Here is a 46,297-nt window from a genome sequence, read left to right as displayed (position 1 = left end):
CGCCTCCCCCTTCAGATCGGTCTTAGAGAATCGCAGATTCGCCTTTGCGCAAAGCCCTCGCAAGCGGGAGAGGGAGCCTATGCAGTCCCGTCGCGTAGCTGCAACCTTCCCCCGTTAACGCTTTGATCCGCCTCGCTTTGCCTTGCCTCCGCCACACCATTAGGGTAACGCCGCCGCGATGTGGGGATCGGGTAGGGGCTGGGCCCCACCGATGGCAGCGGTCCCGAGGGGATGGGATAGCCTTAAGTGTCTGAATTATTTAACGAAGTCGACGAGGAAGTCCGGCGCGATCAGCTCAAGAAGCTGTGGGACAAGTACTCGCTCTTTATCATCGCCCTGGCGATCCTGATCGTTGCGGGCGTCGGTGGCTGGCGCGGCTACCAGTATCTCGAGGCCAGGAAGGCCGCCGAGGCCGGCGCGGCGTTCGACCGCGCCGTCGAGCTGTCCGATCAGAACAAGCATGCCGAGGCGGAGGCCGCCTTTGCCGCCCTCATCACCAAGGCGCCGTCGGGTTACCGCAATCTGGCGCGGCTGCGCATGGCCGCCGAGGTCGCGACCCGCGATCAGCCGGCTGCCGCGAAGCTCTATGACGAGATCGCAGCCGACCGCAGCGTCGGCGGTCCCGAGCAGGACCTGGCGCGGATCCGCGCCGCGCAGATCCTGATGGAGACCACCACCTATCCGAACATGCTGCAACGGCTCGAGGCGACGGCAACGGCGAAGGACTCGACGTTCCGCCATTCCGCGCGCGAGCTGCTGGCGCTGTCGGCCTGGCGCGCCAACGATGCCACCGCTGCGCGGCAGTGGCTCGACCAGATTGCCAATGACGGCGAGACGCCGCCGAGCATGCGCTCGCGCGCCGAGGCGCTGCAGGCACTGTTGCCGCCGGTCGCCAAGAGCTGAGGAGGCATGATCTGCAAAAGTGGGAACCGGTTTTCCCTCGCGACAAACGCGAAGCGTTTGCGCGGAGATCATGCCCAGACAAAACCCGAGTTTGAGTGAGAGATCGACCATGCGCCGCTCGCAACGCCTGATCGCAGCCGCAGTTCTGACAGCGCTTTGCAGCGTGCTGGCGGGTTGCGGCGGTGGCGGCATGTCCAATTTCGACCCGAGCGATCTGCTCGACTTCCTCGACACCAAGAAGAAGCTGCAGGGCGACCGCAAGCCGGTATTCCCCGAAGGCGTGCCCGGCCTCGATCAGGGCGTGCCGAAGGAATTGTACAAGGGCTCGCAGCAGGAGCAGCTCGATCAGCAGAACGCCGCGGCAGCCGCCGCCGCCCAGCCGGCCCCGCCGCCGGAGCCGCCGAAGGGCGCCAAGAAGCACGCCAAGGGCAGGGCAGCGCCGGCCGCGGATCAGGCGGCTGCTCCCGATGCCGCAGCCGAGGAGGGCGCGCCCGCCGCGCTGCCGCCGGAGCCGAAGCCGAAGAAGATCGTCCGCCGCCGCACCACCGCGCCACCCGCCGACGACCAGCAGGCGCAGCCTGCGGCCCCGGCCCAGCAGACCCAGACCACGCAACAATCCGGCGGCGCCTTCCCCGCACCGCTACCGAGCGGCGGATTTTCACGCTAATTGCGAGCGGGATTCCACCTCGCCCCGCCTGCGGGGAGAGGTCGGAATTCAAGCACACCTTGAATTCCGGGTGAGGGGGAGTCTCCACGAACTCACAACAGGCAGTGTTCGCGGAGAGGGCCCCTCACCCCAACCCTCTAAGAGCGAGCTCCGCTCGTCTCGACCGCGTAAGAACGGGGAGAGGGAGAAGATGCTCCATCATTTGCTTCGACCGCTTCCCATTCCTGCTGTAGTTCTTTCCAGCACCTTGACCCGCGGACTACAGACCGCGCCTGGATGATCCATGTCTTTCACCATCGCCATTATCGGCCGGCCCAATGTCGGAAAGTCGACGCTGTTCAACCGGCTGGTCGGCCAGAAGCTCGCGCTGGTCGACGACGAGCCCGGCGTGACGCGTGATCGCCGCGAGGGCCAGGCCAAGCTCTACGACCTTGACTTCACCATCATCGATACCGCGGGCCTGGACGAAGGCGCCAAGGGTTCGCTGACGGCGCGGATGCAGGAGCAGACCGAAACCGCGATCGAGCTCGCCGACGCCCTGATGTTCGTGATCGACGCCCGCGTCGGCCTGACGCCGACCGACCGTGCCTTCGCCGACTTCGCGCGAAAGGCCAACAAGCCGGTGGTGCTGGTCGCCAACAAGGCCGAGGGCAAGCATGGCGAGATCGGCGCGATGGAATCCTACGCGCTCGGGCTCGGCGATCCCGTCCAGATCTCGGCCGAGCATGGCGAGGGCATGGGCGACCTCCACGAGGCGCTGAGCGCGCTGGTGCCGGAGACACCGGAGGAAGACGACGAGCTTGAGGATGACGAGGACATCTCGGAGGAGGAGGCCGCGCAGCGTCCGATCCGCGTCGCCATTGTCGGCCGGCCCAATGCCGGCAAGTCGACGCTGATCAACCATCTGCTCGGCGAGGAGCGGCTGCTGACCAGCCCCGAGGCCGGCACCACGCGCGATTCCATCGCGGTCGAGATCACCTGGCAGGGCCGCCAGTTCCGGGTGTTCGACACCGCCGGCCTGCGCCGCCGCTCGCGGATCGAGGAGAAACTGGAGAAGCTCTCGGTCGCCGACGCGTTGCGCGCGGTGCGCTTTGCCGAAGTCGTCGTGATGATGATGGACGCGCAGAACAAGTTCGAGGAGCAGGACCTGCGCATCGCCGACCTGATCGAGCGCGAAGGCCGCGCCATCGTGCTCGCGGTCAACAAATGGGACCTCGTCGAGCGCAAGCCCAACCAGATCTCGCAACTGCGCACCGATGCCGACCACTGGCTGCCGCAGGTCAAGGGCGCGCCGATCGTCGCCGTCTCCGGCCTGATGGGCGAAGGCATCGACCGCCTGATGACGGCGATCCAGGAGGCCTATGCGGTCTGGAACCGACGCTTGCCGACCTCGGCGCTCAATCGCTGGTTCGAGCAGGCGATCCAGGCCAACCCGCCGCCGGCGGTCTCGGGCCGCAGGCTGAAGCTGAACTACATCACGCAAGTGAAGGCGCGCCCGCCGAGCTTCGTGCTGTTCTGCTCGCGCGCCGACGCGATCCCGCGATCCTATCTGCGTTACCTCATCAACTCGCTGCGCGAGACCTTCGATCTGCCGGGCACGCCGATCCGGATCACGCTGCGCGAGAAGGCCAATCCGTTCGCCCACAAGCGCAAACGGCCGTCGTGAGCGGCGAGGCCGAGCATAGCGTTTTCGAGCGAAGTGGGGTACCGGTTCGCGTGAAGAAAACGCGTCAAAATGAGAATCCCAAGCCTGCGGCCGTTCCGCAACCGCGCAGCGGCGCGGTGATCTTCATCTTCATCACCCTGCTGCTCGACATGCTCGCGCTCGGGATCATCATCCCGATCCTGCCGAAGCTGATCGAGGGCTTCGTCGACAACGACACCGCAAACGCGGCGCGCATCTTCGGCGTGTTCGGCTCGATCTGGGCCTTGATGCAGTTCGTCTGCTCGCCGATCCTCGGCGCGCTGTCCGATCGCTTCGGCCGCCGGCCGGTGGTGCTGCTGTCGAATTTCGGTCTCGCCGCCGACTATGTGCTGATGGCGCTGGCGCCGAACCTGATCTGGCTGTTCATCGGGCGGGCGATCTCGGGCATCACCTCGTCGAGCATCTCGACCGTGTTCGCCTATATCGCCGACGTCACCGCGCCGGAGCAGCGCGCCGCTATGTTCGGCAAGATCGGCGTTGCCTTCGGCGCGGGCTTCATCCTCGGACCGGCGCTGGGCGGCCTGCTCGGCGAGATCGATCCGCGGCTGCCGTTCTGGGCGGCGGCGGGTTTGAGCTTCGTCAACGGGCTCTATGGCCTGTTCATCCTGCCGGAATCGCTGCCCGTGGAGCGGCGCGCGCCGTTCAAATGGAAGAGCGCCAATCCGATCGGCGCGCTGCATTTCCTGCGCTCGAACCGGACGCTCGCCGGCCTGTCGCTGGCGACGTTCTTCGGCCAGCTCGCGCATGTCGTGCTGCCCTCGGTGTTCGTGCTCTACGCCACCTATCGCTATGGCTGGGACACCGGCACCGTCGGTGCGACGCTGGCGCTGGTCGGCCTCTGCGGCATGATCGTGCAGGGCGCGGCGATCGGCCCGATCGTGCAGCGCCTCGGCGAGCGCAACGCGCTGTTCCTCGGCCTCGTCTGCGGCGCCCTGGGCTTCGTGATCTTCGGCGCCGCGCCGACCGGCCAGCTGTTCTGGATCGGCATTCCCGTGATGGCGCTGTGGGGCCTCTCGGGCGCTGCGACGCAGGCGCTGACGACGCAACTCGTCGCCGCCGACCAGCAGGGCCAGTTGCAGGGCGCGACATCAAGCGTGCAGAGCATGTCGGAACTAATCGGCCCCTTCCTGTTCACGCTGACGTTTGCGTATTTCATCGGCGACAATGTGCCGCTGAAAATGCCCGGCGCGCCGTTCTATCTGGCCGGCGCGCTGCTGCTGCTCGCACTCGCCATCGCCTGGCGCGCGACGGCGGCGAAGAAAGCCTAGGGCGGGCAAAGGCGCCGACGGATCCACCGCGAGACGTTCTATTCCGTCGCCGGCACCGAATGGTGTTCGTGGATGACGCGCCACTCGTCGTCGATCTTGCGCAAGCCGATCGTCAGCCTGAACTGGAACGTGGCATCAGGTGGGCCGCACCGCATCACCGCGACCGCGAAGGCCACATCGTCGCCGGCCGTGATCGCGATCTCCTCGATATCGAAGGCGTAGGAGGGGCGGTGATACCTGAAGAACAAGTCCCACGTCTTGCCGTACGCGTCCAATCCGCGTGACTGTAACGGCGGCGGAACGTCGAACATCACGATGTCCTGATCGTGACGGGCGAAGATGCCGGGATAGTCGCGTCGGCGGACGGCGTCCGCCCAGGCTTCGATGAGTGTTCTGACTTCGGTTTCTGCCCTGTGGCTCTGCTGTGTCATCGTTCGCGTGCTCCGAGTGCTGGCTGATCGATGCTTCGAGGACGAATGCGAGCGCGCCGATCCGACATGCTGATGGGTCCGACCGCATCTTTCCGATTGCGTCATTTTGCCTGTTTACAAACCATCTGGTTGGTTTGTATAAGAACTGATACCGGTTGAAGACGCGCGCCTCGCTCCGGGGCGCTCTGCCAGGAGCAGCATGGTGACCGACGAGGCCGTTGATATCTGCGATGAATTGACCCGCTTCAGCGACGCGCAGGCGGCGCTGTTGACGTTCCGCGGCCTTGTCTACCTGACCGACCTGAAACTCGATGGCGGCAGGCACGGGACGATCGTCGCGGCCAGTTATGCCGACGCGCAGGCCATCGCACGCGCGCGCGGTCGAGGGGAACGGGTCGTCGGCCGAATGGCCCACGGCTTCCTTCATGGCCTGCTGCAGAAGGTTCGCTTGTGCGCGTGAGCGATCGGATGGCTCGATGACCGATTCCTGAAATTGATGCGTCTTTCGAGGCCGGCACCGCCATTTCGCGGACGCCGTTCGCGCTGCCTCGCAGATCAGATGCGGCGCTTGAGATTGACCGAAGCCGCTGAGATACTGTGATCTCAAGCGTCTCCTTCCTGAGTACACCATGGATAATCCTTCCCGCTCGGAACGCTCCCGCAACGCCGCACTTGACGCCGCGATCACCATCGTGACGCGCGATGGTCCGGGGCGCCTGACGCTGGACGCGATTGCGCGCGAGAGCGGTCTCAGCAAGGGCGGCGTGATGCATCAGTTCCGTACCAAGGAAGCGGTGCTGCGCGCCTTGCTCGAGCAGCAGATGGCGCATTTCGAGGAATTCTCGAACCGCTACATCGAAAAGGTGCGCGGGACCACGGACCAGCCCGAACTGTCGGCGCAGATCGCGACGCTGCGGGAGGCGATCTCGACGCCGCGGGCAGGGGCGTTCGCACTGCTGGCGGCGATGAACGAGAATCCCGAATTGATGGCGATGCCGCGCGATGTCGACATCAAGAAGGTCGCGCTGATGAAGGCCGAGGCGAGGGATCCCGATCTGGCGCTGCTGCGCTGGGCGGCGGCGCGGGGTCTGCTGCTGAGCTCGTTGTTCGGCCTGTCGTCGCTGTCGGACGCGGAGCGCGATCGCCTGTTCGAACGATTGCTCGACGACAGCAAGTGGACCGCGATGGAGCAGGGGGCGACCGAGGCAACAAAGCCGTCCAGGGCGACGGCGGCACACGCGGCATCGCCGCGGCCTGCCAGCGCACCGGCCACAAAGCCGGCATCGGCGCGCAAGCGCGGCTGAATTTCGAGCGCTTTCGAAAGCGCAACGCCGCCCAAGCGGAATATGGATCGCTTGGCGGCGTTGGATCGGCACCGGGCCCCTGAAATCCCCCGGCGATTTCTGCCGTACCACACGAGATATCTCGGGTTTGTGACAACGCGCGGCCGCCATTCGCGAAGCGGCCTCGCCAGCCAGCACGACATTTCGACCGCCGCATTTTTCTAACGCGGTTCCGGCAATTGCAACTTTACAAACCAACTGGTCGGTTTTATAGTTCGTCGCACTGAGGCAAGATCTGGCGGCGCCGCGACGGCGAGCCAGGTCGGCAGTGACGGCCGCAGCCGTACTTTCAGCCCCGGACGCGGCTGCGGCCGAGCTGCTCTTCCGCTTTAGGGTCGGATGAGGAGATTGGAATGGAGAGCTCGATCGCCGCGCGCGGTCTGGGAGCGATGGCGCTTTGCGTCCTCGCCGGAGGATGTGCCGCCGTCACGCCGGTGGCCTATTCGGATGTGGCATCGTCGGCCTACATGACGCCGGACACGTCCGATTCTTCGGGGCGTGTGCCGTATCGCTATGCGCCGCCGGTCGACTGGCGGAGCTACAACAAGGTGATGATCGATCCGGTCGTGATCTATCGCGGCGCGGATCATCAGTTCGGCGACATGTCCGAGAAGGACAAGCAGACGCTCGCCGCCTACATGCAGACCCGCTTCGCCGACAAGCTGCGCGGCCGCTTCACGCTGGTGAACACGCGCGGGCCGAACACGTTCCGCCTGCGGCTGACGCTGACCGGCGCGGTCGCCAACACGCCGGTGCTCGGCACGCTGTCGCGTTTCGATCTGGCAGGCGCGGTCTACAACGGCGTGCAGGCCGCGCGCGACGGCGAGGGCACGATGACGGGCTCCGTCATCTATGCCGTCGAGATGTTCGACAGCTCGACCTCGCGCCTGCTCGGCGCCTATGTCAGCAAGCAATATCCCAACGCCTACGACATCAAGGCCAGCGTCGGCGATCTCGCTGCGGCCACCGCCGGCATCGACAAGGGCGCCGATGCGTTCATGGCGCAATTGAAGTGAGGCGCGCCTCCCGCGTCCGCAAACCATCCCGACACTGAAAGGTCCTTTACCATGAACTTTCTGGTTCGCATGTTTCTGCGCAGCCTCGTCGCTGCCTTGCTGATGAGTTCGACCGGCCGCGCCGAGACGATTGCGCCTGCCGATCCCAGCGGCACCTGGCTGACCGAGGACGGCCGCGCGCGCATCCGTCTCGAGCGCTGCGGCCCTGTGCATGACCGCGTCTGCGGTTTCATCGTGTGGATGAAGGATCCGCTTGATTCACACGGCCAGCCGTTCCGCGACAGCTTCAATCCCGACCCCGACAAGCGGACACGTGCGCTGCTGGGCCATCAGCTGATCCTCGGATTGAAGCTGACGCCGGAGGGCAAGTTCGACGGCGATATCTACAACGCCGAGGACGGCAAGTCCTATGCGGTCTCGCTGTGGCGCGACAAGTCCGACCGGCTGAAGCTCAAGGGATGCCTGCTCAAGCTGCTGTGCCAGACCCAGACCTGGACGCAGACGCTGGACGTGCAGCCGGGCCAGCTCGTCGGCCTGACCGGCGATGTCGGCGGCCCGCGCGCCGACAGGGAATGGGCGTCGCTGCCAGCGCCCGTCAAGGCGAAGTCGGCGGCGAAGTAAGAAGGTGCAAAAAGTCATTCCGGGGCGATGCGCAGCATCGAACCCGGAATCTCGAGATTCCCCGATGCGCAATTGCGCATCTGAGGTTCGCGCGTTGCGCGCCCCGGAATGACCGCTACGCGGTCACTTCTTCAGCAGCGGACAGTCGCTGGCCTCAAGCGGCTTCGCGGCGTCTTCCGGCGCGATCGTGGCGATCAGCTTGTAATAGTCCCAGGGGTATTTGGACTCTTCGGGCTTCTTCACCTCGAACAGATAGGCCGGGATCAGGCGCCGGCCGTCGGCGCGCAGCGGGCCCTTGCCGAACAGCGGATCGTCGGTCGGCAATTCCTTCATCTTGGCGACGACCTTGGCGCCGTCATGCGGATTGCCGCCGAGCGCTTCCATCGCCTTGAGATAGTGCAGCACCATCGCGTAGTTGCCGGCCTGGGTCATCGACGGCATTGCGTTCTTGTTGGCGAGGGCGGAGAACCGCTTCGACCAGGCGCGGGTCTGGTCGTTCATGTCCCAGTAGAAGGATTCCGTGAACGTCAGGCCTTGCGCGGTCTTCAACCCGAGCGAATGCACGTCGTTGATGAACAGCAGCAGCGCCGCAAGTTTTTGGCCGCCGGAAACGATGCCGAATTCGGCCGCCTGCTTGATCGCGTTGGTGGTGTCGCCGCCGGCATTGGCGAGGCCGACCACCTTGGCCTTGGACGATTGTGCCTGCAGCAGGAACGACGAGAAATCGGCGGTGTTGATCGGATGCTTGACGCTTCCGAGCACCTTGCCGCCATTGCCGTTGACCACCGCGGTGGTGTCGCGCTCAAGCGCGTGGCCGAATGCATAGTCGGCCGTCAGGAAGAACCAGGTGTCGCCGCCGGCCTTCGTCAGTGCCTTGCCGGTGCCGTTGGCCAGCATGTAGGTGTCGTAGGTATATGAAATCGTGTTCGGCGTGCAGGCCTTGCCGGTGAGGTCGGCGGTCGCCGCGCCCGAATTCAGCAGGACGATGTTCTTCTCCTTGACGAGATTGTTGACCGCAAGCGCCACGCCGGAGTTCGGCGTGTCGGCGATCGCGTCGACCTTCTCGTTGTCGACCCATTGCCGGGCGAGGTTGACGCCGACGTCGGGCTTGTTCTGGTGGTCGCCGCTCAGGACGTCGATCTTCCAGCCCTTCTTGAGCAGGCCGGAATCCTCGACGGCCATCTTGATCGCGACCACCGAGTTCGGGCCGCCGATGTCGGCATAGAGGCTCGACATATCGTTCAGCACGCCGATCTTGACGGTCTTGTCCTGCGCGAACGCAGAGGTTGAGAAGCCGAGTGCAGCGCAAGCAAGAAGCGCGGCGCAGCGCCGCGCAAACGTCGTTGTCATGAAATTCCCTCCACTGTCTAAAGTCCGGGCAGCCCTCTTGCGGAGCCTTTTTGCCGGTCGCACAAGTTCCCGCTTACCCTTTCCCGGGGGAGGCGGCAATCCGCCTAAAGCCGGGTGGGCCTGCGTCGAAGCGTCATCCGGTGAAATCCCTACTTGAGCGCGTCGGAGGTCAGCTTGAATTTCTGGATCCGCTTTCCGGTGTCGACCTCGGCGGTATAGACGTTGCCCTTGGCGTCGACCGCGAGCGCGTGCACCCAGTGGAATTGCCCGGCGTTGCGGCCGTTGCGGCCGAAGCTGCCGACCACCGCGCCGTCGTCACGCCTGATGATGCGGATCTCGTTGTTCTCGCCGTCGGCGGAGAGCAGGTAGGTCTGCTTGGGATCGGGCCACAGCGCGATGTCCCACACCGCGCCGTTGCCGAGCGTGCTCCTCTCGAAGAAGAACTCCTTCACGAAGCTGCCGTCCTTCCTGAACACCTGGATGCGGTTGTTGATGCGGTCGCAGACATAGACCAGTCCGTCATTGGCGATCTTCACGCAGTGCACGGGATTGCCGAACTGTTGCGCGACCTGCGCCTTCGGATCGTAGGGCGGCTGCTTGGCGTCATCGGGCTTGTTGCCATAGGCGCCCCAGTGCCGCTTGTAGGCGCCGGTGGTGGCATCGAACACGATGACGCGCCGATTGCCGTAACCGTCGGCGACGTAGATCTCGTTGGCCTCCTTGTCGATCGCGGTCTCTGCGGGCTTGCCGAGCTGGGTGGTGTCGTTACTGCCCTTGCTCGGTGCGATCGAGCCGATCTGCGCGACGAATTTGCCGTCGAGGGTGAACTTGAGGATCGCATTGTCATTGTCGGCGTTGCCGCCGATCCAGACGAAGCCGCGCTCGTCGACCTCGATGCCGTGCTCGCGGCCAACCCACTCATAGCCGTCACCCGGACCGCCCCAGGATCGCAGCAGATTGCCGTCAGCGTCGAATTCAAGCACCGGCGGCGCCGAGATGCAGCATTTCGAGCGCGGCGGATTGAGGCTCGCGCCCTTCTCGTCGTCGGTCAGCGAGCGTGGCCGGTGGATCATCCAGATATGGCCCTGCCAATCCACCGTGATGCCGCCAACCTGGCCGAGGATCCAGTTGTTCGGCAGCGGCTTTGGCCAGGACGCATCGACCGCGAAGGTCGGGACCTCGCCGGCCCTGGCGGGCGCGTGCAGAGCGAGAAGGGCGGATGATGCGATGCAGGCGGAGAGAAACAATCCGGACAGAATGGAGCGCGCACGATTGAACGTCGGCGTCATTGGTCGTCTCCCGAGATTTTTCTTGGCGGTGGTCCCGCTGGGAGCGCAGTCAATCGTGGGGACGCGAGCGAGTCAATCGCAAGGAGGTGCGTAGCCCGGATGGAGCGAAGCGAAATCCGGGGCCGGTTTCTCCGCGTAGAGACTATCCCGGATTGCGCTTCGCTCCATCTGGGCTACGGGAGAGAGAGAACCGTGCTCACGCCGGCGGCTGGAAGGTCCGCAGCGTGCGCGCCTTGTAGTCGTAGAGCTTGCCGGTCTCGGTCCACGCGGGCGAACACATCGGCACGATGAATTCGGCGGCCATGTCGGGCGTATCCAGCGTCATCGGGTCTTCGCCGGGAAACACCTGCGCGCGCATCCGGGTCCGGATCGGGCCGGGGCTGAACAGGTTGACGCGCAGCGCCGTGTTGGCGGTCTCGTTGGCCCAGGAGCGCACCAGTGCCTCCAGCGCGGCCTTCGAGGCGGCATAGGGGCCGAGATAGGCGTTGGCCTTGTGGGCAACGCCCGACGTCACGAACACGGCGCGGCCGGCGTCGGACTGACGCAGCAGCGGGTCCATGCAGCGGATCAGCTGGAAATTGGCGTTGACGTTGATCGCGAACACGTCGTTCCACGGCTTCAGCTCGATATGGCCGAGCGGCGAGGAGGGACCCGCGGTGCCGGCATTGCCGACCAGGATGTCGAGCTTGCCGTGGCGCTCATGCAACGCGAGCCCGAGCCGCGCGATGCCGTCGTAGTCGGTGAGCGAGAGCGGCACCAGGGTGGCGCTGCCGCCGGCCTTGCGGATCTCGTCGTCGAGCTCTTCCAGCCCGCCTTGCGTGCGCGCCACCGCCACGACATGCGCGCCGGACTTGGCCAGCGCGAGGGATGTCGCATAGCCAATGCCGCGCGAGGCGCCGGTCACGAGGGCGATACGGGAGGCGAGGGGTTTTGTCATGTCTGTCCGTCCGTGGTCTGGCGGCGGGTATTACAGACAGAAATGGCCGGGACAAGCCCGGCCGTGGCCAAAACACACCGTCATTCCGGGATGGTCCGAAGGACCAGACCCGGAATCTTGAAATTTGAGGCAAGAACGCAAGACAATTTCGAGATCCCGGGTTCGATGCTGCGCATCGCCCCAGGATGACGCTTCGCCTCAGCTCGCCTCGGCCAGCAGCGAGAGCTGGCGCGGCGGCGCCTCGGTTTCGCTCTGGTCGGTCAGGTGGGTCGGATAGGCGCCGGTGAAGCAATGGTCGGCGAATCTCGGATTTGCCGGGTCGCGCCCCTCATGGCCCATCGCGCGGTACATGCCGTCGATCGACAGGAAGGCGAGCGAGTCGGCGCCGATGATGTCGCGCATCTCCTCGAGCGAATGGGTGGCGGCGAGCAGGCCGCCGCGGTCCGGCAGGTCGATGCCGTAATAGTCGGGATAGAGGATCGGCGGCGAGGCGAGGCGGAAATGCACCTCGCGGGCGCCGGCGTCGCGCATCATGCGCACGATCTTCTTCGAGGTGGTGCCGCGCACGAGGCTGTCGTCGATCAGGATGATGCGCTTGCCCTCGATCGCGGCGCGGTTGGCCGAATGCTTCATGCGCACGCCGAGCTCGCGCACGCTCTGGGTCGGCTGGATGAAGGTGCGGCCGACATAGTGGTTGCGGATGATGCCGAGCTCGAACGGCACGCCGGAATACTGGCTGTAGCCGACCGCGGCGGGCACGCCGGAATCCGGCACCGGCACCACGACGTCGACCTCGGGATGGCTCTCGCGCGCGAGCTGGGCGCCGAACGCCTTGCGCACGTCGTAGACCGAGCGGCCGCCGACGATCGAGTCCGGCCGCGCGAAATAGATGTATTCGAAGATGCAGGGCCGGGCCGGCTTCGGCGGGAACGGCTTGTGGCTGTGCGCGCCGGTCTCGTCGAACACGATGATCTCGCCGGGCTCGATGTCGCGGACGTATTTGGCGCCGATCATGTCGAGCGCGCAGGTCTCCGAGGTCAGGATCGGACGGCCATCGAGATCGCCGAGCACCAGCGGGCGGATGCCGAGCGGGTCGCGCGCGCCGACCAGCTTCTTGTTGGTCAGCGCGACCAGCGCATAGGCACCTTCGATGGTGCGCAGCGCCTCGATGAAGCGGTCGATGAAGCGGGTGCGCTTGGACTGTGCCACGAGATGCAGGATCACCTCGGTGTCGGTGGTCGACTGCATCATGGCGCCGCCCTTGACCAGCTCGCGGCGCAGGGTCAGGCCATTGGTGAGGTTGCCGTTGTGGCCGACCGCAAAGCCGCCGGCGCTGAGCTCGGCGAACAGCGGCTGCACGTTGCGCAGGATGGTGCCGCCGGTGGTGGAGTAGCGGACATGGCCGACCGCGGCGTTGCCGGGCAGGCGCTCGATCACCTCGCGGCGGGAGAAGGCGTCGCCGACCAGGCCGAGGCGGCGTTCACTGTGGAAGCGGCTGCCGTCGAAGGAGACGATGCCGGCGGCTTCCTGGCCGCGGTGTTGCAGGGCGTGCAGGCCGAGTGCGGTGATCGCGGCGGCCTCGGGATGGCCGAAGATGCCGAACACGCCGCATTCCTCGCGGAGCGTGTCGCCATCGAGATCCGGGTGATATCTGAGAGGGTCTTGCAGTTCGATCGGGCCGAGGTCGAGATCCATTTGGTCGGTATGATCCGAAGGGGTCTGCATCTCGTTCATCGCCTCTCGTAAGGGCCCAAATAGTTTATCGGCCCGCGGGTTTCTCGATCAGCTTCTTCAAGCTGTCACGCGCAGGTTTGCTATAGCCATCACCCGACGCCGGCGTCGCCTGATCATTGGTATCGGCCGCAGAATCGTCGTCTGGCTTATTCTTCTTGAACTTCTTTAAGATGGTGTTCTCGGGGTCGTCAGGCAAGAGCGACATCAGCCAATCCCCGGTTCCCTGCAGCACCACCCGGGACTTCGCCCCGGTCACCCAATCGGGCCGCTGCTTGTCCGGAACCAGCCAGGTGAAGAACATGAACGCCACGACCACGATCAAAAGGCCGCGGGCGAGCCCGAACAGGAAGCCGAGGGTGCGGTCGAGTGCGCCGATCCGGGAATCCAGGATCATGTCCGAGATCCGCACCGTGACGATCGAGACCACGATCAGCGTGCCGATGAAGACGCCGGCCACCACGACCACGGCCGCGACCGTGTCGTTATTGAAGTAGGTCTTGGCGGTCGGCAGAAGCTTCGAGAACGCATACAGCGTGACCAGCGCCGCGGCGCCCCAGGCCGCGATCGACAGGATCTCGCGCATGAAGCCGCGCACCATCGCGAGCAGGCCCGAAATCAGCATCACGCCGAGCAGGACGAGATCAAGTATCGTTATGGGCATCGGCTTGTCAGGTCCGCTGGGTACGTTTCGGTACGCTGTTAAGGGCTTACGTTGTTAAGGGCTTACGCTGCTAAGGGCTCTCGCGAATCGGCAAAGTCGGTGCCGTCCTAACTGAGGCGCATTGGGGGCATCCGGCAAGGCCAGAGCGCCACCTGTCCCGCGCGGCGGATGTATAGCGGCGGGGGGCTGATACGTCACGCCCGCTTTAGCTGGTCTCGCGACGGAATCGGGCCGGTGTGGCATTTTTCTCAGCCGCATCAGGGCCTCCGGAGCCGCCCGGGTCGCGCCGGTCGCCTCGCGGTGTTCCCCGGTCGCCTCTTGGCGTTCCCCGGTCGCCTCTTGGCGTACCGCGTGCCGCAATTTCGGCGACCAGCGTGGTGAGATTGCCGACGCTGTTGAGGGTGAGCCCTGAATCGCCGCCGCTCTCGCCGCGGGCCGATTCGGGCAGGATGGCGCGGGCGAAGCCGAGCTTGAGGGCCTCCTTGAGCCGGGCCGGGGTCTGCGCCACCGGGCGGATCGCGCCCGATAGCGAAATCTCGCCGAAATAGACCGCGTCCGTCGGCAGCGGCGCATTCACCAGCGAGGAGACCAGCGCGGCAGCCGCGGCAAGGTCCGCGGCCGGCTCCTGGATGCGCAGGCCGCCGGCGACATTGAGATAGACGTCATGTCCGGACAATTTGACGCCGCAATGCGCTTCCAGCACCGCGAGCACCATCGACAGCCGGCTCGGATCCCAGCCGACCACGGCGCGACGCGGCGTACCGAGCGAAGTCGGCGCCACCAGCGCCTGCAATTCGACCAGCACCGGACGGGTGCCCTCGATGCCGGCGAACACCGCCGTGCCGGGGCTGCCGAGCTCGCGCTCGGAGAGGAACAATTCCGAGGGGTTGGTGACCTCGCGCAGGCCGAGCCCGGTCATCTCGAACACGCCGATCTCGTCGGTCGCGCCAAAACGGTTCTTCACCGAGCGCAGGATGCGGAACTGCTGCGAGCCTTCGCCCTCGAACGACAGCACCGCGTCGACCATGTGCTCGACCACGCGGGGGCCGGCGATCTGGCCGTCCTTTGTCACATGGCCGACCAGGATGATCGCGGCACCCGTCTTCTTGGCAAATCTGATCAGCGCCTGCGCCGAGGCGCGGACCTGGGTCACCGTGCCGGGCGCGGATTCCACCGTGTCGGTCCACATGGTCTGGATCGAATCGATCACGATCAGGCGCGGCACCGCGCCTTCCGACAGCGTCGCGACGATGTCCTCGACCGAGGTTTCCGAAGCCAGCTGCACCGGCGCGTCCGCGAGCCCCAGCCGTTCGGCGCGCAGCCGCACCTGGGCGACCGCCTCTTCGCCGGAGATATAGACCGCGCGGTGGCCGGCGCGTGCCATCATGCTGGTCGCCTGGGTCAGCAGCGTCGATTTTCCGATGCCGGGATCGCCGCCGACCAGCAGCACCGAGCCGCGGACGAAGCCGCCGCCGGTGACGCGGTCGAGCTCGGCCATCCCGGAGGACAGCCGCGGCGCGTCCTGGGTCTTGCCGGACAGCGATTCCAGCGCAAACATCCGCCCCTTGCGCTTGCTGCGGATCGAGACCGGCACCGAGCCTGTGGTGTCTTCCTCGGCCAGCGTGTTCCACTCGCCGCAGGAGTCGCACTTGCCCTGCCAGCGATTATACGCCGCGCCGCAGTTCTGGCAGACGAAGGAGAGGGTGGATTTGGCCATGGAGCAGGTGAGTCGCGCTATCGAGCACGATGCATAACACGGTTCGGCCGCCGCGCACGATCCATCGAAGACGGAGCGCCCGATGGCGGGACCGGCTCAGCGCGAGAACACCCGCGTTCCGCCCGGCCAGCGCGGCTTGTCGCCGACCGGGCTTGCGCCGATTTCCCAGCCGACGCCGCCCCACAGCACGTCGACGGCACCAAGCTCGCCGGCGCTGTCGCGGACGTAAAACACGTTCGGCTTGGCGTTGACCTCCAGCGGGCCGGTGCTGCCGCTCGGCTGTCGCCTCAACGCGCACCAGACGTCGGCCAGCCTGCTCTCGTGGCTCTGACCGAGTTTGGCGAGGATCTCCTTGTCGCTCGAGGCTGCGCTCAGGATGAAGGTCTGCAACGATGCGCCGCCGCTATCGTCCTCGATCTTGTTCGTGAAGCGCTGCGCGAAGGTCGCGCCCAACCAGGAAATCCTGACCGGCGCGCTCGAGGCGATGTCCTCCTTGAAATGTTCCCGCGCGACGAATTTTTCGGCGTGGGGAATTGCCGAGGTCGACGACGGATCGGACGGTTCCTCAGGTTTCGACTGCAGGGAACATGCAACGCGGTCAGCAGCGGCAACGGCGCCCGGCTGTCCCGGTCTTGCATCGTCTGCCGCGACGCTCAAACCTTGTGCCGCCAGAAACACAGTCAACCACAGGGTGAGGCTTTGCTGGCGCATCTTGTTGTTGTCCCTGAATCCGCTGTGCTCGCGGAGACAAGGTAAACCGCATCTTGCAGATGTAAATCAAAGATCAGGTTTCTGGTTAAGGATAAAAAGTAAGTTCAACTACAGCGCGAATTTGAATCAAATGCGCTTCGCGCAAGGGAACTGCTCTCGTTTGTACGCGGTCAAACGCGGAGGTCCCGCCTCGACAGCGGCAGCGGCGGATTCTCGCGCGGCGTCAAACTCGTCGGTAGAGCCCGGCAGCATCTCGCCTGCGCGCGCAACGGATCGCTCCAGCTCCAGCGAACTCGCCAGGACGGATTGTTCGCGTAGGCCGGAATTCGCCAGACCCAGATCGTCTCGTAAACGCTGTCTCCGAACTGCGCGACATCGGGCTTCGCCGTCGGCCAGAACGCCGAGCCGGCAACAGCGAACGTCACAATCGCCGCAGTCGTGATCATCATCTTGCGCATCGCGCGCCTGCCTTTCCCGCCTGTCGTGGGCTTTGACAACCCGCGACTCCCAATGCTTCGACTTGCGATCCCGACTCCGTCAGGCCGACATCGGCGACATCAGGCGCCGGGCTCTGCGCCCGATCTGCACGCCATGTGTCGCTGAACTCGTGTCGCCTGAACTCTCGGGACTCGCATCCGGGTCGTCGATCAACCCTGTGATGCCCGCTGGAGCAAAGTTCTTTTCCGCAAACGATCAAGTGCAAGTAATGAGATTGTCATAAACGGAGTGGCCGGATGGTGGCAATCCGGATAACAACGGAAGCTGAGCGCTCAACAAAACTCTTTCGGGGTACGCGCCACCCGATGCGCAAAGCCCCGTAGAATTACGACATCATCGGGAGGATGTCGGTGTTCGTCACGCTGAAATCGGTTTGCCCAAGGCTTGGTCTCACGCAGTCGATGTCGGAATTTTACTGCGTCATTGCGGACCACAGCAACGCCGTGCCCGCCGCCAGCATGATGCCGTCCATGATCAGGCGGAACGACTCCGGCTTCAGCTGCAGCACGAAGCGTTTGGCGATGAAGGCACCGGCCATCAGCGAGGCGCCGGCGATCAGGCCCTTCAGCGCGATGTCCGGCGTCAGCGCGCCGAAGCGCTCGAACGTCACCGACTTGCTGACATAGAGCCCGAGCGAGCTTGCGGCTTCAGTGGCGAGGAACGCGCCCTTGCTGAGACCGTAGAACAGGAACAGCGGCACGCTGAGCGGACCAGTCGAGGCCACGATGCCGGTGAGATAGCCGATGAGCGCGCCGCCGATTGCGAGATGCCAGAGATTGGCCTTCAGCCTGTGCCGCGCCAGCCAGTGCCGCACCGGCACCATCGCGATCAGGAATACGCCGATCGCGATATCGACCGCATGCGAGGGCAGGGCGAGCAGGGTGCGCGCGCCGAGCGCGGCGGCCGGAATGCCCGTGATCGAATAGGCGATGCAGGCACGCCAGTCGACCTCGCGCCACCAGGCGAGGATGCGCGACAGATTGGCCATCACGGCGGCGACGGCCATGATCGGTACCGCCTGCTTCGGCCCGTACTGATAGACCAGCACCGGCATCAGCATGATCGACGAGCCGGTGCCGACGATGCCGGAAATGGTGCCGGCGACCAGGCCGACGATGAGGACGAAGAGGAAGCCCACCTGCGCGCTCCGGTGAGGTATGATCGCCCCATACCTCTGAGTTGCCCGACGGCGCAAGCCCCCGCAGCTCGCGCAACAAACTCGATGTCGTCCCGGCGCAGGCCGGGACCCATAGCCACCGAAGGTGATTGTTGCACGACGCTGGGGCCACAGCTTTCCTTACCAAGCCAATCCTGTGGTTATGGGTCCCGGCTTTCGCCGGGACGACGGCGGTGTGTGCGGCATCATCCGATCCGCGTCGCGTCCACCATCCACGAGGCGTGATGCCGGCACGTCACCTCAGCACCACCCACGCCGGTGCGTGATCGCTGGCGCCGTCCTCGCCGCGGATGGTGCGGTCGACGCCGGCTTTCACAAGCCGCGGCGCCACTGCGGGGCTGAGCAGGAGATGATCGAGCCGGAGGCCTGCATCGCGTGGCCAGCGCTGGCGCTTGTAGTCCCAGAAGGTGAACATCGGTGCGTCCGGATGCAGGGTGCGGATCGCATCGCACCAGCCCTGATCGACCAGCGCCTTGAAGGCGGCGCGGCTCTTCGGCTGGATCAGCGCATCCTTGTCCCAGGAGCGCGTCGGGTAGATGTCGAAGGGCGTCGGCGCGACATTGTAGTCGCCGGCGAGCACCACCGGGACGTCCTCTTTGAGCAGCTTGGCGGCATGGGCGCGCAGCCGCTTGAACCAGGCGAGCTTGTAGTCGAATTTCGGCCCGGGCTGCGGATTGCCGTTCGGCAGATAGAGGCTGGTGACGACGATGCCGCGCACCGCGGCCTCGATGTAGCGCGCTTCGTGATCGCCGGCATCGCCGGGCAGGGCGGTGCGGATCAGCACCGGCTCGGCCTTGCGCGCGAGGATGGCGACGCCGTTCCAGGTCCTCTGTCCCTGCCACACCGCGCCGTAGCCGGCCTGCTCGATCGCGGCCGCGGGAAACTCGGCGTCGCTGGCCTTCAGCTCCTGCAGGCTGACGATGTCGGGCTTGGCGGTCTTGAGCCAGTGCAACAGGTTGGGCAGGCGGCGGTTGACGTTGTTGATGTTGAAGGTCGCGATCTTCATGCGCACCGGCAATCGCGGACCTTGATCATGTCAGGTGGACGTCGCCGTTGGCTCGGCGGCCGGCAATGGCGGCGGCGCAGCGGGCGCTGCTGTTGGCAAGGCTGGCGGCGCTGCGGGCGTGGCAGCCGGCTCGCTCGTCTCGGCGACCGCGTCGCTTCTCGCGGCGACGGCATCGCCACCCTTATAGATGCGCACGAAGCGGCGGCCGAGGCTGGTCAGCACCTCGTAGCCGATGGTGCCGAAATGATGCGCGACTTCGTCGACCGTGATGCCGTCGCCGATCAGCGTCACCATGTGGCCGCGCCGCACGGCATTCTTGTCGAGGTCGGTGACATCGACCGCGATCAGGTCCATCGAGACGCGGCCGGCGATCGGGCAGCGCTTGCCGGCGACCACGACCTCGGCGCCGCGGGTGCCGTCATTGGCGCTGGCGGCGCGGAAATAGCCGTCGGCATAGCCGGCGGAGACGATCGCAAGCCGGGTCGGCCGGCGCGCGGTCCAGGTGCCGCCATAGCCGACGGTCTCGCCGCGGTCGATGTTGCGGATCTGCACGATGCGCGCCTTGAGGTCGACCACCTGCTGCATCGGGTTGTCGGCCTCCGGCGTCGGATTGACGCCGTAGAGCGCGCAGCCCGGCCGCACCATCTCGAACTGGAATTGCGCGCCGAGAAACACGCCGGAAGAATTCGCCAGCGAGGCCGGCACGCCGGTGAACAGGCTCGCGATCTCGCGGAAGCTCGCGAGCTGCTTGGCGTTGGCGGGATTGTTGAGCAATTCGGCGGAGGCGAGGTGGCTCATGACCAGTGTGATGCCATGGTCGCCGGCATTGATCCGCGGGATGATGCCCTGCGCCTCGCTGACCGTGAGCCCCAGCCGGTTCATGCCGGTGTCGATATGGATGGCGGCGCCGCCGGACCAGCCGGAGCGGCGGCAGAACACGTCCCATTCGGCGAGCTCGTTGAGATCGCCGATCACCGGCTTGCAGTCGATCCTGGCATAGGCGTCGCCGCTGTTCTGGAAGAAACCGCCGAGCGAATACACCGTCGCCTCGGGAGCGGCCGCGCGCACCGCGGCGGCTTCCTCGACGCTGGCGACGAAGAAGGTCTTGCAGCCGGCCTTGGCCAGCGCCCGCGAAACTTGCTCGGCGCCACAGCCATAGGCGTTGGCCTTGACCACGGCGGCGCATTCGGCCGGCACCGCGGTCTTCTCGAGCTTGCGCCAGTTGGCGATGATGGCGTCGAGGTCGATGGTGAGGATACCGCTGGCGGTCGGGTGGGCCGCCAGCAAACTGGCCTCGGGTGTCAGCTGCGATTTCGCGTCAGTCACGATGTTCATGGCTCAGTTGTACGCGGGTGCCCTGCGTCGTTCAACCGAGTCCGGATCTCAGTGGCCGTGATCCGGAACCTGACCGTCGGGTGCGAGGTCGCCGAAGCGCGTGACGCTGGCTTCGAAGTGCAGATCGACCGTGCCGGTCGGGCCATGGCGCTGCTTGCCGATGATGACTTCGGCCTTGCCGTGGGCAAGGTCCATGTCCATCTGCCACTTCTCATATTCCGGCGTACCCGCGCGCGGCTCCTTGTTGGCGAGGTAGTATTCCTCGCGATAGACGAAGATCACGACGTCGGCGTCCTGCTCGATCGAGCCGGATTCACGCAGGTCGGACAGCTGCGGCCGCTTGTCGTCGCGGTTTTCGACCTGACGCGACAGCTGCGACAGCGCGATGATCGGAACGTTCAGTTCCTTGGCCAGCGCCTTCAGGTTGGTGGTGATCTCGGTGATTTCCTGCACGCGGTTGTCGTTGCCGCGTTTGCCCGAGCCCTGCAGCAGCTGGATGTAGTCGATCACGATCAGGTCGAGGCCCTTCTGGCGCTTGAGCCGTCGCGCCCGCGCGGTGAGCTGCGAGATCGAGAGACCACCGGTTTCGTCGACGTAGAAGGGCAGCGATTGCAGCTCGATCGAACAGTCGCGGATCTTCTCGAAATCCAGTTCGCTGATGCCGCCGCGGCGGATGTGGCTCGAGGGGATGCCGGTGCGCTCGGCGAGAATACGGGTGGCGAGCTGTTCGCCGCTCATTTCGCAGGAGAAGAAGCCGACACAGCCGCCATTGACTGCCTTGGTGGTGCCGTCCGCCTGGACCTCGGGCACATAGGCTTTGGCGATGTTGTAGGCGATGTTGGTGGCGAGCGATGTCTTGCCCATGCCGGGACGGCCGGCGAGGATGATGAGGTCGGACGGCTGCAGGCCGCCCATCTTGGCGTCGAGGTCGCGCAGACCGGTCGAGATGCCCGACAGCTTGCCGTCGCGCTGGAACGCCTTCGCCGCCATGTCGACCGCGATCGTCAGTGCCTGTGCGAAGCGCTGGAAGCCGCCGTCATAGCGGCCGGTTTCTGCAAGGCCGTAGAGCTGCCGCTCGGCATCCTCGATCTGGGCGCGCGGCGCGAAGTCGACCGGCGCGTCGTAGGCGACGTTGACGATGTCCTCGCCGATCTGGATCAGGTTGCGGCGCAAGCTGAGATCGTAAACGGTGCGTCCGTAGTCCTGGGCGTTGATGATGGTGGTCGCTTCGGCGGCAAGCCGGGCGAGGTATTGGCCGACCGTCATGCCCCCGATGTCGAGCTCGGCCGGCAGGAACGTCTTCAAGGTCACGGGGTTCGCGACCTTGCCCATCCGGATCAGGCTTCCGGCGGTTTCATAGATTTGCTGATGGATGGTCTCGAAGAAGTGCTTCGGCTCCAGGAAATCGGAGACCCGGTAGAAGGCGTCGTTATTGACCAGGATCGCGCCCAGCAGGCCCTGTTCCGCTTCGATGTTGTGCGGCGCACTCCGGTAGGCCGGGGATGCGGCGTCGGGCGCGAGCTTGTGGACGTTCGAATCAATCAAGGCCATGGACGAGCTTATTCTTCTGATTTCGTCGTTACTGAGATTTTCGGATGTGGGGCCGCGATGAAGCGCCAGCCCGGCACGAAGCGAAAGGACGGATGTTTCTTATGCACGATTCACACAACGCGAGGTGTGAATCCGAAACAGCCGGATGCATTCCGCTTGACGGGGGTTTTGTCCGAAACCGGGCGGGACCCGGCCGATCAGCACTGTCGTTGGCAAAAATCGGACGCCGCCTGAACCTTTTGCCAGGCGAGCGGACCCATGGAGAGGCGAGGCGGCTGTTGGCGTCGATTCCTCAGACCAAAATGAGGAAGGCCAGCGCGATCAAGGCGGCCACCACGCCAGTGGCGATCAGGGCGTAGTCGGTCGCGATATCGCGCTGCGGGTCCAACATCGTCTGGTGTGTTTCTCGGGTCATTCCGGACCACTACGACAGCCCGGGACAGACCTCTGTGAAGCAGATCACATGCGCCGCACTTTTTTTGCGGCAGGTTCGCGGGAACGACCCGGCGGATTCCGGGTTGTCTCCGCTCAGGGAAGATACGGCGGCGATGGCTCGAGAGTTTCAGACAGCGCGATCAGGGCTCGGCCGGGCAAATGGCATGGACCGCCGCTGGGTGGCTTCGCTTGTCGATGCCATGGAGCAGGCGGCGCGCCCGGAGGTCCGCAATGTTCCCTGCGATGCCCGGTTGATTTCCGCCGCCGCGGCCCATCTGGCCCGTCCCGCACCGACCTTTACCCATTGCAGGTCGGTCTACAGCCTGCGCAACTAGCAGCACCTGTTCCGTTAGACCTATTCGCCGGCGAGTTGCAGCCGGGGCTTGGCCGCGCCGGCCTCCTTCAGCCGCAGACGGGCTTCTTCGCCGCCGATATAGTCGCGAGTGATCGGGACGATGCCCTGGCGCTTGGTGAGCTGCAGCTGGAAGTTCATCATGTTCTGCACGCGGAACGACATCTCCGAGGCTGCCAGATAGAATTCCCACATCCGGGCAAAGGTCTCGTCGTAGAGCCGCACGGCCTCCTCGCGCCGCGCCATGAAACGCTCGCGCCACGCCTTCAGCGTCTCGGCATAGTGCAGGCGCAGGATCTCCATGTCGCAGATCAGCAAGCCGGCCTTCTCGATCGCCGGCATGACCTCGGACAGCGCCGGAATGTAGCCGCCGGGGAAGATGTACTTCCGGATCCAGGGGCTGGTGACATCGGGGCCGGTCGAGCGCCCGATCGAATGCAGCACCATGACACCGTCGTCGCTCAAAAGTTCGGCGCAGCGCGCAAAGAAGGTTTCATAGAAGGCGACCCCGACATGCTCGAACATGCCGACCGAAACGATGCGGTCGAACGGTCCGGGGATGTCGCGGTAGTCCTGCATCAGGAAACGCGCGGAGTGCGCCAGGTTCCGCTCCGCCGCCCGCGCGCTGGAAATCTGCAGCTGCTCGGTCGACAGCGTGACGCCGGTGACGTCGGCGCCGCTCATCTCGGCGAGATAGAGCCCAAGGCCGCCCCAGCCGGAACCGATGTCGAGGATGCGGTGGCCGGGCTTGATCAGGAGCTTTGCGGCGAGGTGACGCTTCTTGGCGAGCTGGGCATCGTCCAGCGTCGCGTCCGGTGTCTCGAAATAGGCGCAGCTGTATTGCTTGTCCGCGTCGAGGAAGAGCGAATAGAGGCGGCCGTCCAGATCGTAATGACGGGCGACATTGCTCCTGGATCGGCCGCGCACATTGATCTGCTGGGCGCGGCGTCCGAGGAAGCGTACCCAGGCCTGCAGCCTGGCAAAGTTCGGCAGCATGGCTGCCTGACCCATCAGGACCGCCAGCACGTCGGCGATGGTGCCTTGCTCCACCACGAACGTACCGTCCATGAAGGCTTCGCCGAGATACAGTTCGGGATCGACCAGGATGCGGAGTTCGGCCGCCCGCGTCACGAAGCGCACGGCGACCGGTACGCCCGTGCCGTCACCGCAGGTGAATTGAGCGCCGCTCGCGGTCGTGAACGTGATCGAACCGCGGCGGATGAAGCGCCCCAAGAAGTATCGCAACAATCGGTCCATCGAAACACCAACGGAACGGCAAGCTGCACACCGACACCACCGGAGCTGATCACCCCAATGTGTCCCCAACCTCAAGATAGGCAGGGAATTAGATCGCGCTATAGCGTTGTGGTCAAAGCCGATATTCCAAAATGTGACAATTGCGTGGATGCGTCATGGGCGCGCTTCCATTCGCGCGATAATCGGCTAAAAGGTGACCGCCGCGGCCGATCCATCAGGCGCTGGCGGCGATTTTTCCGGAATCTGGAGACTTAAGGAATGTTGAGCCGAGCCCTCAGTCTGGCGACGGTGGCGCTTCTGATTGGCTGCCTGTCAGCCGTTTCGGCGCAAGCGCAAAACCTCGAGGCCGGTAAGAGCCCCTCCCAGATCTTCGCAAGCACCTGCGCTGCTTGCCACAAGAGCCCGCGCGGCCTGCTGAAGTCGGTGCCGGCCGGTTCGCTGCCGGGCTTCCTGCGCCAGCACTACACGACGTCCAGCGACATGGCCGGCGTGCTTGCGTCCTATCTGATTTCGAACGGCGCCAACGACCCGCGCTATCAGGCCAAGGATCAACCCAAGGGGACCAAGGAGGGCGCCAAGGGCCGGGACGGCCGGCAGGAAGCCAACCAGTCGCCGGAGCAGCCGTCCGAGCGTCCGGCCCGCCGACGGCACCAGGATGCAGCGCCGCAGGAAGGCGCCAAACCCGATGCCGATGGCTTGAATCCCGAAGGGCGTCCGGGCCGCCACGGCAAGCGGATGGCGCGCCCGAGCGAGACGCCGGAAGGCGCGAAGCCGGATGACGGCCAGACGCCGCAGGCCGTGGGCGAGGGCAAGCCGTCGCGTCAGAAGCACGGCCGCCGCGGCAAGCCCGTCGAGGAGCCGAAGTCCGAGGAGACGCCCAAGGGCGCGGCGACCAACGACGAGTCCAAGACAGAACCCAAGACCGAACCCAAGACGTCCACCCGGCACGATGACAAGGGTGAAGCCGAGAAGCCGGCGAAGCCTGCCGCCGAGCCCGACACGGCAAAGGTCGACGCGCCGAAGAGCAATGGCGGCGGCGAACCGGCTGCCGTGCGATCCGATCCGGTTCCGCAGGTCACACCGGCGCCTGCGGCGGCTGCGCCTGCCGCATCCGAGCCGGCCGCAGCCGCATCTCCCGCTCCGGCGCCAGCCGCGCCGCCGGTGACTGCGACGGCGCCGCCGCCGCCACCGCCCACGACGCCAGGCTCCGGCCCGCCGGAAGCTCCGACCTCGAAGTAATCGCCAACGCCGGGCCGCAAGGTCCGGCGTATTCGTTTGACCATCATTAGAGTGATGCTCTAGAGTGTTAATCTAGTCAGGAGAGGACGACTTGAGCACGGCGCGCGAAGATCTGCTGGCGGCGGGACTGGCGGTGTTCGACCGCGACGGATTTGAGGGCGCGACGGTGGCCGAGATCCGCTCCTGCGCCCGCGCGTCCAACGGCAGCTTCTTCCACTTCTTCACCTCGAAGAAGGAGCTCGCCGGCACCCTGTTCCTGGAAATCCTGCAGGCCTATCACGCCGCGATCATCACCTCGGTCGACGACAGCTGCGGCGCCGGCGAGGGCGTCGCGCGGCTGATCCACGCCCATCTCGATTGGGTCGTGACCTTCAGGCGCGAGGCGCGCTTCCTGTTCGAGATTTCACGCAGCGAGTGGGGCGAGGAGGTGCGCGGTGCGCAGCGCTCCGAGAATTCGCGACTCACCGATGGCATCGAGCGCTGGCGCGCGCCGCTGCTCGCGCGCGGCGAATTGCTGCCGATGAGCGCTGTGCTGTTCTTCAGCCAGATCATTGGGCCGGCGCAGATCTTCTGCCGCGCCTGGCTGTCGGGACGCCATAGCGGCGATCCGCGCGAACAGGTCGAGACGCTGATCGCCTGCGCGATCCGCGCAGTGGTGGCGCCGGGTGCGCCTGAGCGAGCAGGAGGAACGTCATGAGCGAGACCGATCCGGACTTTGCGCCGATCGCGACACGAATTCGCGACAATGTCGGCCGGCAGGGCTTCATGGGTCTTGTCGGTGCCGAGGTGGCCGAGCTGTCGCGCGGCACGTGCACGCTCGCGGTCGACCGCCGTCCGGAGCTGTTGCAGCAGCACGGGCTGTTTCACGGCGGGGTGACGGCGTTTCTGGTCGACAACGCCACCACGATCGCAGCGGCGACGTCGCGCGGCCAGCCGGCGCTGACGGCGGAGTACAAGCTGAACCTGCTGTCGCCGGCGTCGGGCGATCGCCTGATCTGCCGGGCGCGCGTGATCAAGCCGGGACGTCAGGTCGCCGTCGTTGCGGCCGACGTGTTCTGCGTCATCGACGGCAAGGAGAAGCACACCGCGACCGCTTTGGCATCGATCGCCATGCTCGACGATCAGGCGGCGGCACGAATCCAAAGCCCGGCCTGATCGAGGCCGGGCTTCGTAGCGTTTTCGAGCGAACTGGATACCGTTCGCGTGAAGAACACGCGTCAAAACCAGAATCGAGAGCATCGGTTCAGAACCGATGCTCTCTTCGGTTGAGCGATGCAGAGAAGCTTACTTCTCTTCGGCGGCCGGAGCCGGCGCGGCTTCCTCGTCGTGCTGGGCTTCCGGATCGAAGAATTCGCCGGCGGCGGCGAGCGCCTCGGCGGCAGCGTCCTGGTCTTCCTGGCGGGTCGAGATGTCTTCGCCGCGCTTGATCCGCTCGGCCTCTTCGGCGGAGCGGGCGACCGTCACGGTGACGCTGGTCTCGACCTCGGGGTGAACCGCGATCGTCACCTTCTGCGCGCCGATCACCTTGATCGGCGAGTCGAGCCAGACCTGCGGACGGGAGACCGTCACGCCGTCGGCGGCCAGCGCGGTGACGATGTCGCGCACCGTGACCGAGCCGAACAGCTGGCCGGATTCGGAAGCCTGGCGGATGATAACGATGTCGCGGCCGTCGATCTTCTCGGCGACCACGGACGCTTCGCCCTTGGCCTTGATGTTGTTGGCCTCGAGCTCGGCCTTCATGCCGTCATACTTGGCGCGGTTCGCCTCGGTGGCGCGCAGCGCCTTGCCGCGCTTCAGCAAGAAGTTGCGGGCGAACCCGTCCTTGACGCGCACGACTTCGCCCATCTGGCCAAGCTTGGCAACGCGTTCGAGCAGAATGACTTCCATTTTCGTTCTCCTTTAGATGCTAAGTACGGGTTTAAGCGGTTGGATCGAATCTCAGGCCGCGGGCAATGGCGGCGGTCTTGTTTGCAGATAGCGCCGGCGCAGCCCGAACACGGCGTCGGCGATGCCGAGCGCGAACATCGCCACGATTGGCCAGCCGAACATGGCGACGACGGCGTAGACGCCGCCGAGCCAGAAGCCGCGATTGGCGAGCGACAGCGTCAAGGTGTGCAGCACCGCGAAGCCGACCAGCGCATAGGCGATCACGAGCGCCGTCGCGACGATCTGCGCCAGCAGCGCAAGCATGCCGCCGACGAAGCTGGCGCCGACCGCCACGATCAGCGCGACCAGCGTCACGGCGGGGAGCGCGGTGCGACGGAACTCCGGCCACGGTCGGTTCAGTCGCCCGGAGGTTTGCGTGATCTTGCCGGCGAGCCAAAGGTTCAGCGTCAGCGTCACCATGGAGATGACCGTCGCCGCGAGCGGCGCGAAGATCACCAACGCGTCGACCAGCCGTTCGATGTCACCGCTGGGCTGCGCTTCGCCGGCGCTGAGCATCTTGAGCAGGCCGCGCCGTAGCGTGCCGGTGATGGTGTCGGTATCGGTACCGAGCGTGAGCAGCGCGGCGGTCGTGGTAACGATGGCGAAGGCTGCAATCCAGAGCAGGATGCGGCCGACGGGGTACCATTCAAGCGCAGGCGGCTGCTGCTCGGCGCTGTCGCCGGCTGCGCCCGCGATCGGCCGTCCGAGCAGGGCGAGGTGGCCGAGCCACCAGCCGGGCACGGCGACCATCATGGCAAACGCGATGCTGTAGGGAAGGCCGAAGATCGTGCCGAGCACGGATGCCGCACCCACTCCACCAATAGCGGCGGTGAGGGGACCCCAGCCGAGCGCCGCCACCATGATCGGCAGCGATGCGAGATAGAACAGCAATATGGAGATCAGCGCGCCCGAACTGATCGAGGCGAACATCAGCGCCGACGCGGCGCCGGCTGCGAGTGCAACGGTGAATATTCCGATCATCAGCTGTCCCGCCCCCTTCGAGCGGTTAGGGGTCCTGCATCGAGAACCCCAACCATCGGCGACCGGACGACCCGGAAGCCTTATGAGAATGAGCGGCCGGCGGCGCGTGCCGCCGGCCGTCGTCAATTAGCGAATGACGTAAGGCAGCAGGCCGAGGAAGCGCGCGCGCTTGATGGCGCGGGCGAGCTCACGCTGCTTCTTGGCGGACACGGCCGTGATGCGGCTCGGCACGATCTTGCCGCGCTCGGAGACGTAACGCATCAGTAGCTTGGAATCCTTGTAGTCGATCTTCGGCGCATTCGCTCCCGTGAACGGGCAGGACTTGCGACGACGGAAAAACGGACGGCGGGCACCAGCATCAGCCATGATTCATTACTCCTCGGTCGCAGCTTCTTCTTCGCGCGGACGGCGCGGGCCACGGTCGCCACGGAAACCACCACCATCGCGGTCACCACGGAAGCCGCCTTCGCGGTCGCCACGGAAGCCGCCACCACGGTCATCGCGCTCGCGGTCACGGTCGGCCTTGCGCATCATCGCGGACGGGCCTTCCTCGTGCTCTTCGACGCGCACGGTGAGATAGCGGATGACGTCTTCGTTGATCCGCTCCTGACGCTCGATCTCGGTGACGACAGCCGACGGTGCGTCGATGTTCATCAGCACGAAATGCGCCTTGCGGTTCTTGTTCATGCGGTAGGTGAGGGAGCGCACGCCCCAGCTCTCGGTCTTGGTGACCTTGCCGCCGCCCTGTTCGACGATCCCCGTCATCTGGGCCGTCAGTTCATCCACCTGCTGGGTGCTCGCATCCTGACGCGCGAGAAAAACATGCTCATAAAGAGGCATGGTTGTCCTTTCCTGTGTTGGCGCGGTTTCCGGCGACAAGCCCTTCGAGACCTTCGGAAAGGACTCGAGCTGCTCAGAAGGCGGGAGCACGGGACGACGGGCCGACTGGCCCTGCCACATCAAAATCAACGGGTGAGTTTGCTGAGACCGTCCGTTCAGCTCCCGGCCGGAGCCCACGAATGGCGCGCTTATACGGATTTCGGCCGCGAAAGCAAGGGTTCTCGGCCTCCGGATGCGCGAGGCGTCGTAGCCCTCCAGGCAGTTTGACGCAACCTCAGGCGTTTTCCCGTTGATTTCTTTGTTTGTATGTCATACAAATATCTCCGGGAGGACGAGATTATGGGTTCGGAGACCGCCAGCGGCATGTCTGCGCCCGATCCGAAGCACGCGGTCCGCGCGACGCGGTCGGCGGGGCGCAAGATGCGCTCGCTGCTGCTCGATGCCGCCAGCCGCCTGTTCAAGGAGCGCGGGCTCTCGGGCACCTCGATCTCCGATATCGCCGCGGCCGCCGACGCCTTTCCGAGCCAGATCACCTATTACTTCCGCACCAAGGAAGCGCTGTTCGTCGAAGCCGCTAGCCGCGACATGCTTTATCTCGCGCGCGCGACCGAACAGGCCGCCCTGAATGCCCACACCCCGCGGGACTACACCCGCGCCCTGGCCGAGACCGTGACCGCGACCGACACGGTCGCCTTTTTCGCGGAGGCCTTGACCCTCACGCGGCGCCGGCAGGATCTCGCGCCGCTCGTCGAGCGCACCATCGAACGCCTGCACAGCGAAGGCGCGCGCGCCTATGCGGGCCAGGTCGAGCGCCATGGCTGGCGGTCGCTGCGCGCGCCCGAGGAAAGCTCGCGGCGGTTCTGGGCAATTGCGATCGGCGTGATCGTCGAAGGTTTCGCCATGGGCCGTGGCTCCGAGGAAATGTGCCGCGAATTGCTGCGCGCGCTCGGCGAGCAGGCGACATCAACTTCGACGTCGGCCAATGATGCGACGCGTCTGCGCCTGGTCGGCGATCCCAACACTTCATCCTCAACGGACGGGGAGACAAGCACATGACCGCGCTTCGCATGCGAGCTCGCGATTTCCTGACCGAGGACGAACTGGTCGCGGTGCGCGAGCGCAGGACGTGGAAAGGCGCAGCCCTGATCGTGCACGCCTGGGCGCTGATCCTGGGCGCGATCGCGCTGGTCGCGTGGTGGCCCAATCCGCTGACCTATCTGCTCGCGGTTGCGATCATCGGCTCGCGCCAGCTCGGGCTCGCGATCCTGATGCATGACGGGGCGCACGGATGTCTGTCGGCGGACGAGAGGACCAATCTGACGCTGAGCCAGTGGTTCTGCGCCTATCCGATCTTCGCGGAGACCCGCGGCTATCGCCGCTATCATCTGCAGCATCATGCGCGGACGCAGCAGGAGGATGATCCAGATCTCGTGCTGTCGGCGCCGTTTCCGATCACGAAGATGAGCTACCGCCGAAAGTTCTTCCGCGATATCACCGGGCAGACCGGCTACCAGCAGCGCAAGGCGCAATTGCTCAATGCGATCGGGCCGAAGGAGTGGCCGCTGTCGCGGCGCGCCGCCAACTTCTGGCAGAAGCTCGGGCCGCAATGCGTCACCAACGCGCTGCTGTTCGCGGGGCTCGCCGCCGCGGGCGTGTGGTGGGCCTATCCGCTGTTGTGGCTGGTGCCGCTGCTGACCTGGATGATGGTGATCACGCGCATCCGCAACATCGCCGAACACGCCGTCGTGCCTGACAGCTCCGATCCCCTGCGCAACACCCGCACCACGCGGGCCAACGTCCTCGAGCGTCTGTTCATCGCGCCGTACTTCGTGAACTATCACCTCGAGCATCATTTGCTGTTCTACGTGCCCTGCTACAACCTGCCGCGCGTCCACCGCATCCTGAGCGAAAGCCGCTATGCTGGCCGGATGGAAGTGCAGCCGGGCTACGCCGCCGTGCTGCGGCTTGCGACCGCCAGGCCCGCCAACGAGGATCGTCCGGGCCAGCTGGTCAACAGTGCACGCCGGGCGAGGGCCGGCGCCAAGGTTAACGCCGACCAGAATGCCGGCGGGTTCTAGCCCGGAGCCGGACCGGCATCCCCAGGGTTCCTCCGTCGCGGCTTGACAGCACCGCCTCCGTCAGTGTCTTACGGCCCGGTCCGAGGCCGGTTGCAAGGCTGGGCTGCCATGGCTTGGTTGCCAAGGCCTGATTGCCAAGGCTGGTTGTTAAGGCTTGGTTTGCAAGGATTGGCCCGGACCCGCCGTGGCGCGTTTTGCGCGACGCGGATACCGTTTTCCCCTGCCAGGCCTAAAGCGCCTGCGCGGAGATCACGCTCAACAAGGTAGGGATCGCCGATGACGGCAGCATTTACGTTTCCCGGGCAGGGCTCGCAGGCGGTTGGCATGGGCAAGGCCCTGGCCGACGCCTTTCCGGCGGCCAAGGCGGTGTTCGACGAGGTCGATTCCGCGCTGGGCGAGAAGCTGACCGCGATCATCTGGGACGGTCCCGGCGAGACATTGCAGCTCACCGAAAATGCCCAGCCGGCGCTGATGGCGGTGTCGATCGCCACTTTGCGCGTGCTCGAGAGCGAGGCCGGCTTCTCGGTCGGCCGCAACGCGGCCTTTGTTGCCGGGCACTCGCTCGGCGAGTATTCGGCGCTGGCTGCCGCCGGGAGCCTCTCCGTCAGCGACACCGCGCGGCTGCTCCGCACCCGCGGACTCGCGATGCAGAAGGCGGTGCCGGTCGGCGTCGGTGCGATGGCCGCGCTGCTCGGTCTCGACTACGAAACCGCCGTGGCGGTCGCCAACGAGGCGGCGCAGGGACAAGTCTGCCAGGCCGCCAACGACAATGGCGGCGGCCAGGTGGTGGTCTCCGGCGACAAGGCCGCGGTCGATCGCGCGGTCGAAATCGCCAAGACCAAGGGCGCCAAGCGCGCCATGCTGCTGCCGGTGTCGGCGCCGTTCCATTGCAAGCTGATGCAGCCGGCGGCCGATGCGATGGCAGAGGCGCTGTCCGGCGTGACCATCAAGGCGCCCGCGGCGCCGCTGGTCTGCAACGTGCTGGCGTCCGCCATCACCGATCCCGACGAGATCCGCCGCCGCCTGATCGAACAGGTCACCGGGACGGTTCGCTGGCGCGAGTCGGTTGCCTATATGGCAGGGCACGGCGTGACGCGGTTCTTCGAGATCGGCGCCGGCAAGGTGCTGAGCGGCCTCGTCAAGCGCATTGCCGACGGCGCGGTCGGCGTGTCCGTCGGCGGTCCGAACGATATCGCTGCGGCCAAGGACGCGCTCGCAGCTTCGGCTTGAAGCAGCCGGAAGGAGAATTCGATGTTTGATCTGACTGGCAAGACGGCGCTCGTCACGGGCGCAACCGGCGGCATCGGCGGCGCGATCGCGCAGGCGCTGCATGCGCAGGGCGCGACGGTGGCGATCTCGGGGACGCGGCGCGAGGTGCTGGACGGCTTTGCGGCCAAGCTCGGCGAGCGCGTGCACGTGCTGCCCTGCAATCTCTCCAGCAAGGATGATGTCGAGGCGCTGGTGCCGGCAGCGGAAGCTGCGATGGGGCAGGTCGACATCCTGATCGCCAACGCCGGCATCACCCGCGACAACCTGTTCGTGCAGTTGCGCGACGAGGACTGGGACGACGTGATCGCGGTCAACCTGACCGCGACGTTCCGCCTGGCGCGCGCCGCGACCAAACTGATGATGCGCAAGCGCTTCGGCCGCATCATCGCGATCACCTCGATCGTCGGCGTTACCGGCAATCCGGGGCAGGGCAACTACACCGCGTCGAAGGCCGGCATCATCGGCTTGATCAAGACGCTGGGCGCCGAATACGCCAAGCGCGGCGTGACCGCCAATTGCATCGCGCCGGGTTTCATCAAGACGCCGATGACGGATGCGCTCAACGACAAGCAGCGCGAAACCATCCTGGCGAAGGTTCCTGCGGCGCGCCTCGGAACGCCCGAGGACATCGCCGCTGCGGCGGTCTATCTGGCCTCGAACGAGGCCGCCTACGTCACCGGACAGACGATTCACGTCAACGGCGGGATGGCTATGATTTGAGCTGCTGGCCGGCTCTCGCAATGCGGCGAAAAGCCGTTTTCGGGAGCCGGTTCAGGCGTGTAGTCAAGGCTTTGGAAGTATGGTAGCTGAACCCCCCGTGGATGGGCAAAGAACGCCATTGCAGGATTTTGAAACCCTGTATATTGGCGTGGCGACGCCTGCCGTTCGCCGGGGCTTTAGTCGGCTACGACCGGGCCGAATCAAGACTATGCGCGACTGAGTAATCGAGACGACCACGATGGCTCGTATCGTCTTGGGGTCGGGTCCAATGGAACAACGAGGTTGAACGATGAGTGAGATTGGCGAGCGGGTTAAGAAGATTGTGGTCGAGCACCTTGGTGTCGAACCCGAGAAGGTGGTCGATAGCGCGAGCTTCATCGATGACCTCGGCGCCGACAGTCTCGACACCGTCGAGCTCGTGATGGCATTCGAAGAAGAATTCGGTTGCGAGATTCCCGACGACGCGGCGGAGACGATTCTGACCGTCGGCGACGCGACCAAGTTTCTTGAGAAGAACGCGAAGAGCTGACGCTGATCGCGAATTTTGACGGGGCCGGACGGACCGCGATCGAGCGGTCCCCCGGCTTCTTATTATCAGCCGCGCATTGCTGGCCGGAGACGTGGAAATGAGACGAGTTGTCGTCACGGGGCTGGGCATGCTTACACCGCTCGGCTGCGGCGTTGACGCAACTTGGGCGCGCATCCTCGCCGGAGACAGCGGCGGCAAGACGATCGACACATTCGACGTGTCTGACCTGCCGAGCCAGGTCGCCTGCTACATTCCGCGCGGCGACGGCTCCAACGGCACGTTCAATCCCGATCAGTGGATGGAGCCGAAGGACCAGCGCAAGGTCGACGACTTCATTCTCTATGCGATGTGCGCGGCCAAGCAGGCGCTGGACGATGCCAACTGGCATCCGAAGTCGGACGAGGACCAGTTCGCCACCGGCACGATGATCGGCTCCGGCATCGGCGGCCTCACCGGCATTGCCGAGACGGCGGTGCTGCTGAAGGAGCGTGGACCGCGCAGGGTCTCTCCGTTCTTCATTCCGGGCCGCCTGATCAATCTGGCCTCCGGCTACGTCTCGATCGAGCATGGCCTGAAGGGACCCAATCATGCGGTGGTCACGGCGTGCTCGACCGGCGCGCATGCGGTCGGCGACGCGGCGCGGCTGATCGCGCTCGGCGACGCCGAGGTGATGGTCGCGGGCGGCGCCGAATCGCCGATCTCGCGCATCGGCATCGCCGGCTTCTGCGCGGCGCGTGCGCTGTCCACCGGCTTCAACGACACCCCGCAAAAGGCATCGCGGCCGTACGACAAGGATCGCGACGGCTTCGTGATGGGCGAGGGCGCCGGCGTCCTCGTGCTCGAGGAATACGAGCACGCGAAGCGCCGCGGCGCGAAGATCTACGCCGAGGTCACCGGCTATGGCCTGTCGGGCGATGCCTTCCATATTACTTCGCCGCCGCCGGACGGCAATGGCGGCTTCCGCAGCATGAGCATGGCGCTGAAGCGCGCCGGCCTTGCGGCATCCGACCTCGACTACATCAATGCACACGGCACCTCGACGCAGGTCGGCGACGAGATCGAGCTCGGCGCGGTCGAGCGTCTGCTCGGCAATGCGGCCTCGAAGGTTTCGATGTCGTCGACCAAGTCCGCGACCGGACATCTGCTCGGTGCGGCCGGCGCGATCGAGGCGATCTTCGCGATCCTGGCGATTCGCGATAACGTGGTGCCGCCGACCATCAATCTCGACAATCCGTCGGTGCAAACGGCGATCGATCTTGTGCCGCATACGTCGCGCAAGCGTGACGTCAATGTGGCGCTGTCCAATTCCTTCGGTTTCGGCGGCACAAACGCCTCCGTGATCGTGCAGCGCGTGACCAATTAGTAGGTCTTTAGAACTAGTCCACCGTTTTGCCGTATTCCGCGGTGACTCCTAATAGCGGGCGTATGCTATTGGCAGGGCAGGGGTTTGTCCGGCCACGATTCAACCGGCAGGATATTGGTTTGCATCGATGAGTGAGAGGCCGCCCATTTCACCGAGGAGTCCACGCGCCGCGCTGGAGCCCGAACAGCTTCCGCCGCCGCCCAAGCGCTCGGATCGCGCCCGCAATCCCTTCGTGATCGTCGGCAATGCCATCTTCACCATCCTGATCATCCTGATGATCGGCGCCGGAGCGACGTACTACTACGGCAAGCAGGCGCTGGAATCGCCGGGACCGCTGCAGGAAGACAAGATCGTCAACATCCCGGCGCGCGCCGGCAAGCGTGACATCGCCGACGTGCTCTCGCGTGAGGGCGTCATCAACGTCAATCCGTGGGTCTTCATCGGCGGCGTGTTCGCGCTGAAGGCAAGCTCCGATCTCAAGCCCGGCGAATATTCGTTCCAGAAGAATGCCAGCCTGCGCGACGTCATCGCCACCATCGTCGACGGCAAGGTGGTGCAGCACGCCATCACGATACCGGAAGGCCTGACTTCCGAGCAGATCGTGACGCGGCTCTCCGACAACGACATCTTCACCGGGTCGGTGCGCGAGATCCCGCGCGAGGGCACGCTGCTGCCGGAGACCTACAAATTCCCGCGCGGCACCACGCGCGACCAGGTGATCCAGCGCCTGCAGCAGGCGCAGAAGCGCGTGCTCGCCGAAATCTGGGAGCGCCGCAACACCGACACGCCGCTGAAATCGCCGGACCAGCTGGTGACGCTGGCCTCGATCGTCGAGAAGGAAACCGGCCGTGCCGATGAGCGCAGCCGCGTCGCCGCCGTGTTCGTCAACCGCCTGCGCCAGCGGATGAAGCTGCAGTCCGATCCGACCATCATCTACGGACTGGTGGGCGGCAAGGGAACGCTGGGCCGTCCGATCAAGCGTAGCGAGATCACGCAGCCGTCGCCCTACAACACCTATGTGATCGACGGCCTGCCGCCCGGACCGATCGCCAATCCCGGCCGCGCCTCGCTGGAGGCGACCGCGAACCCGGCGCGCACCCGCGACCTGTTCTTCGTCGCCGATGGAACCGGCGGCCACGCCTTCACCGAAACCTACGACCAGCACGCGAAGAACGTCGCCAAGCTGCGCGCGTCGGAGAAGCAGATCCAGAACGACACGGTCGAGCCCGCGGATGATCCGGCGCCTGCCGCCGCGGCGCCCGGCGCCGATACCAATCCCACGGCGACGACGCCGAAGCCAACCAATCAAAAGAAGCCGCCGCGCGGTCGGCAGGGCGCAGCCCAGCAGACCAATTCGCCGCCGGTGGTGCAGCGCTAAAGCGCGATGCGATCGTCGCGCTTTAGCTTCTTGTTTGAGCACGATCTTTCGGAAAACCGCTTCACACTTTTCCGGATCATGCTGTAGCTCTGCGTTTCCGGAGGTGGAACGTAATTCCACTTTCACGGAATCCGTTTTAAGGTCGCACCGGCTCCCCACGAGTCTCGCAGGCTCCGGGTGAGTCCCATATCCTTCTGTTGGAGAGTTCACGCGATGGCGCTGTCGAGCATGACTGGCTTTGCCCGAAGCCATGGCGCAAGCGGTCCCTATACGTTCGAGTGGGAGCTGAAGTCGGTCAATGCCAAGGGCTTTGACCTGCGGTTGCGGCTTCCGCCGGGCTGGGACGAACTGGAAGCGCTTGCCAAGAAGCGGGCCGGCGAGCTGCTGTCGCGCGGCACGGTCTACGCCAATCTCAGCGTCAAGCGCACCGACGCGGCGCAGACGATCCGGATCAATGAGGACGTGCTCGCCGCCTTGGTGAAGGTCGCAGGCACGCTCGCGCAGCGGATCGACGCGGTGGCACCGAGCATCGACGGACTGCTCGGCATCAAGGGCGTCATCGAGGTGGTCGAGCCCGAGAGCAGCGAGGACGAGGACAAGGCGGCGCGCGAGGCGGCAGCGATGGCGTTCGAGCAGGCGCTCGGCAGCCTCGTCGAGATGCGCCGCCGCGAGGGCGATGCGCTGGGGCAGATCCTGATGCAGCGGATGGACGAGATCGAGCGGCTCGCCAAGCGCGCCGAGACCGCTCCCGGCCGCAAGCCCGAGGCGATCAAGGCGCGGCTTGCCGAGCAGATCGCAGCGCTGCTCGAGACTTCCGACCGCTTCGATGCCGACCGCCTGAACCAGGAGGCGATCCTGATCGCCACCAAGGCCGACATCCGCGAGGAGCTCGACCGCATTGCTTCGCACATCGCCCAGGTGCGCGAGATGATCGGCAAGGGCGGTCCGGTCGGACGCCGGCTCGACTTCCTCGCCCAGGAATTCAATCGCGAGGTGAACACCTGCTGCTCGAAGTCGAACGACGTCGAGCTGACCAACACCGGGCTTGAAATGAAGAACGTGGTCGAGCAGTTCCGCGAACAGGTCCAGAATCTGGAGTGAATGATGACGGCGCGGGGTTTTGACGGCGTTGAGCGGCGCGGACTGATGTTCGTCCTGTCGTCGCCCTCGGGCGCCGGCAAGACCACGCTGTCGCGCATGCTGCTGGAGCGCGAGCTGGGCCTGAAGATGTCGGTGTCGGCGACGACGCGGCCGATGCGGCCGGGCGAGGTCGAGGGCCGCGACTATTTCTTCGTCGACAAGAAGAAGTTCGAGACGATGGTCGAGCACGGTGAACTGCTCGAATGGGCCACCGTATTCGACAACCGCTATGGCACGCCGCGCGCGCCGGTCGAGGCCGCCCTATCGGTGGGGCAGGATGTTCTGTTCGATATCGACTGGCAGGGCACGCAACAGCTCCACCAGAAAGCCAGCGCCGATGTGGTGCGGGTGTTCATCCTGCCGCCGTCGGCCGCCGATCTCGAGAAGCGGCTGCATACCCGGGCGCAGGATTCGGAAGAGGTCATCCGCGGACGGATGAGCCGCGCCAGTCATGAGCTGAGCCATTGGGCGGAATACGACTACATCGTCGTCAACCACAACGTCGACGACGCCTTTGCCGAGGTGCAGTCGATCCTGAAGGCCGAGCGCCTCAAGCGCGAGCGCCGCACCGGCCTCACCGAATTCGTGCGCGGCCTGCAGCGTCAGCTCGAGAAGTAGCAGGTTGAAGCCGTGACGCGATCGCGGGGGATCGCATCACGGTCATTTCCTTCAGCGCACTCTAGTTCGCAGCGCTGCGCGCAAGCCGCTGCAGCATTGCGGCGATCTGCTTGTTGTCCTGCTCTCTTTGATCCCGATCGCGCGCAGCCTCCCGGCGAGCAGCCGACGTCTCGGCGCGGCGTGGAGCGGGAGGCGTCTCGGCATGGCGCGGCACGGGTGTCTCGGCGCGGCGCGGCGCAGCCTCGGACAGACGCAGCGGACGATCCCGGCTGACAACTGCCATCGGGGGCGCCGGCTCGGTGTGCAGCGAATCCCACGGCGCGTGCCACTCGTCCTCGGTCTGGTAGGGCGCCGAGCGCCTGCGGGTCAACCCGAACACCAGCGCGCTGACCATGCCGGCCAGCGCCAGCGCTCCAACCATCACGATCAGCAACATCTGCGTCGACGATGATTTCTCCACCGACGCCTCGGCTGTGGCGGCAGGCGCCGGCGCGGCCGCCTGTTGCGGTGTCGCGTCAGCCTGCGCGACCACGGTCGGCGGGTCCGCGGCGCGCCGGGTTCCGTTGGTTCCGGCCATGCTCGAGGCATCCAGCCACCTGGCGTTCACGTCGGACGGCTGGGCGTTGGCACCCGGTGCTGCCGGATCAGTCGCGGCTGCCGTTCCACCGGCCTGGGTGGCGTCGGCGCTTGGCGCAGGCACGGCCGCGACCTGCGGTGAGGGCCATTCGGCATGGGCATCGGCGACGGATTTGCGCATCGCCGGCTGCTGCGGCGCGGGCTGGCTCTGCGGCGCTGCCTGGCTCTGTGGCGGCGTCGCGTCGGCCGTTGTGGTATCGGGCGCGGCTGCCGCTGGCGGCTGCTGTGCGGTCGTGGTCGCTGTCTTGGCCGCCTTGTTCTTGGCCTCGCCGAGATACCAGCACTTCTTCTTGCTGCGATCGAGATGGTAGAACCAGTGGCTTCCCGCAGGCGCGGTTCCCTTGGGCGCGGACAGACAGGTGTCCGCCGTGTTGGTGCTATTGGCCGTATTGGCGGCGGTCTGGGCCATGGCGCCGAAACTGGCGCCGGCCAGCATGCTGGCGGCAAGCGCCGCAGCGAATTTCGCTGAACGATTTGACATACGCGTCCCCGGTATCTCTTTTTTTACGCAAACGCTGGAGATCCCAATCTCGGCAAAGAGTTGGGTCGCAATGCGCCGCAAATCCGGAACGGGTAGGGCTTAATTGGGGCTCGCGGGGTGCCGCAATTGCGGCGGGCCGGTGGCCGCGGAACACGAACTGAACGATGGCTTCGTTCGACTGTCGGGTTCCACCGGAGCGGCCGCGTCCCGCCGGCGGTAGCAGCACCGGCGGGATGTCATGTGTCAGCATGATCTTTTGTCAGCATGATCTTTCGAAAAACCGCGTCACGCTTTTCCGGATCATGCTCTAGTTCTTCAGGACGATGCGTCCGACGACCTTGCCGGCGCGCAGCTCGTCGATCCATTTCTGGACATCGGCCATCGGCTCTTCCTTCATCGGCGTCGGCTTGATCTTGCCGGCGCGGGCCAGCGCCATCAATTCCTGACCTTCGGCCAGCGTGCCCACCATGAAGCCTTCGATGGTCATGCGCTTGTACACCCACTGCACCATCGGCAGCGTGAACTGGCCGCCCATCAGGCCGGACACCACGATCTTGCCGCCGCGCGCGACCGTCGACACCGCAAACGCCATCGACTTCTCGTTGCCGGCAAAGTCGACGACACCGTCGAAGCCGCCGTCGCTCTCCTTCAGCATGCGCTTGACGACATCGGGCTCGGCCGGGTCATAGGCGGCCGCCGCGCCGTTCTTCAGCGCGGTCTCGCGCGCCGCGGGGCTGAGATCGGCAACCGTGATCGGCTGCTTGAACATCGCCTGCGCGAATGACAGGCCCATCATGCCGACGCCGCCAAGGCCGATCAGCAGCAAATTGCGCTGGCGCGGACGATCGACCAGGCGCTTCAGCGCGCCATAGGCGGTGACGCCGGAGCACATCAGGGTGGCGGCCTGGTTGACCGGCAGCGGGTCGTAATCGAGCAGGTATTTTGCGTCGGGCACCAGCACGTGGGTGGCGAAGCCGCCGTCGATCGAGACGCCGAGGAAGCGCTGCTTGACGCAGAGATTCTCGTCGCCGGCGAGGCAGTCGCGGCACTGGCCGCAGCCGATCCACGGGAAGACGGCCTTCTTCGTCCCGATCAGATCCTTCGGCGCATCGGGGCCGACCTCGTCGACCACGCCCGCGATCTCATGGCCGAGCGTGAAGGGCAGGGTCATGCCGCGGGTGGTATCGAGCTTCTTGCCGCCGCCGAGATCGGCGTAGCCGTCCTGGATGTGGAGATCGGAATGGCACAGGCCGCAGCGCTCGATGCGCACCAGCACTTCGCGTCCCTGGGGCTTCGGCGTGTCGACGATGGTTTCGCACAACGGTGCATCGAATTTGACGAGGGATTGGCGAACCATACGCGCCATTACGTTTTCTCCTGTTGTTCTATTTTGTGGCCCGTATATCGGCCAATTCCCGGGCCATGGCAACAAAGCCCGCGACCGGAATGGTCTCGGCGCGCCGTGTCGCGTCGATACCGGCTGCGGCAGCAAGCCGCGCCGGATCGACCGACAGCGATTTCAGGCTCTGGCGCAGCATCTTGCGGCGCTGGCCGAAGGCGGCGGCCGCGACCTGCTCGAGCATGCGGCGGTCACACGGCTCGGGCGCGGCGCGCGGTATCAATCGTACCACCGAGGACGTGACCTTCGGTTGCGGCACGAAGGCCGCGGGCGAGATGTCGAACAGGATCTTGGTCTCGGCGCGCCAGTTGGCGAGCACCGCGAGCCGGCCATACGCCTCCTCGTCCTCATGGGCGACGATGCGCTCGGCGACCTCGCGCTGGAACATCAGGACCATCATATCGTACCAGGGCGGCCACGGCTCGATCGACAGCCAGTCGACCAGCAGCTGGGTCGCGATGTTGTAGGGCAGGTTGGCGATGACCTTGGCCTTGGCGCCATCGAGCAAGGGACGCGGGTCAAAGTGCTGTGCGTCTCCATGCACGATCTCGATGCGGCCGGGATAGCGCTTGGCGATGTAGTCGAGCGCGGCCAGCGCCCGCTCGTCGCGCTCGATGGCGATCACGCGCTTTGCGCCCAGCGCAAGCAGCGCGCGCGTCAAGCCGCCGGGACCGGGGCCGACTTCGATCACGGTGGAGTCTTCCAGCGGGCCCGCGGCGCGGGCAATGCGCGCGGTGAGGTTGAGATCGAGCAGAAAATTCTGGCCCAGTGATTTGCGCGCCGACAGCGAATGCTCGCGAATGATGTCGCGCAGCGGCGGCAGATCGTCGATCGTGCTCACTTAGCTTGATGCCGCGGCCATGCGCGCGGCGAGCCGGAGGGCGGCGATCAGGCTCGACGGATTGGCCTTGCCGGTGCCGGCGATATCGAACGCCGTGCCGTGATCGGGCGACGTCCGGATGAACGGCAGTCCCAGCGTGACGTTGACGGCGTCCTCGAACGCGACGGTCTTGATCGGGATCAGCGCCTGGTCGTGATACATGCAGATCGCACAGTCATAGGTCTTGCGCGCGGCTGCGTGGAACATGGTGTCGGCCGGCAGCGGGCCTCGGACGGCAATGCCATCGCGGCGCAGGATCTCGACCGCGGGCGCGACGATCTCGACGTCTTCCATGCCGAGCGTGCCGTCTTCACCGGCATGCGGATTGAGGCCGGCAATGGCGAGCCGCGGCGCCGCGAGGCCGAACCGCGCCTTCATGTCCGCGACCACGATCCGAGCGGTTGACACGATCAAGTCGGTCGTCAATTGCGCCAGCGCCTCGCGGACCGACACATGGATCGTCACCGGGACGACGGCGAGCGCCGGCGACCACAGCATCATCACCGGCTGCGGCGCGCGCCCGCCGCTTGCGGCAAGCTCGGCCAAGAACTCTGTGTGGCCGGGATGCCGGAAGCCGGCGCGGTACAGCACGTTCTTGGCGATCGGATTGGTGACGACGGCGCTGGCCTTGCCAGCGGCGACATCGGCGACGGCCTGCCGGATCGACGCGAGCGCCGCATCCGCACTCGTGCCGTCGGGCTGGCCCGGTAGCGCCTTCGCCGCCTTGCCGGTCGCAACGACGGGGAGGGCGCGTGCGAACGTCGCGGATGCCTCCTCGGCGCTGACCTCGGCCAATTCGACGGCAAGCCCGAGCGTCTTGGCGCGTTCGGCAAGCGCGGCACGGTCGCCGAGCAGATAGAACGGCGGGAGATCGAGTTCGCGGCGTCGCAGCCATGCGGCGAGCGTGATATCGGGGCCGATGCCTGCGGGCTCGCCGGATGTCAGTGCGAGAGGTTGAGCCATGCGTCAACGATAGTCGATCATCGCCCGCCTGGATATTCGATCATCGCGGCTTTCCGGACTTCCTGCAGATAGGCCTTCGACTTCGCCTCGTACTTCTGCACGTACATCTTGTCGCGCATCTCACGCTTCTTCGGCGTGTCGACGGTGGTTGCCTTCCGGCCGCAGAGGGCGACCATTTCGATGCCCTGCTTGGTGACCTCTGGAGGGGTGAGGTGGCCGACCGGGGTCTTGTCCAGGATGTCGCGCAGCGACTGCGGCAGGTCGGCCGAGGTCTTCACGACGATCTCGCGGATCGCGGCGTTGCGCATCGACTTGAAGGAGGTGTTGGCTTCCTCGCAGCTGGTGACGCGCTCGCGCAGGCTGTCCGCTTCCTTGCGGCGCCCCTCGAACTCCGACTGCGGCGCGCCGCGGGGCACGATCAGAACGACCGGCTGCATCCTGTATTCGAATGCCTCGGCCTCAGCCGTCCCTCCGGTCTCCTTGACCGCGTTGGCGACGTCCTTTTCGCCAACCTGCAGGCTTTCCTTGAAGCGGCCGCGGACCAGGCTGGTCCAGACCATGTCGGCCCTGATGCGCTGCTTCAGCGTGTCCGGGCGGATGCCCTTACCCTCGAGCACCTTGGTGAGCTGGTCGCCGGAAAGCCGCATCCGCTGCGCCATGCCGCCGAAGGACTGGTCGATATCGCCGGCTGAGGGATCGACGCCGAATTTCTTGGCTTCCTTGATCTTCAGCTTCTCGTCGATCAGTTCGTCGAGGACGGTCTTCCGATCGGGCGTCTTGCCGCCGGTCAGCGCGTTCAGCTTGGCGCGCTGCTCGATGTCGTAATTGGTGATGGGCTCGCCATTGACCATCACGGCGATGGTCTGGGCATGCAGTCGCGCACCGCCTCCAAGCAGGAGGAAAAGAGCCAGCAGGAAACTCAACACTAGCTGATAGCGGCGCGTTGGCAGGCTAGCGGTCGTCATTATCGTCATGTCAGCCGTTTAAACCAATTCAAGCCGGAGCCACAGGCCTGCAGGCAATCCACGCCCCCCGCCAGACCGCTCGCTCGCTACTGCATGCCAGCCGAACTGCTGGTCGTGGAGGTTTGGGCGATCGTCCGCAGCCCGATCTGGAACATGAACGCGTGGCTGAGGACGGGCGGCGTCGAGCCCGCCTGATAGGTATAGGACGTGACATAGTTGGCGGCCAGCACGAAGCAGTCGTCCACATAGCCCGCGCCGAACGCGTACTGGTTGATTTTGTTCGCTTCAAGGTCCCAGCGCGCCGCGCCCTGAACCACCCAGTTCGCCGCCACCTTGATCGATCCGCTGGCGAGGATGCCCTCACGGCGCGTCAAATAGCCAAGTTCCGGCTGCGCGGCATAGTCGCCGTACATCAGGCTGACCGACCAGCGGTCGAAGTTCGCGCTGGCCTGGGCCTCGAACCGATTGATGTTCCAAGTCGCCTCGTCCATCCGCGAGCGGACGCTGAACGTGTAGGTGCGGTTGGGCGAGTAGGCGAGGCTGGCGACATAGTCCGAGCGCGGATTCTGCAGGCCGGAGTCGACGCCGGTGTTGGTGACGTCCGCGACCGCGAACGAGTTCAATCCGAACATCTGGTAGGACTGTCCGAACATCGCCTTGACGCTGCCGCCGCGATCGAACTGCGTGGTGGCCTGCACGCCGACATTGGCGCGGCTGCCGCCCTCGACGCGGTCGTAGCCGGAGAACTTGTCGACCGCGAACAGGTTCGAGGTATCGAACACCAGGCTCTGCGCGTCCTCGTTCGGAAGCTTGCCGGCGTCGGGCTCGTTTGGCCGGATGATGACCTGCGCAATCGGCTCGATGGTCGTCGTGCCCCACGGCTGCACGTTGATGAAGGGGTAGCGGTATTCGAAGCCGACGGTCGGCATCAGGCGGACCGTCTGGGTGTCGCCGACCGGCAGGAAGTTGGAAACGCCCGGCTGGTTCGAGATGTCGGCGTTGATGGCATCGGCGCGGACGCCGACGAACGGCGTCCAGATCTGGCCGAGCGGGTCGGTATAGGATTTGCGCCACTGCGCCTCGGCGGTCAGCCTTGTGTAGGTGCCCGGCATGCCGCGCAGCAGGCACTGCGACGGCGTCCGCGCCATCGGATCAGCGGACGTGGTCGTGCACAACGGGTTAAGGGGGTTGGCGGCTTGTGCCGTGATCGGGTCGAACACCGCGGTTTCGCGGGTCAGGTTGGTGAAGTTCACCTTGTAGCTAAACTCGCCACCGAGGATCGGGCTGTTGATCACGTTGTTGTAGTCGATGACAGGCGCGACCACCGGAACCTGGTTCTGGTTGCCGGAGTAGCTGAGATAATAGATCGCGCGCGCGTCGAAGAAGCTGCGGTTGCCGACGCCGGTCAGATAGAGCTGCGAGATCGCCTCGGTCGGCAGCGACAGGAACGATCCGAACGGGTCCTTGTACTGGGCCAGCCGGTAATCGGACATGAAGTAGTAGTCGGACAGCAGCACGCCGTCCCAGCCCCAGGTCCATTTGTCGTTCAGCGCGAACTGACCCTTGGTCTCGATACCGCCGCGGAACTGGCGGTCACCGGGCTGGCCCTTGAAGGCGTCCTGATCGAGCTGGTCGATGCCGTAGAGCCGGATCTGATAGGCGCCGTTCGACAGACGCTGACGGAATTCGCCCTGGAAGAGCACGCCCTGCTTCGACGTGATGCGCGGATTGAAGGTCGCGTCGAAGTCCGGCGCGAGCGCGAAGTAATAGGGGATTTCGACGCCGACGCCGAACGCCGAATACGTGGTGAAGCCCGGCATCAGGAAGCCGCTCTTGCGCTTCACGGTCGGATCGGGCGTCGAGAAGTAGGGCAGATAGGCCATCGGAACGCCGAAGAATTCGAGCTGGGCGTTCTCGAAATAGAGCATCTTCTCGGTCTGGTTATGGATGATGCGCGCGCCCTTGACCTGCCAGAGCGGCGGCTTCTTCGGATCATCCTTACAGGGAGCGCAAGCGGTATAAACGCCGTTGTCGAACACCGTGTAATTGCCGCTGGACCGATCGGCGCGGGTCGCCGCCATGCGGGTCTGGTCTTCAGTGTCGACGCGCAGCGAATCGACGAAACCGTCGCGGTAGTCGTCGCTGAGATCCATGATGTTGGCGTAGGTGATTTTGCCTTCCGCATCGGTCATGCGGATGTTGCCTTCGGCATGAAGACGCTTGGTCTTCTGGTCGTAGATGACCTTGTCGGCCTCGACGCTGGTGCCGTTGTAGAACATCTGGACGTTGCCGACGGCCGAGATGCGCTGGTTGTTGTAGTCGTAATCGACCTCGGTCGCCTGAACCAGCATCTGCCCGTCATTCTTGGCCGGCGGGCGGGGCGGCTTCGGCGGACGCGGATTGTAGGTGAAGGCTTGCGCGGCAGCCGGCGTCGACGCGACCACGTCGAGCGCGCTGACCACGACGAACGCGGCGAGCAGAGCTGAGATCGAAACGCCAAACGCGGCCATGCGGCTCCGTTGACGGCGCAGGGCACTGCGCCGCCCGAGAGCAGGCGACCTCAACTGGCGGGCGGCGACGATAGCCACTACCCGTCCTCCTGGTACAGCAAGGCTAAGAAACCGGTGAGGCTGCCCACAACGACGGGCAACCACGCCGCAGCGATGGGATGCATCAACTCAGCCTTGCTCAAATCTTCAGTTACTTTCGACAGCACGTAGAGCAGAAAGCCTGCGCCCACGCCACTCAAAACCATCTTCTGCACGCCGCCCATCCGAAAGAAGCGGAGGCTCACAGAAGCCGCCAACATCACCATCGCAGCCAGCAAAAACGGCTGTGCGATGAGCTTGTGATACTGCAAGCGATAGCCAGCCGTCGCGAACCCTGAGCTCTCCGACGAACGGATGTAGTTCTGTCTCTTATACACAT

At 65.4% G+C, this 46,297-nt stretch carries 47 protein-coding genes; 21 read left to right on the top strand and 26 right to left on the bottom strand.

All coding sequences use genetic code 11. The features are described 5' to 3' along the window. Positions 1-246: 246 nt before the first annotated feature. From IF803_RS35150 to IF803_RS35135, 4 genes are all read left to right on the top strand, one after another. The gene (locus IF803_RS35150) at positions 247-903 is read left to right on the top strand and encodes a tetratricopeptide repeat protein (RefSeq protein WP_028344772.1); all 657 of its coding nucleotides are present in this window, start codon (positions 247-249) and stop codon (positions 901-903) included. 109 nt (positions 904-1,012) lie between these two features. Continuing rightward, positions 1,013-1,570 (top strand): hypothetical protein, encoded by a 558-nt coding sequence (locus IF803_RS35145; protein ID WP_461195372.1) that lies wholly within the window; start codon positions 1,013-1,015, stop codon positions 1,568-1,570. Positions 1,571-1,853: 283 nt separating this feature from the next. Continuing rightward, complete coding sequence (gene der, locus IF803_RS35140; RefSeq protein WP_461195371.1) at positions 1,854-3,236, top strand: ribosome biogenesis GTPase Der; 1,383 nt, start codon at positions 1,854-1,856, stop codon at positions 3,234-3,236. Between the two features lie 50 nt (positions 3,237-3,286). Further along, positions 3,287-4,543 carry a tetracycline resistance MFS efflux pump gene (locus IF803_RS35135; protein WP_028344774.1) on the top strand — a complete coding sequence of 419 codons (1,257 nt, stop codon included), beginning with the start codon at positions 3,287-3,289 and terminating at the stop codon, positions 4,541-4,543. 38 nt (positions 4,544-4,581) lie between these two features. Here the strand turns inward: IF803_RS35135 and IF803_RS35130 are convergent, their stop codons facing one another. Then, the gene (locus IF803_RS35130; protein WP_461195370.1) at positions 4,582-4,974 is read right to left on the bottom strand and encodes a nuclear transport factor 2 family protein; all 393 of its coding nucleotides are present in this window, start codon (positions 4,972-4,974) and stop codon (positions 4,582-4,584) included. A gap of 199 nt (positions 4,975-5,173) precedes the next feature. On the opposite strand from IF803_RS35130, the gene IF803_RS35125 reads away from it, so the two are divergent. The 4 genes from IF803_RS35125 (at position 5,174) to IF803_RS35110 (ending at position 7,954) form a co-directional block, all read left to right on the top strand. Next, on the top strand, positions 5,174-5,434 hold the full coding sequence (locus IF803_RS35125) for a hypothetical protein (protein ID WP_461195369.1): 261 nt from the start codon (positions 5,174-5,176) through the stop codon (positions 5,432-5,434). 169 nt (positions 5,435-5,603) lie between these two features. Continuing rightward, positions 5,604-6,278 (top strand): TetR/AcrR family transcriptional regulator, encoded by a 675-nt coding sequence (locus IF803_RS35120; RefSeq protein ID WP_461195368.1) that lies wholly within the window; start codon positions 5,604-5,606, stop codon positions 6,276-6,278. A 392-nt stretch (positions 6,279-6,670) separates the two neighbouring features. After that, positions 6,671-7,333: a DUF3313 domain-containing protein gene (locus IF803_RS35115; RefSeq protein WP_310883182.1), complete on the top strand. Its 663-nt coding sequence runs from the start codon at positions 6,671-6,673 to the stop codon at positions 7,331-7,333. A gap of 51 nt (positions 7,334-7,384) precedes the next feature. Continuing rightward, positions 7,385-7,954, top strand: a complete 570-nt coding sequence (locus IF803_RS35110) for a DUF2147 domain-containing protein (protein WP_461195367.1) — start codon at positions 7,385-7,387, stop codon at positions 7,952-7,954. Between the two features lie 123 nt (positions 7,955-8,077). Here the strand turns inward: IF803_RS35110 and IF803_RS35105 are convergent, their stop codons facing one another. The 13 genes from IF803_RS35105 to IF803_RS35045 form a co-directional block, all read right to left on the bottom strand. After that, positions 8,078-9,304: an ABC transporter substrate-binding protein gene (locus tag IF803_RS35105; protein ID WP_461195366.1), complete on the bottom strand. Its 1,227-nt coding sequence runs from the start codon at positions 9,302-9,304 to the stop codon at positions 8,078-8,080. A 149-nt stretch (positions 9,305-9,453) separates the two neighbouring features. Further along, the gene (locus IF803_RS35100; protein WP_461195365.1) at positions 9,454-10,593 is read right to left on the bottom strand and encodes an NHL repeat-containing protein; all 1,140 of its coding nucleotides are present in this window, start codon (positions 10,591-10,593) and stop codon (positions 9,454-9,456) included. A 196-nt stretch (positions 10,594-10,789) separates the two neighbouring features. Then, positions 10,790-11,530 carry an SDR family NAD(P)-dependent oxidoreductase gene (locus tag IF803_RS35095; RefSeq protein WP_461195364.1) on the bottom strand — a complete coding sequence of 247 codons (741 nt, stop codon included), beginning with the start codon at positions 11,528-11,530 and terminating at the stop codon, positions 10,790-10,792. A gap of 198 nt (positions 11,531-11,728) precedes the next feature. Then, positions 11,729-13,255 carry an amidophosphoribosyltransferase gene (purF, locus tag IF803_RS35090; RefSeq protein WP_028344783.1) on the bottom strand — a complete coding sequence of 509 codons (1,527 nt, stop codon included), beginning with the start codon at positions 13,253-13,255 and terminating at the stop codon, positions 11,729-11,731. A gap of 34 nt (positions 13,256-13,289) precedes the next feature. Further along, the gene (locus tag IF803_RS35085; RefSeq protein WP_026192677.1) at positions 13,290-13,925 is read right to left on the bottom strand and encodes a CvpA family protein; all 636 of its coding nucleotides are present in this window, start codon (positions 13,923-13,925) and stop codon (positions 13,290-13,292) included. Positions 13,926-14,130: 205 nt separating this feature from the next. After that, the gene (gene radA / locus IF803_RS35080; protein WP_461195363.1) at positions 14,131-15,642 is read right to left on the bottom strand and encodes a DNA repair protein RadA; all 1,512 of its coding nucleotides are present in this window, start codon (positions 15,640-15,642) and stop codon (positions 14,131-14,133) included. 96 nt (positions 15,643-15,738) lie between these two features. Beyond that, a complete protein-coding gene (locus IF803_RS35075; protein ID WP_461195362.1) occupies positions 15,739-16,353 on the bottom strand; it encodes a hypothetical protein in 615 nt (204 codons plus the stop codon). Positions 16,354-16,523: 170 nt separating this feature from the next. After that, a complete protein-coding gene (locus IF803_RS35070) occupies positions 16,524-16,811 on the bottom strand; it encodes a hypothetical protein (protein ID WP_461195361.1) in 288 nt (95 codons plus the stop codon). 452 nt (positions 16,812-17,263) lie between these two features. Next, the gene (locus IF803_RS35065; RefSeq protein ID WP_028335150.1) at positions 17,264-17,989 is read right to left on the bottom strand and encodes a sulfite exporter TauE/SafE family protein; all 726 of its coding nucleotides are present in this window, start codon (positions 17,987-17,989) and stop codon (positions 17,264-17,266) included. A 274-nt stretch (positions 17,990-18,263) separates the two neighbouring features. Continuing rightward, on the bottom strand, positions 18,264-19,034 hold the full coding sequence (locus IF803_RS35060) for an exodeoxyribonuclease III (protein WP_461195360.1): 771 nt from the start codon (positions 19,032-19,034) through the stop codon (positions 18,264-18,266). A 30-nt stretch (positions 19,035-19,064) separates the two neighbouring features. Then, positions 19,065-20,369, bottom strand: a complete 1,305-nt coding sequence (gene alr / locus IF803_RS35055) for an alanine racemase (protein WP_461195359.1) — start codon at positions 20,367-20,369, stop codon at positions 19,065-19,067. Between the two features lie 48 nt (positions 20,370-20,417). Next, positions 20,418-21,920: a replicative DNA helicase gene (locus tag IF803_RS35050; RefSeq protein WP_028344789.1), complete on the bottom strand. Its 1,503-nt coding sequence runs from the start codon at positions 21,918-21,920 to the stop codon at positions 20,418-20,420. 292 nt (positions 21,921-22,212) lie between these two features. Then, positions 22,213-22,335, bottom strand: a complete 123-nt coding sequence (locus IF803_RS35045; RefSeq protein ID WP_256520498.1) for a hypothetical protein — start codon at positions 22,333-22,335, stop codon at positions 22,213-22,215. A gap of 34 nt (positions 22,336-22,369) precedes the next feature. Here IF803_RS35045 and IF803_RS35040 point away from each other — a divergent pair, with 34 nt between their 5' ends. Beyond that, positions 22,370-22,690: a hypothetical protein gene (locus IF803_RS35040; RefSeq protein ID WP_461195358.1), complete on the top strand. Its 321-nt coding sequence runs from the start codon at positions 22,370-22,372 to the stop codon at positions 22,688-22,690. 20 nt (positions 22,691-22,710) lie between these two features. Here the strand turns inward: IF803_RS35040 and IF803_RS35035 are convergent, their stop codons facing one another. After that, on the bottom strand, positions 22,711-23,964 hold the full coding sequence (locus tag IF803_RS35035) for a class I SAM-dependent methyltransferase (protein WP_411780619.1): 1,254 nt from the start codon (positions 23,962-23,964) through the stop codon (positions 22,711-22,713). Positions 23,965-24,222: 258 nt separating this feature from the next. Between IF803_RS35035 and IF803_RS35030 the strand changes: the two genes are divergently transcribed. The 3 genes from IF803_RS35030 (at position 24,223) to IF803_RS35020 (ending at position 26,358) form a co-directional block, all read left to right on the top strand. Continuing rightward, a complete protein-coding gene (locus IF803_RS35030) occupies positions 24,223-25,203 on the top strand; it encodes a hypothetical protein (protein WP_411780618.1) in 981 nt (326 codons plus the stop codon). A gap of 91 nt (positions 25,204-25,294) precedes the next feature. Continuing rightward, entirely contained in the window at positions 25,295-25,900 is a 606-nt protein-coding gene (locus tag IF803_RS35025; protein ID WP_411780617.1) for a TetR/AcrR family transcriptional regulator, read from the top strand. After that, positions 25,897-26,358, top strand: coding sequence for a PaaI family thioesterase (locus IF803_RS35020; RefSeq protein ID WP_137482783.1), 462 nt, complete (start codon positions 25,897-25,899; stop codon positions 26,356-26,358). Before IF803_RS35025 ends, IF803_RS35020 begins: the two co-directional genes overlap by 4 nt. Positions 26,359-26,487: 129 nt before the next feature. Here IF803_RS35020 and rplI read toward each other — a convergent pair whose 3' ends face one another. The 4 genes from rplI to rpsF form a co-directional block, all read right to left on the bottom strand. Continuing rightward, positions 26,488-27,090 carry a 50S ribosomal protein L9 gene (rplI, locus tag IF803_RS35015; protein WP_212057593.1) on the bottom strand — a complete coding sequence of 201 codons (603 nt, stop codon included), beginning with the start codon at positions 27,088-27,090 and terminating at the stop codon, positions 26,488-26,490. Between the two features lie 51 nt (positions 27,091-27,141). After that, positions 27,142-28,110 (bottom strand): YybS family protein, encoded by a 969-nt coding sequence (locus IF803_RS35010; protein ID WP_411780616.1) that lies wholly within the window; start codon positions 28,108-28,110, stop codon positions 27,142-27,144. Positions 28,111-28,236: 126 nt separating this feature from the next. Then, positions 28,237-28,476: a 30S ribosomal protein S18 gene (gene rpsR / locus IF803_RS35005; protein WP_016844287.1), complete on the bottom strand. Its 240-nt coding sequence runs from the start codon at positions 28,474-28,476 to the stop codon at positions 28,237-28,239. Between the two features lie 6 nt (positions 28,477-28,482). Beyond that, positions 28,483-28,950, bottom strand: coding sequence for a 30S ribosomal protein S6 (gene rpsF / locus IF803_RS35000; protein ID WP_026192679.1), 468 nt, complete (start codon positions 28,948-28,950; stop codon positions 28,483-28,485). A 339-nt stretch (positions 28,951-29,289) separates the two neighbouring features. Here rpsF and IF803_RS34995 point away from each other — a divergent pair, with 339 nt between their 5' ends. The 9 genes from IF803_RS34995 to gmk all read left to right on the top strand — a co-directional run bounded on the left by IF803_RS34995 (position 29,290) and on the right by gmk (position 38,045). Then, entirely contained in the window at positions 29,290-30,006 is a 717-nt protein-coding gene (locus tag IF803_RS34995) for a TetR/AcrR family transcriptional regulator C-terminal domain-containing protein (RefSeq protein ID WP_461195357.1), read from the top strand. Then, positions 30,003-31,028 carry a fatty acid desaturase family protein gene (locus tag IF803_RS34990; RefSeq protein WP_461195356.1) on the top strand — a complete coding sequence of 342 codons (1,026 nt, stop codon included), beginning with the start codon at positions 30,003-30,005 and terminating at the stop codon, positions 31,026-31,028. Before IF803_RS34995 ends, IF803_RS34990 begins: the two co-directional genes overlap by 4 nt. Positions 31,029-31,304: 276 nt before the next feature. Further along, positions 31,305-32,258, top strand: a complete 954-nt coding sequence (gene fabD, locus IF803_RS34985) for an ACP S-malonyltransferase (RefSeq protein WP_461195355.1) — start codon at positions 31,305-31,307, stop codon at positions 32,256-32,258. A gap of 21 nt (positions 32,259-32,279) precedes the next feature. Then, entirely contained in the window at positions 32,280-33,017 is a 738-nt protein-coding gene (gene fabG, locus IF803_RS34980) for a 3-oxoacyl-[acyl-carrier-protein] reductase (RefSeq protein WP_024581467.1), read from the top strand. 289 nt (positions 33,018-33,306) lie between these two features. Beyond that, positions 33,307-33,546, top strand: a complete 240-nt coding sequence (locus tag IF803_RS34975) for an acyl carrier protein (RefSeq protein WP_002716125.1) — start codon at positions 33,307-33,309, stop codon at positions 33,544-33,546. A gap of 97 nt (positions 33,547-33,643) precedes the next feature. Beyond that, on the top strand, positions 33,644-34,909 hold the full coding sequence (gene fabF, locus IF803_RS34970) for a beta-ketoacyl-ACP synthase II (protein WP_028344799.1): 1,266 nt from the start codon (positions 33,644-33,646) through the stop codon (positions 34,907-34,909). A gap of 127 nt (positions 34,910-35,036) precedes the next feature. Further along, the gene (gene mltG, locus IF803_RS34965; protein WP_016844279.1) at positions 35,037-36,287 is read left to right on the top strand and encodes an endolytic transglycosylase MltG; all 1,251 of its coding nucleotides are present in this window, start codon (positions 35,037-35,039) and stop codon (positions 36,285-36,287) included. Positions 36,288-36,500: 213 nt separating this feature from the next. Continuing rightward, a complete protein-coding gene (locus IF803_RS34960) occupies positions 36,501-37,388 on the top strand; it encodes a YicC/YloC family endoribonuclease (RefSeq protein WP_461195354.1) in 888 nt (295 codons plus the stop codon). Between the two features lie 3 nt (positions 37,389-37,391). Then, entirely contained in the window at positions 37,392-38,045 is a 654-nt protein-coding gene (gmk, locus tag IF803_RS34955) for a guanylate kinase (RefSeq protein ID WP_461195373.1), read from the top strand. A gap of 61 nt (positions 38,046-38,106) precedes the next feature. On the opposite strand, the gene IF803_RS34950 is transcribed toward gmk, so the two are convergent. The 7 genes from IF803_RS34950 to IF803_RS34920 form a co-directional block, all read right to left on the bottom strand. Further along, a complete protein-coding gene (locus IF803_RS34950) occupies positions 38,107-39,162 on the bottom strand; it encodes a hypothetical protein (protein WP_461195353.1) in 1,056 nt (351 codons plus the stop codon). A 307-nt stretch (positions 39,163-39,469) separates the two neighbouring features. After that, positions 39,470-40,528, bottom strand: a complete 1,059-nt coding sequence (locus IF803_RS34945) for an alcohol dehydrogenase (RefSeq protein ID WP_028344804.1) — start codon at positions 40,526-40,528, stop codon at positions 39,470-39,472. A 19-nt stretch (positions 40,529-40,547) separates the two neighbouring features. After that, positions 40,548-41,402: a 16S rRNA (adenine(1518)-N(6)/adenine(1519)-N(6))-dimethyltransferase RsmA gene (rsmA, locus tag IF803_RS34940; RefSeq protein WP_461195352.1), complete on the bottom strand. Its 855-nt coding sequence runs from the start codon at positions 41,400-41,402 to the stop codon at positions 40,548-40,550. Then, complete coding sequence (pdxA, locus tag IF803_RS34935; RefSeq protein WP_461195351.1) at positions 41,403-42,404, bottom strand: 4-hydroxythreonine-4-phosphate dehydrogenase PdxA; 1,002 nt, start codon at positions 42,402-42,404, stop codon at positions 41,403-41,405. It abuts the gene before it with no gap. 17 nt (positions 42,405-42,421) lie between these two features. Further along, on the bottom strand, positions 42,422-43,369 hold the full coding sequence (locus tag IF803_RS34930) for a SurA N-terminal domain-containing protein (protein WP_028344807.1): 948 nt from the start codon (positions 43,367-43,369) through the stop codon (positions 42,422-42,424). An 86-nt stretch (positions 43,370-43,455) separates the two neighbouring features. Further along, a complete protein-coding gene (locus IF803_RS34925) occupies positions 43,456-45,879 on the bottom strand; it encodes an LPS-assembly protein LptD (RefSeq protein ID WP_411783154.1) in 2,424 nt (807 codons plus the stop codon). A gap of 77 nt (positions 45,880-45,956) precedes the next feature. Next, positions 45,957-46,297: LptF/LptG family permease (locus tag IF803_RS34920; RefSeq protein WP_461195350.1), on the bottom strand; the 341-nt coding region annotated here is incomplete at its 5' end.

This window comes from Bradyrhizobium sp. UFLA06-06, from assembly GCF_054820065.1.
Note: the sequence above shows the minus strand (reverse complement) of the source record. Positions and strands in the feature narration are given on the sequence as shown.

Bases quoted from the DNA above. Each gene is read 5' to 3' on its own strand.
- IF803_RS35145 (WP_461195372.1), top strand. From the start codon at position 1,013: ATGCGCCGCTCGCAACGCCTGATCGCAGCCGCAGTTCTGACAGCGCTT.
- der (WP_461195371.1), top strand. From the start codon at position 1,854: ATGTCTTTCACCATCGCCATTATCGGCCGGCCCAATGTCGGAAAGTCG.
- IF803_RS35130 (WP_461195370.1), bottom strand. From the start codon at position 4,974: ATGACACAGCAGAGCCACAGGGCAGAAACCGAAGTCAGAACACTCATC.
- IF803_RS35125 (WP_461195369.1), top strand. From the start codon at position 5,174: ATGGTGACCGACGAGGCCGTTGATATCTGCGATGAATTGACCCGCTTC.
- IF803_RS35120 (WP_461195368.1), top strand. From the start codon at position 5,604: ATGGATAATCCTTCCCGCTCGGAACGCTCCCGCAACGCCGCACTTGAC.
- IF803_RS35115 (WP_310883182.1), top strand. From the start codon at position 6,671: ATGGAGAGCTCGATCGCCGCGCGCGGTCTGGGAGCGATGGCGCTTTGC.
- IF803_RS35110 (WP_461195367.1), top strand. From the start codon at position 7,385: ATGAACTTTCTGGTTCGCATGTTTCTGCGCAGCCTCGTCGCTGCCTTG.
- IF803_RS35105 (WP_461195366.1), bottom strand. From the start codon at position 9,304: ATGACAACGACGTTTGCGCGGCGCTGCGCCGCGCTTCTTGCTTGCGCT.
- IF803_RS35100 (WP_461195365.1), bottom strand. From the start codon at position 10,593: ATGACGCCGACGTTCAATCGTGCGCGCTCCATTCTGTCCGGATTGTTT.
- IF803_RS35095 (WP_461195364.1), bottom strand. From the start codon at position 11,530: ATGACAAAACCCCTCGCCTCCCGTATCGCCCTCGTGACCGGCGCCTCG.
- purF (WP_028344783.1), bottom strand. From the start codon at position 13,255: ATGCAGACCCCTTCGGATCATACCGACCAAATGGATCTCGACCTCGGC.
- IF803_RS35085 (WP_026192677.1), bottom strand. From the start codon at position 13,925: ATGCCCATAACGATACTTGATCTCGTCCTGCTCGGCGTGATGCTGATT.
- radA (WP_461195363.1), bottom strand. From the start codon at position 15,642: ATGGCCAAATCCACCCTCTCCTTCGTCTGCCAGAACTGCGGCGCGGCG.
- IF803_RS35075 (WP_461195362.1), bottom strand. From the start codon at position 16,353: ATGCGCCAGCAAAGCCTCACCCTGTGGTTGACTGTGTTTCTGGCGGCA.
- IF803_RS35070 (WP_461195361.1), bottom strand. From the start codon at position 16,811: ATGCGCAAGATGATGATCACGACTGCGGCGATTGTGACGTTCGCTGTT.
- IF803_RS35060 (WP_461195360.1), bottom strand. From the start codon at position 19,034: ATGAAGATCGCGACCTTCAACATCAACAACGTCAACCGCCGCCTGCCC.
- alr (WP_461195359.1), bottom strand. From the start codon at position 20,369: ATGAACATCGTGACTGACGCGAAATCGCAGCTGACACCCGAGGCCAGT.
- IF803_RS35050 (WP_028344789.1), bottom strand. From the start codon at position 21,920: ATGGCCTTGATTGATTCGAACGTCCACAAGCTCGCGCCCGACGCCGCA.
- IF803_RS35045 (WP_256520498.1), bottom strand. From the start codon at position 22,335: ATGACCCGAGAAACACACCAGACGATGTTGGACCCGCAGCGCGATATC.
- IF803_RS35035 (WP_411780619.1), bottom strand. From the start codon at position 23,964: ATGGACCGATTGTTGCGATACTTCTTGGGGCGCTTCATCCGCCGCGGT.
- IF803_RS35030 (WP_411780618.1), top strand. From the start codon at position 24,223: ATGTTGAGCCGAGCCCTCAGTCTGGCGACGGTGGCGCTTCTGATTGGC.
- IF803_RS35020 (WP_137482783.1), top strand. From the start codon at position 25,897: ATGAGCGAGACCGATCCGGACTTTGCGCCGATCGCGACACGAATTCGC.
- rplI (WP_212057593.1), bottom strand. From the start codon at position 27,090: ATGGAAGTCATTCTGCTCGAACGCGTTGCCAAGCTTGGCCAGATGGGC.
- IF803_RS35010 (WP_411780616.1), bottom strand. From the start codon at position 28,110: ATGATCGGAATATTCACCGTTGCACTCGCAGCCGGCGCCGCGTCGGCG.
- rpsR (WP_016844287.1), bottom strand. From the start codon at position 28,476: ATGGCTGATGCTGGTGCCCGCCGTCCGTTTTTCCGTCGTCGCAAGTCC.
- rpsF (WP_026192679.1), bottom strand. From the start codon at position 28,950: ATGCCTCTTTATGAGCATGTTTTTCTCGCGCGTCAGGATGCGAGCACC.
- IF803_RS34995 (WP_461195357.1), top strand. From the start codon at position 29,290: ATGGGTTCGGAGACCGCCAGCGGCATGTCTGCGCCCGATCCGAAGCAC.
- IF803_RS34990 (WP_461195356.1), top strand. From the start codon at position 30,003: ATGACCGCGCTTCGCATGCGAGCTCGCGATTTCCTGACCGAGGACGAA.
- fabD (WP_461195355.1), top strand. From the start codon at position 31,305: ATGACGGCAGCATTTACGTTTCCCGGGCAGGGCTCGCAGGCGGTTGGC.
- fabG (WP_024581467.1), top strand. From the start codon at position 32,280: ATGTTTGATCTGACTGGCAAGACGGCGCTCGTCACGGGCGCAACCGGC.
- IF803_RS34975 (WP_002716125.1), top strand. From the start codon at position 33,307: ATGAGTGAGATTGGCGAGCGGGTTAAGAAGATTGTGGTCGAGCACCTT.
- fabF (WP_028344799.1), top strand. From the start codon at position 33,644: ATGAGACGAGTTGTCGTCACGGGGCTGGGCATGCTTACACCGCTCGGC.
- mltG (WP_016844279.1), top strand. From the start codon at position 35,037: ATGAGTGAGAGGCCGCCCATTTCACCGAGGAGTCCACGCGCCGCGCTG.
- IF803_RS34960 (WP_461195354.1), top strand. From the start codon at position 36,501: ATGGCGCTGTCGAGCATGACTGGCTTTGCCCGAAGCCATGGCGCAAGC.
- gmk (WP_461195373.1), top strand. From the start codon at position 37,392: ATGACGGCGCGGGGTTTTGACGGCGTTGAGCGGCGCGGACTGATGTTC.
- IF803_RS34950 (WP_461195353.1), bottom strand. From the start codon at position 39,162: ATGTCAAATCGTTCAGCGAAATTCGCTGCGGCGCTTGCCGCCAGCATG.
- IF803_RS34945 (WP_028344804.1), bottom strand. From the start codon at position 40,528: ATGGCGCGTATGGTTCGCCAATCCCTCGTCAAATTCGATGCACCGTTG.
- pdxA (WP_461195351.1), bottom strand. From the start codon at position 42,404: ATGGCTCAACCTCTCGCACTGACATCCGGCGAGCCCGCAGGCATCGGC.
- IF803_RS34930 (WP_028344807.1), bottom strand. From the start codon at position 43,369: ATGACGACCGCTAGCCTGCCAACGCGCCGCTATCAGCTAGTGTTGAGT.
- IF803_RS34925 (WP_411783154.1), bottom strand. From the start codon at position 45,879: ATGGCCGCGTTTGGCGTTTCGATCTCAGCTCTGCTCGCCGCGTTCGTC.